Origin of the sequence: Pseudoramibacter porci, assembly GCF_009696145.1 — a bacterium.
GTDB lineage: Bacteria > Bacillota > Clostridia > Eubacteriales > Eubacteriaceae > Pseudoramibacter > Pseudoramibacter porci.
The window spans coordinates 1-57,671 of sequence record NZ_VUMO01000012.1; the positions used below are offsets into that span (position 1 = coordinate 1).

Consider the following 57,671-nt stretch of genomic DNA (forward strand, 5'->3'; position numbering starts at 1 on the left):
ACTGAATGCATGGCCTGTTTCTATTATTGCTATTTTACCACGGTTGTATGGCAACAGGTGAAAAATGATTGCGATAATAAACAAAGCCTAGAGCGTTTGCCCTAGACTTTGTCTACAGTCTGAAACCTCAAACGCAATGTTTGAGGCTTTTTTCACATTATTCTTTTTGCTTAGTGTAGAGACGCTCCACATTTAAAAAATCATGCGGGGTCATAATTCTCGGATCCTTAATGCCTGATTCCAAAAAATCTTTGTCGCCTATCAAAAATACGTCAGCGCCTGCCATAACGGCTGCTCTAAATATAGGTTTATCTTTCTCATCTCTAATTTTACTTTCATCATCAATTGGTGCTTCTGGAACCTTGACGATTGTAATGGACGTCATAATGGCAGAAAGAAACTGATCCAATATCAAGGTTTTTGTTGGAAATTTTCTATTGAAGACCTCTTTTAATTCATCGATATTCAAATCACAAATTATTGCACTATTGGGATAGCTCACTGCTCTGCAATACGCTTGAAATGGAATGCTATTAGGAAATAAAGCTGCAGAAATCAATATATTCGTATCAATAAAGACCTTCACCATTAGTCCTCATTTCGCACAGACTTCACCATTTCAACAACGTCTTGTTCGTTCTTAATGTCTGCTCTGCACGCTTCACCTCTAAGACTATCCTGCAGCATACGCATCGCGTAAACAGCGGCATTCACAACTTTGACCTCACCATTGTTAACGATAAAACTAATGCGGTCGCCACTATCGACACCAAGGACTTTTCTGACGTCTTTAGGAATTGTAATTTGTCCCTTTGATGTTACTTTTGCATTATCGACAAATACTTCTGTGCTCATAGATGTACCTTCTTCCTTTTTGCTTAAACTTTTTTCTATATATCTTTCGAATATATGTATTCCTTACTTTTCTTACTTCGATTATACGCCCATTTTTAATAAATAGCAAATGAAATGCGTATTTTTTGTCCCCGCAGCAGAAAAATGATACATCAGGCATCCAAGCTTCAAAGTGAAAATACCCATACAAAAAATCGCCTCAAACTTTAGAGTCTGAGGCTTTTTTGTATGATTCCACTACTGGTCAAACGTCTATCGCCGGCGTCTGCCCGACGTGCTGCCGCCGATCCTGCCAGGTGACGGCGGCCGCGGCCGCGCTGTCCGGCCAGGCAGCTTCGAAAGTCAGGGTTTTGTGCTGCCAGGCCCGCAGCGTCACGGGGGCGACGTCCTCGAGCACAGGCGTCTCGCTCAAAACCCGGTCCCCTTCGCCGTAAAGGACGAGGGTGAAATCTGAGAGGACCGCCGTGTCGTAGGACGGATTCTCGAGCCGCAGCCGAAAGCGGACTTCGTGCCCGTTTTCGGGCTTTTCAGCGGGATAAACATTCAGCCGACCTTCTGCCCGACCGAAGCGCATCCGTCCCGAAATCAGGGCTTTGAGCGCTTCAGATGGGCTGCCAATGACCGCGGAAGCCATCAGTCCTCCAGCGCAGCGGCGCAGTTTTGCAAGTCAGCGATAATCGGCAGGTGCTGAGGGCAGGCCCTTTCGCATTGGCCGCAGGCGATGCAGTCCGAGGCCTTCCCGACCCCGGCCGTCGCGTTGGCGTAGCGGCGCTTGGCGTCGTCAGTCTGGCTGTAGACCATTTCCCGGTTCATCGCCGAGAAAATATTCGGAATCGGGATCTGTTTCGGGCAGCCGGCAACGCAGTAGCGACACCCCGTGCACGGAATCGCATCGATGGCGGCAATCGCCGCCTGAGCTTTTCGAATCACGGCTTGTTCGCTTTCGGACAGCGGCTTAAAATCGCTCATGTAGGACAAATTGTCCGCCATCTGGGCTTCGTTCGACATGCCGGAGAGGACGGTGAGTACCCCGGGCAGCGACGCCGCGAAGCGGATTGCCCAGGATGCCGCGGACACGTCCGGATTGGCCTCGGTCAGAATTTTCTCAACCGACGCCGGCGGCTGGGCGAGAAAGCCGCCCTTGACCGGTTCCATGATCACGATCGGCTTGCCGAATCGGCGGGCGATGTCGTAACACTTTCTGGACGCCACTGCCGGGTTGTCCCAATCGGCGTAATTGATCTGCAGTTGGACAAATTCCGCTTCGGGGTGATCAGTCAAGAGTTTTTCCAAGAGATCCGGTGTGCCGTGAAAGGAAAAGCCGATATGGCGGATCTTCCCTGCCGCTTTCTGCGCCTTGACGAAATCCCAAAGGCCGTATTCGTCGTATTTTTTATAATTGGTGAGCATCAACGAATGCAGCAAGTAGCAATCGAAATACCCTGCGCTGGTGCGCTCAAGGCTGATCTCGAGCTCTCGTTTTGCTTCTGCCGCGCTGTTTACGCCGATGGTGGCGTGCAGCTTCGACGCCAGCATGAAGCTTTCTCTCGGGTAGCGGTCGACCAGCACCGTCTTCACGGTCTCTTCCGAACCGCCCTTGTCGTAGACGTAGGCGGTATCGAAATACCGCAGCCCCGCGGCCATGAACGCGTCGACCATTTGCGTGACCGCGTCCAGATCCACTTTCCCGCCGCCCTGGGTACCGGGCAGACGCATCAAGCCGAAGCCGAGCTTCGGAATGTCTTGGGCCCATTCTGTTTTCTGCATCGTGTTCTCCTTCTTTGTTTATCTTCTTTGTTTATTTTGTATTCTTGTCTTTTCTTATTATGCCACAGCATGAGCTATTTCGGGCACAAAAAAAGCGGCCAATGCCGCTTTTTTCCCGCACATTAATACTGATCCCGATGCACCTTTGAAAAGTCGTAATTCCGGCCGTCTTCGCGGTTCGGCTGTGCCGGATAGCCGATGGATGCGATGGCGAAAGGCACCACATTTTTCGGAATGTCCAGCGCTTTTTGAAGGTTTTGAATACGGTCTTCAAAGGGGGCGATGGCAAGCCACACCGCCCCAAGCTCCAAATGCACCGCTTCGATCAGGATGTTTTCCATGGCGGCGCTCATATCGGCGTCGAAGCAGTCTGGGAAGCGGCACGTCGTCGGATCCCCAACGGGCACGATCAGTACGCCGGCCTTCGCCGCGCATCCGGCGTAGGGTGAAGCGGCTGCGGCCTGTTTTTTCACTTCCGGGTCGGTGACGACGACGAATTCCCATTCCTGCTGGTTGCCCGCCGTCGGGGCGGCCATAGCGGCCTTGATCAGGGTTTCAATTTTTTCTTCTTCAACTGGCCGGTCGGTGTACTGCCGGACCGAGTGTCGGGTAAATAATGCGTTCATACATTCTCCTTCGTGGGTTTGATCTTAGTGCCGATATTTTATCCTGTCTGCCCCAAGAAAAACTTAAATACCCCATCAAAAATCACTGCGCTTTGCGATGTCAAATCCAGCCGAAATGGGAGAGGGCTGCAGCGACCCCGTCTTCCGAGCACGGCGTCGTCACGTAATCGGCGCAGGCCTTGACGTCATCGGTCGCGTTGCCCATAGCGATGCCGATGCCCGCGAAGGCGATCAGGCTTTTGTCGTTGCCGCCGTCGCCAAAAGCGGCGCAGGCTTCCCGGGGCAAGCCGTAAGCGGCCAGGACTTTTTCCGCCCCCACCGCCTTATCGCTGCCCTTCCCGACGATGTCGCAGGCCCAGTCCCACCAGCGCAGAGGCTGGACGCCTGCGGTGCCGGCCAGCAGGGCGGCGTCCTGGTCGGCCCACGTCCCGGCCATGACCTGGTAGATGTCATCGGCCATGAGGTGCTGAAAAGTCTCGCGGTCAACAACATGGTTCGGATGGCCTGCAAAGGACATGTAGGTTTCGAGGTTTTTCTGATAAAAATTGCTGCCCATGGTCTTTGCGCCTGCCAGCAGCACCGGCACACCCATGCGTTCGCTGTTTTCAGCCATTCGCCTGATGTCGGTTTTGGCGATGGGGGCAGAGCAAAGGGGTCCCTTTCGGTCGAAGCCGTAGGCCCCGTTGAAACACAGGGCGCCGTCGAAAGCCAGGCCTTTCACCTTCGGCAGGAGATAGGGCGGACGGCCGCTGGCGAGAAAGACCTTGGTCCCTCCCGCGCGCAGGCGGCGCAGCGCGTCAGCGACGGCCGGGCTCAGGCTCGGCGCGTCGAAATCGATCAGGGTGCCGTCAATATCAAAGAATGCAATTTTCGGGTTCATCGTATGTCCTTTCCGCTGTGTTTGCTTCTATTATAAGAGACTGTGTTCCGAAATTCAAAGGCTGCCCGTTATTTCGCCATGCGATTATTTCCCGGGCAATAAAATAAGGCTCCCGAAGGAGCCTTGAATCTTATGGCCGTATGAATCGTTATTCTGCGTCGCGCAGCCGTTTGACGGTGAGGACGGTGACCGCGCCCGCTGCGGCGATCAGCGCGATGAGTCCGCCGATCGTTGTCGGGTCACCGGTCTTCACGCCTTGTGCTATCGTCTGGGTCTTATTGTTGTTGGTAGTGGTCGTCGTAGTTGTCGTCTTCTTATCGGTCATGTTGATACCGTCTTGGACGTACTGATCGATCCCGACGATATCTTTTTCCTCCACCTTAAAGGTTTCGTCTGCTGCTTTTTCGTAGCCTTCCGGTGCTTTGAGTTCTTTCAGTGTGTAAGTTTCGCCGGCAACAAGCTTAGCCGTGATGCGGTGTTTTGTGCCGTCTGATGTCCAGCTTTCGATGAGCTTGCCGTCCTTGTCGTAAACAGCCAGGATCGCGCCCTTCACCGGTTTGCCGTTTTCGTCAACTTTGGCGATTTCAACATTGGTTGCGGTTTCGCGCCAGCGCAGGAACTGCACCGCACCTTCGGTTTCCAGTTCTGCCGCGCCGTTGGCGTTCGAGATCATTTTCTTGGTGCCGTCTTCCTTGAGGCGGATAATCGCCGGATTCGCCGTCCGCTGATAGCCTGCCGGCGGAACTTCTTCCATTACCGCGTAGACACCCGGTGTGATGTCATTATCGCTCTTTTCAATTTCGCCTTTGGAATCGGTATCGGATTTGCCGATCATCTTCCAATCCTTGGCTTTCATGATGTCTGCCCGGGTCAGGTCTCTGAACCGTGCGTACGGATCCTTCTGATCAGCTGCCGCTGTCGTTGCAACGTTTGATACTCTCAGTGACGCGCCGAGCAACGCATTATCTTGTGCGTCAGCTGCTGCGATCTGGCCTGTCCATCTGAACATGGCGTAGCGGCTGCCGCGGATGCGCTTGTTCGTGTCTTTTTTGTCGATGTTTTCGGTCTTTCTCACCTTGAGGGCGTATTTTTTAGTTGCCAGCTTCTTATCCTGTATAGTGAGCTTCCCGGTCTTAGCATCGTATTTGAAATCACCTTCTGTCCCGGTGACGGTCATCTTCCCGTCTTTGCCGACACTCAGTTTGATTGTATTGATGTAGTCGTAGCCTGCCGGTGCGCCGTCTTCTTTGATCGTGTACTTGCTGCCAGCTTTCAATGACGAGCCGAAATCGTGTTCCGTGCCATCTGAGGTCCAGCTATCTACTGCCTTGTTGTTTTCGTCGTAGACGGTGATCTTTGCACCCGACACTTCTTTGCCGGAGGTGAGGTCGGTCTTGCTGACTTTTAACGTGATCGGCGTTGTCGTTTTTTTCTGATCGGTCATCGAAACGCTCTGGATATTTTCAGTTTTGCCGACTGCGTCTTTCTTTTCAATCGTGATGGTCTGATCTACCGCTTTTTCATAGCCTTCCGGCACATCGATTTCTTTGAGTGTATAGGTTTTTCCAGCGGTCAGGCTCGTAGCAATTTGATGTGCTTCACCGTTTGTGGTCCATCTTTCGATTTCTTTATTCCCGTCGTAGAGTGCGAGTGTCGCGCCTTCAACAGGTTTGTTATTCTGATCTATCTTGGTCACTTTAAGCACGACAGATGTTTCGTGCCAAACCATGTTGCCGTCTTTGTCGATTTCAGCCGCACCATCAGCGTTGGCGTTTTGAATCAAGCTAACTTGGCCTTTCGTGTCAACCGTAAAGACTGCTGGGTTCGCCGTGCGCTGATAGCCATCCGTTGCTTCGGTTTCCATGACCGCATAAGTACTGCCTGCATCAAGCTCTTTTGAGGTGTACACACCATGAGCATCGGTTTTCTTACTTTCTTCTTCCTGTGTCCATTGATCTTTATTCGTCTTTTCGATCTGATCTCGAGTAACTGTGCCGATCTGGCTGGCGTCTGTGCCGTTCCATTTGTAGAGCGTGTAGGTTGTGCCTGCAATGGTTGCACCGTTCTTTGACTGCTTCCGCAATCTCAGTGCGCCCTTTACTGACTGTTCTTTGGTATACGTATTCGTCAGTGTGATATTCGCTTTTTGGCCTTTAAAAACTGTCGCTTGTTTGTCGCCCGTCACCGTGACTTGATAATTGTCTACTTTTTCACCTGTTTCTTCAACGGTATATTCACCAACTTCAAGGCCATTAATTGTGACACTGCCGTCTGACTTTTTCAGATCGCCATACGTTCCCTGATAAACGACACCGCTCGGCCCCTTGATGGTAAATTGTGTGGAATCCGGTGTTTGCGCATCGCCTGCTGTCTTCTTCGTAAAGGTTAGCGAGCCTGTGTCCTTGCTGTAAGTATTAGTCAGCGAAATTTCTGCTGTTTTACCCGTTTCAACGGTCGCTGTCGTTGTTCCATCCACCTTCAAAGTGTAGCCATCGACATCAGCGCCGCTTTCTTTTACATTGTATGTGCCAATCGGAAGATCTACTGTAAAGGAGCCCTTACCCTCCATCTGCCTATACGTCACCGTTGCGGTTGGTTTCGTTTCACCCTCTTTTGTGATGGTGAACGTCGCATTCTCTGGTGTTTCGTGCCCTTCTGAAATTTTTGTCAGTTTCAGCGAGCCTGTTTCTTCTACTTGATCGGCTAACGTCAGCTTGACTTTTGCCTTTGTCTTCGTTGAGAGGGTATCTCGGTGAATTTCTGGACCTTGCGGAAAGTCCACACTATCTGCGATTACTGCACCGCGCAGACCGCCACCGTGCTTATACTGCGCAGCAGGAGCCAGAACCTGTCCGGCTGCCACATTGTTAATTCTTATATTTCCCGTATAGGCTTCATATTTTCCGTTAGTGCCTTTTTGGACAAAGTTATAAATGATGTGCCGAGCTAATTCTTCCGTTTCCGAATCAGCACCTAAATTGTCGATCTGTATTTGTTCGAGTGTATAAGTATCTTGACCATTCGTGTCGATGTTAATCAGCAGATATCCATCTTCGTTCAAGATTCCTTGAATGGCCTTTCCATTTTGCGGTTCAAGGAAATTGGCGTTTTCCAAATCATCTTTCAAGTTGCCTGTCGTCGACTTCAGATTGATGACACTCAGTGAATTTTCTCCGCTGGACGCGCCATTTTTTGCGTTGGCCAATTCAGCTGAAACACCCTTCAAATAAGTTAAGTTATCGCTGACGTCCTTCGTAATGTTTTTCTTCTGCTGAATATACTGCGGCATATTATCGAAGCCTTGGTAGTCCTTGACTGTGATTTTATTGTCGCCAGATTCAAAGACATAATTAGCCCCGTCATAATGCCCATTTTGCATATTTTCAATATAAGTCGTATAGCCCTTTCGGCCTTGATCGAAGAAATTTTGATCCAACATCTGGACACCGCTGCCCATTTTAATGGTGCCTATGTAATTCGTGAAATCTGATTTCTTGATGGTACTCAGAGTCTGAAAAGCCTCGCCTTTTTGAGTGAGTTTACCTTTATCATCCAGCTGATAAACGCTGACATTATCTCCGGATTTAATCGCGTTTATTGTAACGTCATTAAACTTGAGAGTGCATGAACCTTCTTTTTCACCTTTTTTAACGGTAATGGAAAAAGTATCTAAGATATTTTTCTGGCTATCACAGATTGCCATTTTAAAGGCTGTATCCTTTTCCACCTTATTGCCAGTATCCAACTCCACTGTGACTTCTGTCGGACAATTACGTCTGATCACAGCGTCGTTTTGATTCAGCGGTCCACTCCCATTGTTTACTGTTATCATCCCAACTTTGACATTGCCTTCCAGATGCATACCGTCAGTGAATTGATTGGCATAAACGGCAACATCTGTCGTCATTTTATCCTGTTGGTTCAACATATCCAAAACCTGTTGATACGTATAGGTCGTGCCTTCATTGGTGTTCCAGGTTTTCGCCTGATTTTTTTGAACGCCATTTTCGGTTTTGAAGTTAAAAACCGTTTTGGCAGCCTCTTTCTGCGGTGTTCCTTGCTTGGTGCCCTCACTCGCTCGAACCGCTACGATTCCTGCCACACATAAAGCAGCCAGTACCGCGATGACAAGCATCACGACCCGCTTCGTGTCCTTTCCTGCTCTTTCCATCATGTCATCATTCTCCTTTCTCGGTCACCGATTTGTGATCCTGTTGGCTATTTCTCTTCTTATTGAAGTCATTTCATTTCTTGTCATTCTATTCTTCGTTTACATAAACATTTTATGCTACTTTCTTAAATTTGTAAATAAATTATTAAGCTTTTTTCATTATTTTAAATTTGTCAAATAAGTTCGTTTTATCTTAAGTGTTTCTAAAATATTATCTGCGCGTATTCGCCATATATAGAATAGTAAACCGTTTCAAATACTAAATAATGATGCTTTCGTGATTTAAGTTTTCATCATTTGATAAATTATTCAGTTAGATTATCACATTTTACGTTACCTTGTAATTATTCTAATCTTTTGGTCAGTCCCATTCAATAATTTATTAAGGTAATCTTTTGTTAAATTGATATCATTAACAAAATAGATAAATGCTCATCAAATTGAAGCTTTCCTTAATTGATCGATCAGCTTCTCACACAATGCGTTATCTTCCATATGAGGCGAAATGGAACAGCGTAACGCGCCAATGGCGTCAACCTTTGCGCACAAAAAAATCCCGCTGCCGTAAACAGCGGGATGATCGGATTTAATGATTTAGAAGTTCAACAGGTTGCCCGTAGGGCAATCAGTCCCATGTTTCGTCGAGGTTTTCTTTGTCGCCTTCTTCGAAAAAGGGTGTGGTTGTCACCGTGTAGACGCAGGGCGCGTCAAAATCGTTGCGGATCATGTGCGCTTCGCCCGGTGCCATGTGGATGAAATCCCCAGGGCCGGCGTCGTGGCGCACGCCGTCGATGTAAAAAGCAGCCCGGCCCTCGATCACGTAGAAATCTTCCTCCATTTTGTGGTGGACGTGGGGACCGAAGGTCTGTCCCGGCTTCACCCGGACGAGGCCGAAGTTGAGCCGCGGCCCGTGAATAAAGTATTTAGGACCGCTGTCCCCGTGGCGGTATTCGCAGTCCTTTTCGTGAATGAGCTTCATGATTAGAGCAGATAAATCGGAAGGTCAGCCTGTTCTTGAATGTGCTGTTTTTCTTCCGCTTCTTTTCGCGCTTTTTCTTCTGCTGCTGCCTTGGCCGCCGCTTCCGCCGCTTTGCGTTCAGCTTCGGCTTTTTCAGCTGCCGCTTTCGCTTCAGCTTCTGCTTTAGCTTTGGCTTCAGCCTCTGCCTTAGCCTTCGCTTCAGCTTCCGCCTTGGCTTTCGCTTCAGCTTCCGCCTTGGCTTTCGCTTCGGCTTCTGCCTTAGCTTTAGCTTCAGCCTCTGCCTTAGCCTTCGCTTCAGCTTCTGCTTTAGCTTTGGCTTCAGCTTCTGCCTTGGCTTTCGCTTCAGCTTCAGCTTCTGCTTTAGCTTTCGCCTTAGCTGCTGCTTCGGCTTTGGCCTTGGCTTCCACTTCAGCCTTTAATTTTGCTTCCGCCTCGGCGTTTTTTTCGCTCGCTTCGGCCATGGCTTCAGCCGCCTTCGGCTGTTCCTTCACTTCTTCTGTATGACTCTGTAACATTGATTTTAATTTGCTTGTCTTTCTGGCCATGATTTAAAATCCCCCTTTGGCTTTAATTTCATCGTACAGCGCCTGGTAATCCTGCGCGCCGTTCGCTTTGGGCTTGTACTCAAAGATCGACTGTTTAAACACCGGCGATTCCACCAGCGCCACATTCTTCCGAATGGTGTGCCGCATGAATTTATCGCCGAAGGCGTTTTCCAAATTTTCGTACTGAAGCTGGTTGATGTTGTTGCGATTGTCGTGCATCGTCGCGAAAATGATCGAGATGTCTTTTTCGACGCCCAATGAATCGTTAACGTACTGGAGCGTCTCCTGGAGCAGGTGGACGCCGTCCACTGCGTAATACTCGGTCTGCACCGGAATGAAGATCTTGTCTGTCATCACCAGGGCGTTGGTCGTCACTACCGAGAAAGACGGCGAACAGTCGATGATGCAGTAGGCGTAATCGTCCGCGATGGCCTTGAGCCGGCGCTTTAAAATAAATTCACGCCCGACCATCCCCGACAGCCGCGGGTCGATGGTCGCCATGAGCAGGCTCGACGGGATGATGTCCACATTGTCCTTCAAATGAAAGAGCGTGTCCGCCAGAGGCTTGTCCCCAGTCATCAAATGGTAGATACACGGCCGGTCGTAATCCGCCTCCATCATCGAGGTGGTCAAATTCGCCTGCATGTCGCAGTCGATCAGCAAGAGCTTCTGGTTTTTTTCGACCAAATCCTTCGCGAGAAGATAGCCCAGATTGATCGCGGACGTGGTCTTGCCGCATCCTCCTTTTAAATTAAAAAAACTGATTACCTTCAACCTTCAGGCTTCCTCCTCTCTACACTGTGCCATCTGTTAAACCTTTAGATGAAATGCTTAACACATGGCACAAATAAAAGCTCCGAAGGGCTTGCGCCCTCCAGAGTTTCCATCAATCCGATTGACTGAAATTAGAGAATCAGCTTGCGCACATCCTGATGCGGCGAGGCGATCACAGAAGTGCTCGTGATCACGCCGTATTCGCGCATGGCGTTTTCGGCGGCTTTCACGGCCTGTTTGACAGGAGAGACTTCGCCGGTCATGATGACGAAAGCTTTCCCGCCGAGCCCGCGGGCCATTCTCACTTCAACCAATGTAATATTTGCCGCTTTAACTGCGGTATCCGCCACAACAATCGATGAAATGGCGTTGATCGTTTCAATAATCCCAATCGACTGAACGTTATCGACATCGACGTTTGCCATCAATGCTGGGAAAACAGCTTGATGGATGTTTGGAATCACATGGGATTCGATGACGAACATTCCCCCGACAACTTCACCATTCTTGACAGAGGATCTAACTGCTCCAACATCGCCAGAAATGATGGTGACATATTTCCCAGGACAAATCGGTGTCGCTGTCACCAACTCAACATTTCCGGATTTGAGCATTTGGTCAGTGGATTCGATACCGATAGGGATACTTTTAAATTCGATAAATCCTATTGCGTTTTTCAAATTTCCACTCTTTCTTTATGCATCGTTCAACGCAAATCTCATGCCTTGACGGTGACCACACCGTTTTCGACCGATGTGACTTTGCCATCAATGCTTGAGAAAATACGTGCACTCAAAGCCCCTTCCGGAATTTCTCCGACCAGCTGACCCCGTTTGACTTCATCGCCGACGGCGACGACCGGTGTTGCCGGTGCTCCAATGTGTTGAGACATCTGGAGATGGACTTCTTTAAACTGCTTCTTGCACGGTTCCATCGGCGCGTCTTTGTCAAATTCGTCCAGGCCTAAACGCTTGGTCAGGCGGTGAACATTGAAACGACGGTCTTCGATGAACGGATTGGCCGATTTCGGCTGTTCGTGATGCGGGTTTTTGATCCCGTTTTTCTTCAATTCCCCTTTGAGGAATTCGTTGACCTTCCAAGGCTGGAGATCCATCACGCACGCATACTGGCAAAGCCCGCAGTCGCAGCACAGATAGGCGTTCGTCGGCAGGGCGACGTTGTCGCATGTCGACGCGTAAGCCGCAATGCGCATCATCTTGTGCGGTTCCAGATGGTGGCCGAGATTGTGTCTCGGGCAAACTTCCGTACACAGGCTGCACTGCATGCAGTAATTCGCAGCCAGCTTCAACGAGCGCTCTAAGCTTCTCGTTTTCGAGTGGATCAGATAGTGATCTTTCGGTAAAACGATGAGACCTTTCGTTCCCTTCGTGATGTAAGAATCTTCGGAAACGATTTTCCCCATCATCGGACCCCCATTGATGATGACATAATCACTGATGGTCGGGCCGCCGGCCAGGGCCAGCGCTTCTCTTACCGTGATTCCCAAAGGCACTTTTGTCGTGATCCGGCGTTTGACGTTCCCGGTAACCGTCAAGTATTTGTCGATAACCGGTTTGTCTTCGGTCACACAGTCGTGAAGGTTGAGTAAGGTTTCAACGTTCATGACCAATGCGCCGACCGCCAGCGGAATACCACTTTCAGGAACAACTTTGCCCGTGCATTCGTAGACGAGGGTTTGTTCGTCGCCGGCCGGGTAGAAGTTATTCATGATGTGCAGCTTCAGCTTTGGATATTTCGGCAAAAGCGAATTGAGTTTATTGATCGCCGGCACGTATTTTTTCTTCAGGCCGATAATGCCTTCTTTAGCTTTGGTGTGTTCGACGACCATGTTGAGAGCTTCCAGTAAATCGGAAGCTCTCAGGTCCATTAATTGTTGATCAACTCGAAGCAGAGGTTCGCATTCAGCACCGTTGACAATAACGACATCAGCCGTCGCATCGATTTTGACGTGGGTCGGGAAAGTGGCCCCGCCAGCACCGACAATGCCAGCGCTTTTTACTTTGTCAACCAAGCTCATATGCAACTCTCCTCTGATTATTTAATGTTGAAGGCGTCGCAGAGTACGCATCTTCTTCTTCTTGCGAATGTCTTCGCTGAGGTTAAGCCTTCACCGGTCGGGCCAGCGATGGTAAAGGTCGGATAGCCTTCGCCGCCAGCGCCCAGTCCTGCGTAGGAAGGACCGTTCTTGACAAAGATCGTGGAAGCGATCTTCTTAGACATCTTGGACAGCGCGTCGACGTTCTTGGAGTGCATCGTCGCGGTGTGGCGGTTGCCGTGTTCCAATTCGCAGGCCAGGTCGATCCCTTCGTCGACGTTGTCGACGCGGACGATCCCGAGGATTGGCATCATTAATTCGATCTGTACCAATGGATGGTCAGCTGGCAGTTCGCCGATTAAGACTCTGGTGTCTTCCGGCACGTCGATGCCTGCTGCTTTTGCGATGTATTTTGCGCTCTTGCCGACATAGTCACGGGAGACGCGGCCGTCCGGTGCGACCATTGCAGCCAAATCGTCGAGGACTTTGCGGTCTTTGATTTCGAAAGCGCCGTTCTTCTTCATGTTGAAGATCAGGTAATCTGCAACCTGGTCGACGACGACAACTTCTTTTTCAGCAATACACGGCAGGTTGTTGTCGAAGGTGCAGCCATCGATGATGTCTTTTGCTGCTTTTTCGATGTCGGCGGTTTCGTCGACCAGTGCCGGTGGGTTCCCAGGGCCAGCGCCGATGGCTTTCTTGCCGCTGGAGAGAACGGCGTGAACAACGCCAGGGCCGCCTGTTGCGCAGAGGAGTCTGACATCAGGATGGTGCATCATGACGTTTGCAGATTCCATGGTCGGGTGTTCGGTCGAAACGACCAGGTTTGCCGGGCCGCCTGCTGCTGCGATGGCCTGGTTGACCAGTCTGACGCAGTAGAGCGACGTCTGGAGTGCGCCTGGGTGCGGAGCGAAAACAATCGCGTTCCCAGCAGCGAGCATGCTGATGGAGTTGTTGACGATGGTTTCATTCGGGTTGGTCGACGGGCAAATTGCACCGATGACGCCGAATGGCGAGAGTTCAAGAAGGGTTAAGCCTTCATCACCTGTCCAGCAGTTGGCCTGGAGATCTTCCATCCCAGGAGTCTTTTCTGCACAGAGATAAGCTTTTGTAAGTTTGTCTTCTACATTGCCCATGCCCGTTTCTTCAACGGCCATATTGACGATGGTTTCGACGGTTTCCTTTTTCGTAAAGGTCTTGCGAATTTCGTCAATAATTTTGTAGCGCAGTGACAATGGGCGCATCTTGTAGTCGTTCCATGCTGCCTGAGCTGCGGCGATGGCATCTTCCATATCGTCGAAAATGCCGTCCTTGCCCTTGGCATCCTGGGTCGCTGGTGCAACACCGTTAGCTGCGTCGATAGATGTCATCACTCTTTTAACGATTGCTTCAATACCAGCTGTATCTATATTCATACTGCCTTCCTCCTAAAAATTAATCATTCTGTTGAATCACCGCAAGGCCTGCCTTGGCAATGGCCATGTCTTCGTCGGCAGTGCCGCCGCTGACGCCGATCGCGCCAATCTGCTTGCCGTCGACGATCAACGGATACCCTCCGCCAAAGGTCACAATGCGGTTATGATTTGTGAATTGAATTCCGAATAAGGGGCTGCCTTCCTTTGCCAGTTCCTGAACATCTTCCGTCGGGCATTTCAGCGCGTTAGCGGTGAACGCCTTGTTCTGAGAAATGTCGATGCTGGCAATCAGCGAATCCTTCATTCGTTCGTAATAAGCTAAATTTCCGCCCCGGTCAACCGCCGAGAAGACGATAGGCACGCCGAGTTCCCGAGCCTTGACCCGTGAGCCGGCGGCTGCGCGCTTCGCGAGCACGAGCAACAATTCGTTGTCGTCTTCAGACGTTTCAACTGGAACGTTTGCTTGATTCTGATCCTTCATACCTTTTTCCGCTGCATCTCGGATATCCTGTTCAAATTCTTCAACCCGTGCCAGCGTGAACAGCAAGTCTGACAGACGGTTGACGAATTTAGTAACTTCTGGTCTAAGGTCCGGGTCCTGCGCTTCGTAAGACACGATCCGTCTTTCTCCCCTTCGGACGACGGCGCGCGCGGTGTGCAGCGCTGCGGATGCGGGATTTCTGCCGGGAATGACAAATTTTGTCTGTTTGCCGACAATCTGCAGATAATGATCGATCTGCTGTTCCATCAGATCAATATCCCCTTGTTCGACTTTTTCCGTCAGCATCTTTCTCCCGCGGTCATCGCTGGCCAGCTCAGCTTCCAAGATGTAGATTTTTTCTTCAACGTGCAGAAGGATGTTCCGAATTTCTTCGTCTTTCGTTAGGGATGCTGCCAAGCCGATGAAGGCCTGCGCTTCGTCCATGGTCCCGTAGGCTTCGATCCGGATATTGTCTTTCGAGATCCGGCTGCCGCCAAACAGGCCCGTCGTCCCTTTGTCCCCTGTTCGGGTGTAGACATTAGGCATTCTGTTCTCCTCTGCTTATAGTGTTTTCTTAACCTCCGGATCCGATGTCTGAATTTCATCGACGATCCCGACGATAGTCATATCCACAGGTGTTGTCTTGTCGCCGTAAACGAAACGGGCGGTACTCCCGCTCGTGAGAATGACGGTTTCGCCGATGCCGGCGCCGACCGTGTCGACGGCGATGGATGTAGACGAACTCGAATATTTTTCGAAGTTGCCGTTTTCGTCGATTTTCTTGACGATCATCAGTTTACATCCCATCAGATGTGGATCCTTCTGGGTAGAGACGATGGTGCCAACTACTTTTGCAAGCCGCATACCACTCACCTACTCTCTAACTAATTTCATCCCAAATTCTTCAGCCGCTTCAGCTGCAAACGCGGTTATGATCGCGTCTTTTCTGACTTTGACGACTTTCTGTCCCTTGCGGGTCATTAAATCTTTTCGACTGATAATATGGGAAACAATGACGTCACCTTCCACTGGTGCCGAAACAGGTGCGGCAGGTGCCGGTTCTGCTGCTTTAGGGGCAGCCGCTTCCGGTGCGGCGCATTCGCTGACTTTCTTTTCCGCACAGACTTCGTACAGATCAGCCGCTGCGCACAGCGTCCAGCCGAAAGTCCCGAGGGTCGCCAGGTTGTCGCGAAGGACTTTGCGATAACCGGCTGGGACTTTCCCCATTCCGAGCTTCGCGCGGACTTCATCGTCCGGGTCTGCCCCGTCGATGGCACAGACAAACGATTTGCCCGACATAATGGCCTGGCTGATCGTCGTCAATACCGGTGTATCCGCGATGCCGTGAGCAATTTTCGCCGCTGTGTTGATGGTCAGCGTCGGCAGAATCACTTCATCGGCTGTCTTCACAAATTCCTTGAGTTCAAACACGTTTTCGTTCGTGTAAACCTGGTCGACATCTAAAGCCTTTTTTATTTTATCAAGATCAAGGACTTGTTTCGAACTGTCCGTCACTAAGACTTTAAGCTGCCATCCATCTTTGCGAAGCTTTTCCATTGCCTTCAGGCCGTTGGTGTAGCCAATCGCGGCACCTGTAAAGCAAACCAATGCGGTTTTCGGTCTATTGTTTAACCGTTTGATGACTTCATCGACGATCCGCTGAACCAGAAGATTAAACATGTCTTCATTGTTCACCAAATCTTTTAAGTCCAATTGATCACCACATTTCTAATTCATTAAACTTCTTTTTCCGCCTCAGGCCTTGCAGTTAAATGCAATGCCCAGCGGCGTTACCAATAAGGGTTCTACAGGTTTGACGGTCTTGATGCCAATTTCCCGTTCGAAGACGCTTTCGAATTTCTTGAATTCGCAAGCCCCGCCGACGACGTAAATGGTATCGACATTGTAGCCGTCGATGTAGCGCCGGACGATTTCAGCCATTTTTTCCACCGTGGGCTTAATCAGCGGGAAGATTTTACTCTCATCGTCATGGATTTTCATCTCTTCCGCTTCATCAAAACTGATGTGGTAGGCCCCGGCGATGACTAGACTCATGTGGGTCCCGCCTGTCGGCTCATCCGCGGTGAATACAACTTTTCCATGATCTAAAATAGAAATCCCTGTCGTTCCGCCGCCGACGTCTACAACCGCGCCGTTTTCGATGCCGAGCACCGTAGCGGCCGCTGTCGGTTCGTCGAGCACGTTGGTCACGTTGAAATCACAGGACTCCACAACATTGGCAATGATTTTGGTATTGCCTTCGATGATTCCCGGAGGAATGGCCGTTGCTGCCGGCGCATTGCTCAGATCCACACCAATCCGGTCTTCAAGCTGGCGCTTCAAGTCTTTGACAATGTCGACCGCGCCGATATAATCGACGACGATCCCGTCTCGGACGACGTGGGCGCCCTGGGTCGCTCCGGCGACCGGCTTGTTGTTTTCGTCCACTACAGCCACAACGATATTAGCCGTCCCGAGGTCAACGCCAACTTTAAGCCTGCCTTCATAGGGCGCGACTCTTTTTTGTTTGATCAATTCGTCAAATGCTAATATGGTATCGTTGCCGCTTTTCCAATCCATTAATACGCTACTCCCTGTTATTTTTTAATTACGATTTTGACACTGCTGCCTTTTTTGAGGCCTGCCGCTTTCGCTTCGTCGCCGGTCAGCATCAATTCGTGCCGGCCGTCTTCGGTGACGTGAACGAGGACATTTTCAAAAATCGTGCCGTCGACCCCTCTGGAATCGACCGATACAGTGTCTTTTTCTTTAAGCTGCAGCTGGTCTGCGATGTAAGTCGGTAGATTCACACTCCGTCTCGGAATGATGGCCCCCTTTTCGCAGGCGACTGCTCCGGCCGGGCCGACAATTCTGCACGCCGCCGATTGATAATCATCTTTTGATTCGCGCACCGGCGCGTCGACGCCGATGGCTTCACTTTCCGATCGAGATAACTCGATCACCGGGTCTTGATCATCGTCGAGCAGCGGTCCGAAAATGTAGCCATGGGTTGAACCCTTCGGCCCGCTGATGGCAACACCTTCTTCATAATAAAAAGAATTCAGATCTTTCGCCCGCGTTAATGTGGCGTGAGACCCGAAAAGCTGTTCCACCGTTTTCTGACTGCAGTAAATGTGTGCGCTGGGAATCCCCAGTGTGATGAGATCAGGTGATGCTTCACATTTTTGCGCCTTCTGGAAGGCTTCTAAAACGATCTGAACCATCTGGCTGATCTGTTTTTCATCGTACATAGTTCGGCTCTCCTTTCTTGTTAATGACAAGTCCAGATTGCTTAATTTTTCTTGTCTACCGGATCCGGCATTTCTGTCTTGGTTCCCCGTGAGGGTTCAAACTGACTGCCAAAGGTCGGAATGTTCCAGTAGTACTTCATCCAGTATTTGTCCCGAACATTTTCGGGATCAAAGCCTTTTGTCTGTGTATTGTAGACCATCGGCATGAGCCCATCTGAGGGTCTGGCGATGACGATGGCTGACTGACAGCCATTGCCCTTGTCGCAAGCTGCTTCCGCGGCAGCAACTGCCGCTTTGCACGCGCCGACATCTCCCAATACCTTGACAACATGCATGCCGCCGCCTCGGCTGGACTCAATGCCCAATAGACAGACATTTGCGGACTTGACCGCTGCATCAGCTGCTTCGATGGCTGTTGCAAGTCCCTTGGCTTCAATGAAACCAATAGATTGGCGCATTGACTTCTCCTTTCTTTGGCTTAAAGCATCACGCGTCTAATGACTTAAACGGCATCCGCTTAATCAAGCGCGCTGCGTTGGACCCGATGGCCCGCAGCTTTTCTTCTCCTGCGTTGGGCGAAATGGTGAACAGCGGTTGACCGTCCCTTAATTTAATAAAATGCAGGACGATGTTGTGGCTGTCAATCCCAATGCCCACACCCAGGTGAGAATCTTCTGCCGCTTTGTACGCTAAATCTTTTGCCGAAATTTTTTCTGTTTTGTCTTCGTATTTATAAGGTAAGCCTTCTTCTTCGATCCCGAGGATGACTTCGGTGACGACGTCCTTCGGCACCGAACCCTTAATACTGTAGACCATTATTTCAGGTTTTGGTGCTTCTAATCCGGGATTCATATTACTCTCCTTTGCAATATGAGAGAACAAGACCTGTTGCCACAGCGTTTCTCGGCCCTTCCGTCGCCCGGATATTGGCGCGTCCAGCTACAATAGAGTAGCGCGACAATGCGTCGGTGATGAGCTGCGGAATTTCAAAGTCGAGTGACGATCCGCCAACCATGGTGACGTATTCCATATCCCGTGCATTGCCTGTCGGGCTGACCCGTTCCAATGCGCGGATGGCGTTGACAACGAAAACCTTTTTCTTTGCTTCCTGACGAACCGTTTTGATCCGTTCAACGGTTAAGTTGCCCGGCAATGGCACCATGCCGTCCGGTGTCAGAATAACCACTCTCGCAAACACGGTCGGCGGGAGTTGATTTTCGAAGAATTCCACAGAACCGTCTTCGTGGCGAATGTGGAACAAACTTTCGACCTTCGCAACCGGATATTTCTTCAGATCTTCCGCCATGTGCATGTCTTCGATGCCCAGCTCTGAGCCGATCAGCATCGTGACCATGTTGCCGGCGCCTGCCAAATGAATGAAATGAATTTTGTCTTCGCGGTTGATAATGGCCGCGTCGGTCGAACCGGCACCCATATCGAGAATGGCCATCGGTTTGTCCGCACCTGGTGTCGTCAACGCACCGAGGATTGCCATCTGTGCTTCAACACCGCCGACTTCAACCTTGACGTTTAATTCTTTTTCAAGTTCATCCGCGATCATATTCATCTGCAGTTTATCTGCCTTGACCATTGCGGCCAATCCAACAGCATTTTCCATTGAAAATTCGTTGGCCATCCCGCCTTTAACGGCTTGTGGGACGAAGGTATCGACTGCCAGAATATCCTGGATCTGAATTTTATCCGGGGATTGGTTCGTTAAATTGGACATGACCTGACGGACGCGTTCGAGCATACCGCCGGCATTTGTTCCCGGTTCCCCTGTCACATCTTCCACGGGCTGGACGCTTCTCAGCGCTTCCATGATCTGTTCGGCCCCTGCGTCAACAGGCACTTCGGCCTTTTTGTTTTCGCCCTGAATGATGATTTTGCCGGCCGGGATCTTTCTTTCTTTGACATCCCCTGCCGGCGTTTTGATGATAACCGCTGAACGGTTCCCGATTAATGCTCTGGAAATCGGAACGACTTGTTTCGTTTCTTCGGAGCTTAAATCAAAAACGGTCGCAATCCCGTAAGGGTTCGACAGCTGTTCGATGACCTTACCGGGTTCGGCGACTTCTACAGCCGCCCGCATGCCAATCGGCACCTTGTCGATTAATGCGACTTCATCTACAATCGGTATTTTTTTGTTTAAGCGGTTGTTGATCAAAACACCGTCGTCGCGCTGGACGATCGCGCCGTTGACGTGGACCCCACGTTCATCGGCCGTGTTGATCATCTTGGACGAGGTTTCAAAATCAACTTCTCTTGGGATCACCACAATCACCGCTTCCCCAGGTTTCACCTGAGTCAAGTTGCGGATGTTAATGGTCTCGCCGACGCCGGTTCCCAATCCACCCGGTGTGGATGGATTGTGACCGATCATCGTGGATTCTGTGATAATCGTTTCTGTGATGGTTTCCATCGCCACATCGCCGATAACAGGAGCTGCTTCGTTTAAACGAATCAGCTCCACATCATCAAGCGTTAAATTGGCTTTGTCTAAGGCTTGCTTTAAGGAAGAGAAGACACCGTGGATATTCTGCCGCGTCCCCTTGATCCCGGTTGTCGCGACGATACCACTAGCTAAAAATTCGGGTTTGTTATGATCAACACGTGCCAATGCCGTTTCGGTACTGGCATTGCCGATATCAATCCCTGCAATAATCATGTTTCCCTCCAAACAATCCTAACGAAAACTTATTTAAATTCTTTGGTTCTCTTTCTCTTGTATCCGATGTAAGCAGCTTCTCTAACGAGCTGAGCGCTAACTTTAGCGTTGTATTTGGTTTCGAGTTCGTCAGCGATTGCTTCCAGTTCGTCTTTCGTTGAACGGTACGGACGCAGTGCGTTGTAGATTTCGAGAACGCGAGCATCTGGAACGGCGATGAGTTCAGCCGCACGACGCAGGTTGATGCCGAAAGCATCACGGCCGACAGAGTCAGCAACCTGAGCCTGGAGTTCCAGAGTCTTCGGATTGATTCTCAAGTCTTCAGCTTTGAGGGTGCCGTCCAGAACTTTTTCAAGAGTTAATTCTTTCAGCGGAATCCCTGTTGCTGATGTGATTAATTCTGGTCTTTTTTCACCCAGCGGATAATCAGCATCGGTTACTTTAGCGTCGCCTGCTGGTGCTGCAGCGGCAGTGCCGGAGGACATCGATGCCATTACCTGTTTGACAATTTGTTCTAACATTTGTTCTTGTGTCATCTGTGCACCTCCCGATTATTTGTAGGAAACTTTCATGTTGACCGGTTTTTTACCTAAGACAACAGACTGGACTTCTTTTAAGTAAAGGAGTGCAGCTCTTGCCTGGTATGCCGGGCGAGCCATCTGGTCGTTCTTGACTGGAACTGGTTCCGGGCTTTCGCCTTTTGCGTAGCGCGCTGCGTTTTTACCGATCTGACGATAGGTGTCAAGGTCGATCAACGGGCACTGCGGGAATAATTCCAAGTTCCCTAACTGCGGCAGGTCTGCCTGGTGGATCAGGCATGTCCCACGAGACTGGATGCCGATTGCAACGCCAGAGCCTGAAAGTTCTGCACAGTCATGTCCGATAACGGCAACGTCACCTGAACGATAGACTTTGACAACACGAGCTTTCATGCCTTCTTCTTCGATACCAGCGATCATTTCTTTCATGATCTGTGCGTGAGGAACACCGATGATATTGGTCTGCTGTTCTGCACCGAACTGTGCGGAAACACCGATGATCACTTCATCAGCTGCAGTGCCTTTCTGTGCTTCTCCGTCTGGTGTTAATACCAATGTTTCAGCTGGGCCTTCATCTACAGGAGCCGCTTTCGGCGCTTCTGCTGGTGCATCAGCTGACATTTCTTTTACAACATCTGCGATGATTGATTTTAACAATTCTTCGTTAACAGCCATTCTATACACCCCTCTCACTAAATTGTTTCTGGGTCATCTGCCCAAGGCAGATCAGCAATCTGATTCCAACGTTCTTCAGAAATCTGATACCCAGTTCCGACACCATGGTAGTCGTTCTTGTAGTTAACTGCAGAAATGACTTCCCAGTCAGAAGACAATTTAGAAGCTGTATGCAGGTAGTCACCAGCGCATTTGATGTACTGGATGTTAAAGATCGACTGTGCGACATCGTGGAAGCCTTCTTTATCGAGTGCTTTGATGAAATCAACAGCGGTGACGCCCTTGTTCATCATGTCTTCGATGGCTTTCAGGTCGGCGACAACGTCACGATCCGGCATATCTTTTGAACCGTCTGCGTAAGTTGCGGCTTCGACTTCTTCGTCAGTGATTTCCGGAAGTCCCATGCCTTTGAACAAGCCCTGGATGGCTCTTGCAGCTTTAGCACGTGCTTCAACCAATGCGTCTTCAGTGATCGGCTGTAAGCCAGCATCGATTCTCAAGTCACGCTGGATGACGTTCCAGTCATCGTAGTCATGAGCATCCCAGTTGGAGCCTGCGAACATGTTGTCGTAGTTTGGTGTGGATGAGTAACCGGAGCAGATGTAGTCTGTCCCTGGAACCATCTGCATCAGTGAACGAGCGACACGGCGTAAGTCTGAGTGTGTGAATGTCTGGTCGTTTGATGATGCACATTCGAGGTCGAGGCAGGCAGCCAGCAGGTTTTCTGCCAAGATTTCACGAATACCGCCTGGTACAGCAGCCGGAACACCAACGCAAGAAACGGAACCATTCTGAGTCCCCTGAACGCCGGCGCCTCTTGTGACGTACAAACAGCGAGCTTCGAGGTACAGCATGGAGTGACCTTCTGCATAACCCATCTGAACTTCTGAACCAGAACCAGAGGTGAAACGCATTTTCAGGCCGCGTGATGCGTAAGCGGATGCCAAGAATGCTTTTGAATACGGAGTATCGTCACCATCCATGAAAACTTGTTCAGTCCCGTAAACGGAAATGGTTTCTGCGTAAGCGGTGAAGCCTCTCATCCCCATATCCAGTTCGGTTGCTTCTTCAACAGAGCACTGAGTCAAGATACCCGGGCGGCCGCAGTTTGCACCGACCATGATCCCTAAGGCGTTGAATGGTGCATAACGTGCGATACCAACGGTTGTTTCCTGTTCGTCGAAACCACGGATAGCTGCTTCAGCAGCGTCAGCCGCGATCTGAACCATGTTATCTTTAACGTTTGTGACGTGGCACTGGTTTGATGGCATTAAACGTGCACGCATTTTGTTCTGAGCCATCATCATTTCGAGGACACTCATGTATCCTAAAACTTCTGTCATCTTAGCTGGTGTAACAGCTGTTGTGATTTTGATGATGTCTTTTCTCGGGACGTGGATGTCAACGAGTTTGTTTGCGATGTCGATTGATGGAATCGCCATTGCTTCTTCAGCATCTTCGATATGAATAGCGTGGTCAGCGATGAACTGATCGAGCATATCGAAATCTTCTCTTGTTTTGCCGTCCATTTCGACGATCTTGCCGTCGACAACTTTGATACTTGGCTTTGGATCCAAGTCAGAGTTCATGGCAATCAAGCCAACTTCAGGCCATTCTTTAACGAAACCGTCTTTTTTAATTGGACGAGCTTCCAGAGCTTCAAATCTTTTTGATCTCATTTAGTCATTCCTCCTTAAATCTCTTTGTGTATTAGTGTGGGTCTAATCACATTAAATGTAAGGAGTTGTTGCTGATGGGCAAGGTCCGCCTAATGCTGATAATGCCTGGATACCTGCATCACGGGCTGCACGGACTGCCTGACGAACTGCGCCAGCATCGCCGTAAACATTGATGAAGCCTTCGTTTGAAGCCTTTGTGCCGTGATCTGGTGAGCAGTAGCTGATGAGTTCAACGTTAGCTGCTTTCAGAGCGATATCGGAAATCAGGATACCAATACCAGCAGGAGCGCCTAAGATCAGAGCGTATGCGCGGCCGATCGGTGCGCCGAATGCTGCGTTGCAGGCGAAGGAAGCACGTGCAGTGTACTGGAATTCCAAGTGGCCAGCATCGTTGCCGTAAACATCGCCGAAGTGTCTTTCAGTTTCAACCAAAGCAACTTCAACAGCGCGTTTCGCATCGGAAACATCTTCAGCACCGAAGACAACCAGTGAACCGTGGCCTGCGCCGCCTTTGGTATCACGAGCCATTTCACAGATAACCATTTCAGTGTTGGTCGCTTTAACAGCTTCATCGGCTGCCATGATCTGCGGGCCAGCCCCTGTACGTGCAGAAATGATACCGATTGAACGATACTTCGGATCGATTTCCATTGCTTCGTGTAAGTTAGGATCTACGTTAGCGATGACGAGACCAATTGTATCCCCCATGGTCTGTCCTACGTATTCAGTCAGTCCACATGTACCTGTGGCTTCAGAGACGGTACCAGTTTCTTCAACTTCTTCCATCTTCTTCATGACTTCTTCCATCAATTTGTTCATAACATCGTCTTTCATTAATTCACACCTCCACTATTTTTATAAAGTTGGTAACATTTTTTCCACATCTTGATGTGGTCTCGGAATCACATGAACTGAAACAACCTGGCCAACTTTGTCAGCTGCCGCTGCACCTGCGTCAACAGCTGCCTTGACCGCACCGACATCGCCGCGAACCATGGTTGTGACAAGACCGGAACCGATCTTTTCATAGCCTGTGAACGTGACGTTGGCAGATTTGACCATGGCATCAGTTGCTTCAATGCATCCGACGAGGCCTTTGGTTTCAATCATACCCAAAGCTTCATTTGTCATAAGCTTTTCCTCCTTTTAGGTTATCTGACTAACAATATTGTAAACCATTCGCCCGGATAATTACTTGCGGTGTTCTTATAAAAAATACACTTTTATGCGTTTACACCCGCGTTTTCATGTGCTTTTGAAAATTCACACCACAACATATAGATCGGCCCTGATTTACGATTTTATTTTACCGAATAATTGTAAAAAAAACACAAAGAAAGCAGGCTTTCTTTGTGTAAATTTGTCACCTTGTATACACAAGTACGATTTATTTTTGCTTTTAAGCGGCTACTTTTTGACGGATTCGAAGGCGTCAATTTTTTCCCAAGGGCGATCCGGCTGTCCAAAATGCCCGTACGCTGCCGTCGCCTGGTAAATTGGCTGGGCCAGATTCAGACCCGTGATAATATCCGGCACCGCAAAGGAAACGTTGCGTTCGATCATCGTTTTTATTTGACTTTCCGGCGCTTTCGCTGTTCCGAAAGTATTAATTTCGAACATTTCCGGTTCTTCCCGGCCAATCGCAAAGGCCAGAGCGACCTCACATTTTTCGGCAAGGCCGCAGCCCACGATATTTTTTGCTAAGTAACGCGCCATATAGGCCCCGGAACGGTCGACTTTTGTCGGGTCCTTCCCCGAAAAGGCACCGCCGCCATGATGGCAGGCTCCGCCGTAGGTATCGACCATGAGTTTTCGGCCGGTCACCCCAGTGTCGCCCAGCGGGCCGCCGATGACAAAGCGCCCGGACGGATTGATGTGGATCTGGGTATCCGCCGTGATCCAGTCCAATCCCACCGTTTTTTCAAAAACCGGCACAATCACATGCTCGGCAATGGCCTGCTGAAGGTCGGCCAGGGCGATGCTCGGGTCGTGCTGGGCAGAGACCACGATGGAACTGACTTTGTGATCCCCGTCCAGGGTCACCTGGCTTTTGCCGTCGGGGCGCAGCCAGGGCAGGGTGCCATCTTTTCGAACCGCTGCCAAACGCTTCGACAACGCCGTCGCCATTACAAAGGGCAGCGGCATGAACGTCTCGGTTTCGTCCGTCGCGTAACCGTACATGATGCCCTGATCGCCGGCACCGACATGGCGAGCCTTGTCGTGCGCTCCGGGCATTTGATCTTCCGGCGGCAGCCACCTGCAGCGCACTTTCCCGGCGATCCACTTCGCCGTTTCTATTGTATCCGACTTCGAGACTGCCGCGTCGATATCCGCGGACTGCGCGTTGATATTGGTCAAAATCAGACAATGCGCCGCGTCGAGCCCAACCGCTTCGGAGGTGTAGCCGATATCTGCCGCTGTCTTTCTTGCGATCGCTTCGATTTGAATGGCACCGCTTTTTAATAATTCCGGCGACATTTCCCCCGCCAAGAATAACATATTTTTCGAGGCCATCACCTCGACCGCTGTATGACTTTTCGGATCGGCCGCGAGACAGGCATCGACAATGCCGTCTGCAATTTGATCGCAGAGCTTATCGGGATGGCCCTCTGTTACAGATTCTGCTGTTCTTTTCATTTTTTACCTATTGTATTTTGTGCTTTTGCCTTTTTCTTTTCTTCGCGGATCATTTTTTTGTACTGTGAAATGGTCATGTTTTCGTATTTTTTAAACAATTTGCTAAAATACGAGCTTTCATTGTAGCTCAGGCGGTAAGCCACGTCGGTGACGCTGTCTCCGGAGACGCAAAAATACCACTTCGCCTGCATCATCCGGCACAAGTGGATGTACGTCATTACCGAAATGCCCAATGTCTTCTTGAAGATACGGCTCAAATATCCCTGGGACAGGCCGCTGTTCTCGCGGACTTCCCGAAGGCCGATGTTCTCTTCGATATGATCGTCGATGTACTGAAAGGATTTCTTCATCACGGGATAAAGCATCACAGCATTGTGCCGGTAGATCAAATCCAGGGTTGCGTAGAGCCGAAAAGCCAGCCAGCGCTCGGCCGGCAGCATCTTCCCCGCCGGGCGGTTCACGTAATTGGTTTCGTTCAGGCAGCCGTAATGGGCAAACAATTTATCTTCTATTATGTAATAGTAATCGATGATTTCTTCCGGCGCGTACCAGCTCTCTTTCTTGATGTCCTCGATCAATTTCGGCAAATCGTGATACATTGCGCCGTAATCCCGGCTGTCCACTTCGTCGCAAAGATGATCAAAGGTGAGATTTCGCCGCTGCTTCAGCCCTCTAAAGCTTTCCAACAACCGTTTAACCCGCGAAAAGCTCAAAGGCTTGAGCAGGTATTCATCGACGCCAATGTGGATGGCTTCCTTTGCAAAATCAAAGGTGTTGTAAGCGGACACGAGGTAAATGGTCACATGAGGCAAAATTTCGCGGATCTTCTGCGCCGCCCGAATGCCATTCTCGTCCGGCATGACCACATCCATGAATACGATGTCGGGATGGTCTTGCTGAACTTTTGCAACTGCCTGGGTCCCCGTCTCCGCAACCCCACAGACTTCAAAGTCCTCGACCATGTTAATCATACGTGCAAGGGCTTCGCGCATAAGGGGTTCATCATCGACAATAAGCACTTCAAACATCAGCCAGGCCTCCCTTCGGAATGCTGATCATCAAATGGTTTTCGCCCTTTGCCGATGTGCGCGCGATGTGATACCCTGTGCCGTAAATCCGAGCCAGCTTGTCCCGGACCGCATCGATATTCCCCTCGATTGAGTAGTGATTTTTCGCCTCAGCTGGCACATCGGCAGACGGCAGATGGCTGGCGTTGTCGATAATTTCACAGATCAAATGCCCGGCATCTTCCAGCATACGGACGAGGATTTGTCCGCCTTCATTTTGATTGATCACTGCGATGGCGCTGTCTTCGACAAAGGGAATCAGCGTCATTTTCGGAATATGCAGCTTCATCATGCTGCGGGGAACGTCGATTTTATACTGAATGCGTTCCCCAAAACGCACGCCCTGAATCCGCAGATAACTTTCGACCGCTTCTGTCTCCTGCGCGATCGTCCAAAAGGTATCGTGTTCAAATAAAGTTGCCCGCAAAAAATCCGAGATCAGCGTGATCATCTCATTGGTGCGCATGGCGCCTTCGATAATGGCGAGGTTCGCCGCCGAGGTCAGCGAATTGAACCAAAAATGCATGTTCAGGCGATTCTCGAGATTTTCTTGGCGGGGCTGCTTTTCCCGCTTTTCGTAGGCTTCGATTTTCCGATATTGCTGTTCGATGATGGCCGTGCTCTGAGCACCGCGCGCCGTCTGTTCTTTCAGCTGCTGTTCCAATTCAACCCGTCGGCCGAGCCACATTTTTGCCACAGAGGCGATCGACTTGAACTTCTCAACACTTAAACAGGGCAAGTCGTCGATCAGAGGTTGATTGATTTTGCAGAAGGTTTCCTCTTTTTTCTTCGATTTTCCGGCATAATCCACGATTTCGAAAGGCGCATCCGCAATTCGGACCGGGCCGACCTGAAAAGCGCCCAGATAGGCGCCGCCAAAGGTCATCGGCACTACGAAAAATGTCAGCTGCTTCAAAGCGCGGTACATGCGGACGGCGCCGTCAGTCACCGCCTGAACGCTGGCTTCCCGTGCAGATTTTTCCAGCGTCTCTTCGATATCACGCCATTTTTCGCATTCTCGCATAATAGGCGACGTTTCCCCCTGACCGGCCAACGCTCGGCCTTTGTAATCAATTAAACGGCAGGACACGCCGATTGCGCCTTGAAACGCCTGCTGAATGTGCTTGAATTCTTCCGATTGGGCCCATTTTTCAAAATCCGACATGATCCGTCCTCTTTTCTCTCAATTTGTTTCTTACTTTTTATTTTAAGGAACAAACAAGAAAATTTCAATACTTAAATCTTCGAGCCGTTAAATAATTGTATTCTATTGTTCATATCATCGAATTTGAAAGGCCTCTGACAAGACGCAGCGTCTGCAATGTGTGAAATGTCTTGCCGAGATCGGCCCTTCGCCGGTTCGAGAGGCAATGGAAAACGCACAGGGCACATCCGCATCAAAGCCAATCGCTGAAATGAACGGGGCGTTTTTGACAAAAATGGCGGTGTCCATGGCCCGCGCAGCTTCGTCTAGACGCGCGATGCTGCGGCTGTGGATGCCTGCTGTGTGGCGGTTGTGCTGTTCAATTTGCAGGGCCGCCTGAAGCGCCGATTTAAAATCCGGCATCCGCACCAACGGCACGATCGGCACCTTGACTTCTTTGATGACGATCAAATCGCTGAGACGCGCTTCGCCCACGGCGAGCTTTGCCGGATAACGGTACGTCACCCCTGCCCGATTCAGAATGTCCTTTAAGGACCTGCCTTCAAACTGGCGGGCGATATCGCCCTCCCCATTGATCAAAATTTTTTCGACCTTTTCCATTTCCTGCGTGTTCAAAACCTGAACACCCTTTCGGGCAAACGCCGTCAAAAGCGCTTCGGCTACACCGTCCAGCGTAACAATGGCTTTTTCCGAAACACACAGCAAATTGTAATCAAAGGCAGCCGACTGGGCGATCGCCGCTGCAGCGCGGTCCAGATCTGCCGTTTCATCCACGATGACCGGCGGGTTAGCCGGTCCTGCGCCGATCACTTTTTTATCGGCTCGAAAGGCTGCGCTGACAGCGGTGTCGGAGCCGGTCACGATGATCATGTCCACATCCGGATGATGCATCAGCTCCTCGCTGACCCGATGTCCTGTCGACGGCAGAATGGCGACCAGGTGATCGATGCCAACTGCCTCCCTGACGCTTGCGTTCATCAATTCAACGGCCCTTTGGCTGCATTGAAAAGCCCTCGGATGCGCGCAGTGAATCACAGCATTGCCCGCCGCCAGGGCGGAAATCGTCGTGTTAATGAGAACCGCGATGGGGTTGGTGCACGGGTGAACGGCGGCGACGACGCCGCACGAAGCGCGTTCAGTCAGGACGATGCCGTCGTCATTGGTGAGCACTTCCGTTTTTAAATCCTCAACCCCGGGTGTTTTGTCGATGGCCAATGCGATTTTTCTCGCTTTATCTACCGAATGGCCCATGCCGGTTTCCCGGCAGGCCATTTCTGCCAGCGTCATCACGGCGCCTCTCAGTTCTGTTCGAATGGCGCTGATTGCTTTTTTTCTTTCTTTGAGTGTACATTGCCTATACGCTGTGTAAGCCTTTCCTGAGGCAGCGACCATTTCTCCTATCGCGTCCATTGGTTTTCCTTTCCGAATTTGTTTTATAAAAATAGGGCCCGAAAGTCGGACCCTGAAATCAAAACAGATCAAGACATCCTGAGATCAAAAAGAATTAGCTCTGAAAGCTCGTATTTTTCAGCTTTTGTCACGCCCACATCGCGACGCCGTCTGACATATGCATTCGTCTTGTCGTTTGTTTTGATTATTGAACGGCTGTCACACGTTGACCGCCGAATCAACCTGAGTATTTCACTATTTAACCTTATTATCAATCCACCATCTTTTTCCATCAACCGCCGATTTTACATTTCAGTCCTGCTGCTTCGACCATATCTTTAAAATGATTCATGGTTTCCCGAGAAGGGGTCTGAGTCTCCGGCATCCGGTATGGAATGCCGAGCAATTCGTATTTGTTCTGGCCTAAGGTATGGTACGGCAGCAAATGGATTTCGCAGACGCTTTGCAGCGATTTCGCGTACTCGATAATTTCTGCTATCGTGCGGTCGTCCGCATTGACGCCCGGAATGGTCGGCACGCGGACAATGGTTTCGCCCGCCTCCTGCGCGATGCGCACCGCATTTTTTCGAATGACTTGATTGCTGACATTGGTGAATTTTTTGTGAATCGCGTCATTGGGTGCTTTCGCGTCGAGCAGTGCCAAATCCACATGCGGCAGCACTTTGTCCAAGGCTTCTTCATTGGTGGTATAGCCCGTTGTTTCGATGGCCGTGTGCCACCCCTGGGACTTGGCCGCTTTAAGCAGCTCTGCCGCAAATTCGTACTGCAGCAGCGGTTCGCCGCCTGACAGCGTCATGCCGCCGTTGGTCCGCCTGTAATAACTGGCGTCTTTTTTAACTTCCCGAATCACCTGCTGCACTGTCATCGGCTTGCCTTTCTGCGTCAGGGCATCCGCCGGGCAGACAGCGGCGCATTCCCCGCAGCCGTTGCATTTATCGTAATCGATAAAATGGGGGTTGTCCGGCGACAGGGCCCCCGGCACCGGACAAACCTGCAGACATGAGCCGCAGTGAATACAATTATCAACCTGATACAGCACAACGGGCTGAAGTTTCTGAGATTCTGGATTGCAGCACCACAAACATCTCAGCGGGCACCCTTTCAAAAATACGATGGTGCGGATGCCCGGGCCGTCGTTGAGAGAAAAACGCTGAATGTTAAATACATTGCCCTCCAGCCCGTACTGGATATTATCATCTGCAAGCAACGCGGCTTCTCCTTCCGTTTAGATGAAAATTATTCGAATGTCTGTTCCGTTCTGGCGATGATATCGTCCTGAACGTCTTTGGCCAGAACAACGAATTGTGCCGAGTACCCGGCAACACGAACGATCAAATCCTTGTGCTGTTCCGGATGCTTCTGCGCTTCGATCAAGGTTGCGCGGTCAACGATGTTAAACTGAATGTGATACCCCTTATGATCGAAATAGGCTCTGACCAATGCCGCGAAGCGTTTCAGGCCTTCATCCCCTGCGACCGCTGACGGTAACAACTTCTGGTTCAATAAGGTCCCGTTGCCGAAGTCAAGGGCGTCAATCGTCGCAGACGAGGCATTGGCTGCCGTCGGCCCGCTGACATCACAGCCGTGGCGCGGTGAAATGTTGTCGGACAATGCAGTCTGAGCCAAACGGCCGTCTGGCAGTGCATCGACGGCGCGGCCCATCCCGACGTTAGCCGAAACGGTGTAGCAGCCAGCGTGGTAGATCCCGCCGCGCGGATTTTTTCTGCCGTGGACGTTGCTGGAATAAATCTTCGTGATCCGGCGCCCGAGCAAGTCGACTTCTGGAATGTCGTTCCCGAAGTGCGGCGAGTTCAGCAGCTGCTGATGAATCTTTTCCCATTTCGCCAAATCAGCTGCGCTCGCATCTGTCTTGCATCCGCCGCCGCACGGCGTCTTGGCCGCTTCTGTGATCGAAGCCATATCGACATTGTTGCTGTTCTTGAGGACTGACTGCACGACATCCCAGATCTTTTGTTCCATCGCCGACCGGCCGGACGCTGCAGCGGCTTGGCCTGTGCTGCCGCTCGGGGAAATCTGGCTGCGGTCTGAGCCGCTCGGCGCACCGGTCGGATCGACGGCGTAACCGAAGTTGTTGTCGACCGCTTCCATCAAATCAGCCATGGTCATGGTCTTGTCGTCGAAGACTTGCTTCTTAATGGCGACAAAGGAGTCAATGACATCAGCCGTGCCGAAAGCCTGCGGGCCGGTGAAATTGTAAATGGCGGCGCCTTCCTGAACCGTTGCGCCTTTTTCCATACAGCCGTCAACCAAAGCGGATTCGAAAGGCAGGGTCATGTTCATCATGTGCGCGTAGTCGACACAGTTGTCGGCTTCGACCAAGTAATCGATGAAGAATTTCATCTGTTCTTCGTAGGCTGCGACAAATTCTTCAAAGGTCTTGAAGTCGGTCATTTCGCCGGTCTTCGGCCCGAGCTGTTCGCCGCGGCAGCGGCCGTTGTGCATCGTGATGTCCAAAACTTTGCAGCAATTGAAGAATGCGGCGTCGTGCCAGCCGTCTGTCTTGTGCTGAGGCTGCGGTTCGACACAGCCGATGGGCAGCCAATCGCGGGCATCTTCAAGGGACACACCGTCGTTTTCGAGCATTGGAATGGCGACTTCGTCGTTGTACATCGCCGGCAGGCCGTGGCCTAGGCGGACCACTTCGCAGGCGCGGTGCAGGAATTCGTCAGGGGTGCCGTCCCAATAGCGGATGGACATGGACGGCTGCGGCAGCCCCGTGTGCGCGATCGCGTCCAGCTGCATGTACGAGATGTCGTTGGTCGCGTCGAGCCCTTCAGGGGTTTGGCCGCCGGCGCACATGTTTTGGAAAATCGCGTAGCCGGCGAACAACTCGTCGGAAACCGCATCGCGGGTTTTGTTGAGGTCGTTGAGTTTAATAAAGATACAATCCACCAATTCCTGAGCAAAATCGTGGGTGATGTTCGGATCATTCTTGTAATAGGGATACATGTACTGGTCAAAGCGCCCCGGCGAAATGGAGTGGCCGGAGGATTCGATCTGCATAATGAGTTGGACGAACCAGAAAGATTGGCAGGCTTCCCAGAAATTGGACGCGGGTTTTTCCGGAACGTTCTGGCAGTTCTGCGCGATGACTAAAAGTTCCTTCTGGCGCTGAGGATTGATTTCCGTCTTCGCCATATCAAGGGCCATTTCAGCATAGCGGTGCGCGTAGTTGATACAGGCGTTGTAGGTGATGATCACGGCGTCGTAGAACTGGCGTTTTTTGATGGTCGCCGGATCGTTCGGATCGAGGGCGGCTTTTCTTTCGGCCGCTTCTTTAATAATACCGCTGAAACCCACTTTCAGCACTTTGCCGTAATCGACGCAGACGTGGCCGATCCCGTTGTAATAATAGTTGCCGACGGTGAAAACACCGAGATCCTGGCATTTTTGACAGGTATCCGACATGAGGGAGCTGGCCAGTTCCGAGTTCGTTCTGCCCGGCCAGTATTCAAACACTTTTTCCAGACGGTGTTTTGTATCTTCCGGAATTTCGAACGGGTCGCATTTACGTGTGGCCATGGTATCAAACTCAGCCGCTACCCAATCGTACGAGTATTCCGGGAAGAGCTGACATCCGCGGTCGGTCAATGTCGCCGACCCGACAATCAATTCGTCCGGACGGATCGTAATTGGAATATGATTTAAAATGTGTTCATTTGCGTGCGCAATCCGCATCACCGGCGCTTCTTTTTCGTGTGCGCGGTACGCTTCTGTAATGAGTTCCGCGCGATCAGCTTCGACGGTTGGCGTCGCGTCGATAATTCTCTGTTTTAAGCGTTTAACCCGATCAGTCGGTTCGGTGAATCCTTTTGCAATGCCCATAATAGCCTCCTCTATAAGCTTTCTTATCATTTTATTGCTTCGCACTGTTTCACACACACCAGCAGTGCTTACGATTTCATTATAAGGCAAGTTCAGCGGCACCTAATAATACAGAACAAACCAAAAAAATGTAATTTTAAATTCACATCCCCTTCGTCATTGCCGCGCAGCGGGCACAAAAAAACGCCCAAATCCGAAGATTTGAGCGTTAATGATCTGATATTTTTTTATTCGACGGTTACTGATTTGGCTAAGTTGCGCGGCTGGTCCGGGTCGAGGCCCTTGCCGACCGAAGTGTAATAGCCGATCAGCTGGCAGATCACCGCGGTTTCAAACACCGTTAAATCGTCCGGCACGTCGGGAATTGACAGATGGACGTTGCAGATTGTCGGGTCGTCGATGGCCTTGTCCTTTGAAATTAAAATGACAAAGGCGTTTCGCGCCTTCACTTCCCGAATATTGGAGATCATCTTTTCGTAGACTTTCTGCTGATTGGCGATAGCGATTACCGGCACGCCTTCTTCTATCAACGAAATGGTACCGTGTTTGAGTTCGCCGGCCGCGTAGGCTTCCGCGTGAATGTAGGAGATTTCTTTAAGCTTCAAAGCCCCTTCCATCGCGACCCGGTAATCCAAGCCCCGGCCGATATAGAACGCGTCCTGGGCATTGACCATCCGGCTGGTCAATTCTTTGACCCGCTTTTCATATTGAAGCACTTCTTCCATGTGCGCCGGCACCGTCTTGAGAGCCTGCACCTTTTCTTTCGCTTCCGCTTCAGACAAACGGCCGTTCATGAGGCCGAGCTTAAAGCCGAGCAGGTACATCATCGCGACCTGAACCGTGTAGGCTTTTGTCGAAGCGACTGCAATTTCCGGACCGGCGTGGGTGTAGACGACGTAATGGCTTTCTCTGGCAATAGACGATTCTTTGACGTTGACGATCGACAGCGTCCGGTCAGTGTATTGTTTTGCCAGCTTCAGCGCTTCAAAGGTGTCAATGGTTTCGCCGGACTGGGAGACGACGATGACGAGCGACTTTTCGTCGATCACTGGCTGAGAATAGCGGAATTCCGACGCAATCGAAACCGTCACCGGCATTTTTAGACGATTCTGGATGAATTCCGCGCCGACCATACCGGCGTACATCGCCGTGCCGCAGGCGATGATCGTAACATTTTCTGCCCCGTCAAAAAGGGTATCGGGGATCTGGTCGCCTGAAAAATCAGGCAGATCGTCCTGAATTCTCGGCGTAATGGTCCGGGTAATCGCAGCCGGCTGTTCGTGGATTTCTTTGATCATAAAGTGCGGATAGCCATCCTTTTCCGCCGCAGTCAAATCCCAGTCGACGGTCATCATCTTCGGCGCGATTTCCTTGCCGTCTTTCAGATCTTCAAGGGCAATGCCTTCCGGCGACAGCGACACGATGGTGTATTCCGGCACGACAAAATAACGATTGGTGTGTTCAATGAACGCCGTAACATCAGATGCAATAAACGCACCGATTTCCGGATCGTAAGCCGCGACCATCGGGCTGACGTTGCGCACCGCGTAAATTTCGCCCGGATGATCTTCGAATAAAATGCCAAAGGCGAAAGAGCCTTTAATTTCAGCGACGGCCTTGCGGATGGCTGTCTTTGGATCGTGCGTTTCGCTGTAGAAATGATTTAACAGAGCAGCGCCGACTTCCGTATCCGTTTCGGACTGGAGTTCGTCACCCAAATCAAATTTACGGGTGATTTCGGCGTAATTTTCAATGATGCCGTTGTGGATCAGCGCGACCTGGCCGACCCGATGCGGATGAGCGTTGGCCGTCGAGACGCCGCCGTGGGTGGCCCAGCGTGTATGGCCGATGCCGCAGGTCGACGGGTTCACTTTATCGCAGACCGCACGCAGATCTTTAACCTTGCCTGCCGTCTTTCGAAGTGAAATATGCGGTTGATTTTCTCTGAAATAGGCGATACCCGCGCTGTCATACCCGCGGTATTCCAGGCGTGAAAGACCGTTGATCAAGACGTCCTGAACCTCTAATTTTCCAGTATAACCAATAATGCCACACATGATAGTTTCCTTTCCTGTCGCAATGCGCGAAATCTAAAAATGATATTTGTATCTGATTCGTTGATTATTGCTGTAATTTATTCGGATAGTTTATCACAAAAGAAGAAAAAGAAAAAGAACTATCTAGGTCATTTGCTGGTCATTTCTGCTCGGCCGTTTTGAAGGGTCACCGTCCCGCTTTGCGTGGCTTGCGCTTTGCCGGAGCGCGCTTTGCAGGTGAAAAACCAGCTGGTAGCGTTGAGGCGGCTGACGGCGATCGTCACCCTGCCCCGCTTCTGCGACAGGGTTTCGCCCGTATACTCACCGTCTAGCTCAATCTGGCTCCTGCACCGCGCAGCGCCGGAGTCCAGCAGGACGAGACACGCCTCGTGATCCCGGTAACGCGCCGCCGTCTGAACCTCCTGTCCGTGAAAGGTGTAAAGCGATAAGACCGGCACAACCGCGAGCATCATCACGACAAGAACCAGCGGCAGGACACTCCCCCGCTGGTTGTTCAGATGCCGGTTGAATCTACGGCGTTCTAAGCGTAATGCTCTGTGCGTGCTTGGGCGCGTAAATTTCTGTTTCATAGATTTCCGGATCTCCCGTATATTGCATTTTGAGCCGGAAGCGGCCGTTCGGCGCATCGTCCTGCCATTCCGGTGCCAATTCAAAAGCAGCGACTTCCGCGTCGAGCTGACTGCGGAAGCCATTGCTGAGGGGGACAAAGGTGTCATAATATTTGTCTCGGTACAACATGTGCGTGCTCGGCGACAGCGTGTACAAATCGTAATACTTCGGCGTCTCCATATCCTGCACGTAGACGTTTTCGCCGTCAATGACGATGGTATCCGCTGTGCGGATGGTCTTCTCGATGAACAAATGCACATGTCGGAATTCCTGAACGTGGGTGCGCGCTGAACTGGCCTTGGGTATTTTTGTAAAGACGGCGATAAAGTTTGGCAAGATGCTCAGCATCAAACCCATTACAGCCAGGGTGATCAAGAGCTCAATCAGGGTCATGCCCCGCTGGCTCTGTCGTTTCGTCTGTTTCGGTTGACGTCGGTGCTGCATAAATCACTTCCTGATACGTTTCTGCGCGCAACCCCCTTGGCGCAATCGTGATGTCCAGATTGTACCCATTGCCCGATATGCCGGTGACTTTGAACCGATAGGCGGTCTGGTCGTCTGACATATCCTCGCCAAGGGTCTGCAGCCGAGCATTGGCCGCTTGACGGTCCGGGTGATCCATCGCCGCGATGGCCGATGCCGCCCGGTGGTACGCTTTGGGCAGCCCCCGCCCTTGAAGATTGAGGCCCGCCGACGCGTTTTTTAAAATGGCCAGGTTGCTGAGCAGCGAGACCATCAAAACCGATAACAGCGCCACAATCACCAGCGCGACCAAGGTGTCGGCCAGCGTGACCCCCCGCTGATCTGTCGTCTTTCTCATCATCCGCCCTCTCCTCAATTAGACAGCCGAATGCGGCCCGTGACCGGCTGAAGGATCAGACTGCGCTTCAGCTGTCCCGGCCCATTCAGGCGAATCGTCTGCCCCTTGTTGATAGTTCCCGATGGTAAAAAGCGAACACGATAATGATATTTTGGATCGACAGGTCCCTTTGCGGAAGAGGCCTGAATGTGCTCAAAGGCCACACTGTCAGTGCAAAACTTTCCCGCCTGATCGTCCCAGGTATTAATACTATAACCATCATTACGAATGTCCACATCAACTTCCCGATTAGCATCCTGCATCATCGCCCGGTCTCTGGCGTCGTTGAGGGCATCCTTCAGCGCCTCGCACTCTGCGTCGAAGGAAGCCCGGCTGGCCATGCGCGCGCCCGATGCGCCTAGCATCACCGTGCCGCTGCTCAACAAGCCGACCAAAAGCAGCGTGACGAGCATCTCCGCCAAGGTCATGCCGCGATTATTTGTCAGCGATCGAAACCAGCCCTTCTGCCGAATCGTAGACGAAAACTTTCCCTTTCGATTTGGCTGTGTAATCATCGTCTGCTTCTTTCTTGAGGTACTTGTTGTTCACCAACGTCTGAACCACTTCGTTGTAAGCCGCATTGCTGCCCGACTGCGCCGCGACCGTCGGCAGCGCGCCCTGGTCCGCTTCGTAAAGGGTGACAGCCGAGGTGACTTGTTTGGCGTTGGCCTTGTCAACCTGCAGGCGGGAGCGTTCCATAATCTGCGGCACCGCCACGATCATGATGCCCGCCAGAATCCCGATGATCACCAGTACCACGAGCATTTCCGCGAGGGTAAATCCCTTTTGATTCCGATGCGTTCTTTTCATTTTTTTAGGCCTAAGCATGTTTTCGCCTCCTTTATGCGCCTTTATATAAGTTTTGCTACATCATCGCTGCGTAACCACCGTAAATGGTGTAGAGCAGACTGATAAACGAAACGACCACGCATCCCACCAGCACGCCGACGATGACAATCAGCGCGGGCTCCATCACGGACGACATCCGCGCGAACCGCCTGTCGTACTGTTTGCGGTAACGCGTGCCTGCTTTCTTCAGCATGGGCAGCAGCGCCCCTGATTTTTCTCCAACCTTAATCAGCCGCTCACCTCCTTCATCGAGCAAACCGGTTTGTGCAAATCCTTCCGCAAGTCCGACACCTCGGCCTGCCATCTCCGACAGGCGGCTGAGCTGTACCTTGAAATAGGCGTTGGCCACGGGTCTGGCCGACACGGTCAGGGCTGTGATCAAATCGACGCCGCTGTTCAAAGCCAGCACCAGCATATCCAAATATGCCGCCCAATTTTCCAGACGGCGCATTTGGCCGAAAACAGGGGTTTCCAAAAGTAGATGATCCAGACGCACCCGAAGGCCCCATCCTTCGGGCAGCACTTTGTGCAAAATGCCGATGACCGCAAACACCACGGCCGCCGCCAGCAAAACGTTGGCCATCGCGCCGTTTAAGCTGATTAACATCCGCGTGCCGGCGGTCATCGACAGATTAAGCTCGGAAAGGGTGTTGATCAAGCTGGGCAGCACGCGATTCACCAGGTAGCGCGTCACCGCCAGGGTCATCACCAGTACAATGGCGGGATATATCATGATCTGAATCAATTTATTTTTCTGACAGCTCCGCCTGTCGTAATGCGCTTCCAGCTGTTCCAAAATCGGGACGAGCTGGCCGGAGGTTTCGCCGACACGCAGGGTTTCAATGACGAGCTCCGGCAGCCCGATGGCGGAATCACCCATCGCCGCACTCAAAGGCGCGCCCCGTTCGACCGCATAAATGATCGCTGACACCCCGGTTTGAAAAACGCGGCGGGTTTTCCCGCCGGTAAAAGTCTTTAACGATTCGATCAGATCGAGGCCGGAGCTCATAAGCACAGCCAGCTCACCGCAAAACGCCGCCAGTTCTTCGTCGTTCAGCGTGCGGTGCCGCCCCTTGCTGCTGCGTCGCTCAGAGGTAAAGACTGACGTCTTCATAAGCCACACTCCCGTCCTTTAAATGCGCCACTGCACTGCTGCGAAAAGGCCGCCCGTCGGATAGATCGCTATCCGTGCGCGGATCGACCAGGTCAAACAAACCGATGCGCCCGAACTTGCCCGTCTGCCGGCAGGCCGGGCAGCCTCTGCCGACACGCAGCTTCCCTGGCTGCTTGAGATTCAAGCGTTTGGCCTGCACCGCGCTCATCGCGACGGTTGCGCCGCATTTCGGGCAAATCCTCGGGACGAGCCGCTGCGCCATCATGCCAATCAGCTGATCGTCCGCCATATAAGCGGGAACGCCGAAATCTAAAAGCCGTTCTCTGCAGCCCCAGGCGCTTCTTGCGTGGATCGTCGCAAAGCACAAATGGCCCGTTGCCGCAGCGCGGATGGCCGCGTGCGCCGAACGGATGTCCCGAATCTCGCCAAGGATGATGACGTCCGGATCCTGCCTGAGTACGGCGCGGACGCCCTTTTCAAAATCCATATCCCGAACGCTGGACAACGATACCTGGGTCACCCCGGGAATCAAAATTTCCGCCGGCTCCTCTAAACTCACGAGATGCACCCCTTCCCGGTTCAGACGGTTCGCAATCGAAAACAGCGTCGTCGTTTTGCCTGAGCCCGTCGGCCCGCTGATCAATATCAGCCCTTCCCGCCGGTTGACCATCACCGTCAGTTTCCTGATGTCCGCCGCTGTCAGTCCCAGCCGGGATAAATCCTGAATGTAATACCGGCTGTCGAGAATGCGGATCACCATGTGCTCCCCGTGCACCGTCGGCAGCACCGAGACCCGCATCGGAATCTCGTGAAACACAAAGGCGCCGTCCTGCACCGAGCGTTTGTCGCTGATATCCATCTGTGCCAGAATTTTAATTCGCGAAATCATGCTAGTGTAGTCTTCTGACGACAAAGAAGTGTAGAAAAAGAGCGCACCATCAATCCGAAAACGTACGCGAAAAGTGTCTGACCCGAACGGTTCGATGTGGATATCCGAAGCCCTTTTATCCACCGCCGCGGTCAATAATTCCTCTGTTAATAAGACAATCCGATCGCCGTGTTTTTGATTTGTGGTGCGCGCTTTGGTCGCACGATTTGTATCAGAAGAGCGCTTACTTTTTAAGAAACTCATTTTAAGCTGCTCTCTTTGATTTAAAATTTTTCAGAGTATATCACGTTATATTCATTTTTGCAATCGTTTTTAATAAGTTCTTTAAATGACTATGAAATTGTATGTATTTATGAATGAAATGCAAAAATAATAATGAGAATTGTTTGAAATTAAGCACCTGGCTTTCTAAATTTTAGATATCGTATTTCTGAAATCAAATGACGATTTGCAGTCCTATTTTAATAAAAGAAAATCGCGCATTTGATTGCAAAATAAATTTTTCCTTCGGTCTCCTGAGCCGCAAGCTTTCCCGTGCGTCTATCCCCCCGCACGCTTGAAATGAACCGCATCCCGTGATAAAATGAAACCGTTATATATCGTTTATACCTCATTTTATTGTGGAGATTATTCAGCATGTTTGATTTTTTTCAAAACCCTGCCTGCTTGTTAGCAGCCAAAACCGATCGCAAAGACCGTCAGAAATGGCTGCCCCTCTGGATGCATTTGCTGGATACAGCCGACGTCATGGATGTGCTCGTTTCCGACTGGCTGCCCGATCATATCAAAGATATTCTATGTGCGGACGAAGATACCTTATCTCAAACTGCGCGATGTCTCGGTGCCATGCACGACATCGGTAAGGCCACCCCTTTATTTCAAAGCAGAATTTTGCAAAGCATCGACAACATCGACGATCTTCTTGAAGGACGCGGCCTGCCCATTTCTTCGTTAAATTGTTTCGACCGTTACACCCGTTCTCCTCACGCTTTGGCTGGAGAGGCGATTTTACTCAACCGCGCCGTGTCAGAAGATTTTGCTGCCATCGTCGGCGCCCATCACGGCATACCCCATCCTTTAGATCAGCCAAATTGGGGGCAGCTCCAAATCGACCCTTACGGTGCTACGTATTCCAATTATTACGACGATATTCATCTGCACCTTAAAGATACATGGGAAAATACGCGGAGTGTCCTAATTCACGCAGTGCTCAATATGTGCGATTGTGCCTTTCCCGATGACCTGGTCTCATATACGCTGCCGCAGCAAGTCATTTGGACGGGCTTACTCATCATGGCGGATTGGATTGCCAGCAATGAAAATTACTTTCCGCTGCTGTCCGTTGAGGAAGAAGGTCATCCATCCCTTTATCCGGATCGCGTTGAGGATGCCTTGGATAGACTCAACCTGCCGCCGATTTGGTCGCCTTGTTGTTATGCACTTCCGCCCGAACAATTCAAAACACGTTTTGGGTTTTCCCCAAACTGTGTTCAAGAAAGCATTATTCAAATTGCCGCTTCTGTTAATAAACCCGGTCTTCTTATTTTAGAAGCGCCCATGGGTGTCGGCAAGACCGAAGCGGCTCTGGCCGCCGCGGAATTGCTTGCGAGTCGAACGGGATGTGGCGGTCTGTTCTTTGGCCTGCCCACCCAAGCGACCTCTAACGGTATTTTTCCTCGAATTGAGCATTGGGCCGCCTCCCAAGCCAAAAGTGATCAAGTGATCTACAGTATCAAGCTTGCCCACGGCGCCGCTGAACTCAATGAAGATTATCAATCTATATTTCACGGCACGGCAATCACCAACGAAGATAATGAAGATAACGGAACCAATCGAGATTTGCTCGTTCATCCGTGGTTTGAAGGGCGTAAACAAGCGCTGCTCTCTGACTTTGTTATCGGCACTGTCGATCAGATCTTAATGATGGCGCTAAAACAGCGCCACTTGATGCTCCGCCATTTAGGTTTAGCCGGCAAAGTCGTCATTATCGACGAGTGCCACGCGTACGATGCTTATATGGATCAGTATCTGGAACAGGCGCTTGCCTGGCTTGGGGCTTACGATGTTCCTGTGATCCTGCTATCCGCCACTTTACCTTATGAGACACGGACTCAGCTCATTCGTGCCTATCAAAACATGCGTTATAAAGAATTTACACGAATCGAAAAAGAACCTTGGATGACCTGCCGCGCCTATCCACTACTCACTTATACAGATGGTAAGGCGGTGATTTCCAAGGCGATCCCAGACGAAAGCTCTGAACGTACTGTCCGTATTGAGCAGATCGATGATGAGACCCTGTGTGACAGCTTATCCACTGCCTTATCTGAAGGTGGCTGTGCCGGTATTATTCTCAACACGGTTAAACGGGCGCAAGCTGTTGCAAAAAAACTGCAAGTTGCTTTCCCTAACGATGAAATTCTCATCTTCCATGGTGCTTTTACAATGGAACAACGTGCGGCGATTGAACAAATTTTACTTGCGCGTCTGGGTAAAAATTCAAAACCGGAAGATCGAAAAAATCTTATCGTCGTGGGCACTCAGGTGATGGAACAATCCCTCGATGTCGATTTTGACGTGATGGTCACCGATCTCTGCCCGGTCGATTTGCTGTTTCAGCGCATTGGCCGACTGCACCGACATCAAAGAAAAAGACCCAATCCCGTTCAAAATGCCGTCTGTTATGTCCTGGGGGCGGATGAAAATCAGGAACTTGAGAAGGGTTCTGTCGCCGTCTACGGCGAATATCTCCTCTTACGAACAAAAGAAATTTTGCCTGATCAATTATCAATTCCTAAAGATATCTCTGAAACCGTTCAGAATGTGTACGACCCAACCTATTTGATCAATCCCCAAAAAGAAGCGGACGCTTTGCAAGATTATCAAAACCATCTGAACACGCTCAGGCAATCCGCTCATGCGTACCGCCTTGGCGCGCCATCAAAATCCAAGCGTCGCCGTACTCCCCTTTCGGGGTTATTGGACACTGCTGTCCCGAATGACGTCAAAGCAGATGCCGCGGTACGATACGGGACAGACAGCATCGAAATCATTCTGCTTAAATATGATGCTAAAGCAACCCTGCTTTCTACTCTCTCCGCTTCTCCAGAATATTTTGCACCCGATGAAGCCCTCTCTGACGACGAAGCGCTGACCGTTGCCCGGCAAAAACTGAGGCTACCTTTAGCCTTCAGCGCCAGTTGGTCCATCGATGAGATCATTGCTTTTCTAGAAAAGCACTCGCAGCAATGGGTGCCGCTTTGGCTCATCCACCCCATTCTGAAAGGCGAATTGTTCTTGATTTTAGATGAAAATAATCAGGCACAGCTCAATGCCTATACTGTCGGTTACGATCTGCGCCTCGGATTCTATTTTGAAAGGAAACACGATGAAAGACATTGAATTCAACTTAATCGATGAACCCTGGCTCAAGGTGATCCGAGAGGATCTGACCGTTGAGACCTTATCGTTAAAAAACCTTTTGCTTCACGCTCAAGATTACAAGGATCTAGCCGGCGAAACGCCAGCCCAGAATTTTGCTGTTCTGCGCATGCTGCTCGCCTTACTCTATACGATCTTTGAACGGGTCGATGTTGACGGCACACCCGATGCGCTTATCGAGATCGATGATATCGATGCGGCTTATGACGCCGTCTTCAACCGCTGGCAGACACTCTGGGAACTCAAACATTTTCCAGAAAAACCGATTTTAGATTACTTCAACCAGCACCACGATGCGTTCTGGCTGTTTCATCCGGCAAGGCCATTTTATCAAGTACCCGAGGCCACTCTGGGCAGCCCCTACAACGCGCCAAAATTAATCGGTGACTTATCAGAAAGCGGTAATAAAAAGAGACTTTTTTCTAGCCGAAGTGGGATTGGAAAAGAACAAATCCCGTTTGCTGAAGCCGCGCGCTGGCTTCTCTACATTAATGCCTTTGACGACACATCTGCCAAACCCAAAAAGAAGGGTCTTCCTTCTCCTGGTGCAGGATGGGTTGGCAAATTGGGTATGGTCGAAAATGTCGGTAACAATTTGTTCGAAACACTTCTGCTGAATCTTACCTTTTTGAAAGATGGCACCGAACTTTGGTCGGCCCCCCCTTTACCAGCTTGGGAACACCCGCCAAAACCAGACGAGCGAACCGAAATTTCGATTCCTGATGAGCCTGCTGCGCTTTTATCTTTGCAATCCCGCCGTATTCTTTTAAAACGTAAGGATGACGCTGTTGTCGGGTACACTTTGCTCGGTGGCGATTTCTTCTCTAATGACGATGCCTTTAACGAACAGATGACCTCATGGCGAAAAATAAACAAAACGAAAAAACAATTTGTCTGGCATCCGAAACGCATGGATCCCAATCGTCAAATGTGGCGAGACTTTGGCCAATATTTTCTGGTCCACAGTAGGAGTAGTGCGGAAAGCAACCATCTTCCTGGAATAATTCAATGGTTATACGCATTGAAGAAGGAAAATATCATAACTCCTCATAAAAAAATTCAACTTCGCGGCATCGCCTTGCAATATGGCGATAAAGATTTTTTTATCAATGATTTTTCCAGCGATACGTTAACTTATTTTACTGACTTGCTCAATACAGAAAGTGACGGTCTTCGGAATCAAATTGAAACTGAAATTCAAAAATGTGATGATACTGCTAACGCGATTCATTTACTTTGCCGAAATATTGCCATCGCTAGCGGTTCTGATTCTGAAAATGAAAAAAATCAGCAAAAAGGACGCCGTCTGTTTTATCAAACGATTGATCAACCCATGCGCGCCTGGCTGCTTCAATTTAATCACGAGGTTTCTCCTGAAAACAACCAAGCGCTTTTCGATCAATGGGAAAACGAATCGCGAAGGATTGCTGCAGCTATTGCTGAACAATTAGAAGCTAACGCTGGACCTGCAGCTTTCCGCGGGCACACCATTCACGACCAAAAAACAGAAAAGGATTATCATTACACCGTCTCAAAAGCTGATTTACAATTCCGAAAATCGCTCAACAAAATTTATCCCAGAAAGGACGTGAATCATGAACAAACGACAACAAGTTAAAACTTTTGTGGGTCGAAAACTCACACGATTTGAAAGAAATAAGGAAAACGGATCCGGTAAAGCCGAACTTGCCGCACTCCGCCGCGGCGTCGGAAGACGCCCGGGTGAGCTGCCGGAATTGACCGGTACTTTTCTAAACGAAATGCCAGAAGAACTGATGGGCCACACTGATGCGCCCAGTTCCGCAGAATGGGCTGTTTACACCGCACTCACCCTCTACGCGCTGCACCAGCAGGGCCAAAACCAGCCGATGCACCTCGAAGGGCAAAAGCTTGGCACGGCAATCCGGTATTTAATGCCTTCGGGCATGCCTGAGGACAATCCACCCATTCTCGCGCGCTTCAACCAAATGGCCGCTTCAGCTGACATCGCTGAGCTGGCTCAGCACTTGCGCGGCATCGTCACACTATTGCGTGCCAATAGCATTCCCTTGGATTATATCGATCTGGCTGACGATCTTTACCGCTACCAATTTGAAGACAATCGAAACAGCCTGCGCTTAAAATGGGGCCGAGATTTCTACCGAACGCCTCTCAACGAAACAGATTCGAAAAACAATACCGAACACTAAAACACAATCAACAGAAAGGTTAATATTATGAACAACAGATTATTTGTCGATTTTCACGTTTTACAAACCGTTCCGCCGTCCTGCGTTAACCGCGACGACACCGGGCGTCCTAAAACCGCCGTTTACGGCGGCACCACTCGCGCCAGAGTTTCTTCCCAATCCTGGAAACACGCGATTCGCGAATATTTCACCACACACATCCCAGAATTCGATTTAGGCAAGCGCACAAAACGCATTGTAGGGCTCGTCGCCGACGCGATTCACGAACTTCGCGCTGATCTCGACGAAGAAAAAACACTCAAAATGGCTGAAAACGCATTGAAAAATGCGGGGCTTAAAATAAAATCGGCCGACAAAGGGACTGACGCCTTGTTTTTTATCAGCAACGAACAAGTCAAAGCTCTTGCAGAATTAGCCGTTTCAGGTGAAACTGGCAAAAAGAAATACGCTGAAGCTTTGAAAATTCATCCTTCTATCGATATGGTGATGTTTGGCCGAATGGTCGCCAGCGATCCTTCTTTGAATTACGACGCAACGGTGCAGGTTGCTCACAGTATCTCGACACATACCGTGCACACCGAATACGATTATTTTACCGCTGTCGACGACTGTTCTTCAGAAGATAATGCTGGAGCAGGGCATCTCGGAACAACTGAATTCAATTCCGCCACACTGTATCGTTACGCCACCATCAACGTCAGTGAGCTAAAAAAATTTGCAGGGGAGCGCACCGCAGAAGCAGTCAGCGATTTTGCACGGGCTTTTGTTCAGTCCATGCCAACTGGAAAAATCAACGCCTACGCCAATTTCACGGTGCCAGACGACGTCTACATCACCGTACGGCGTGATCAACCCATCAATCTCTGCGGGGCTTTTGAACGGCCTGTCCGAAGCAAAGCGGAGGGTTACGTCAAAGGATCGGAAAGCGCTTTTAATGACTACACCCAAAAAGTATATACAAACTTTGCAGAAGCGCCCGCAGCCGCCTTTGGAACCGGTGACGGAACCGCAACGCTCATCGATACGGAACCGCTGTCTCAGGTGTTTGACGATCTCCAGACCTATCTCGAAAAAGTTCTCAGGAGCGTACAATGAGCACGCTCCTGCTGCGTCTCGCTGCCCCACTGCAATCCTGGGGCGACGATTCGAAATTTAACGTACGGCGAACATACACGGTGCCAACAAAAAGCGGCGTGATCGGACTGCTGGCGTCAGCTCTAGGGCTGCCACGCACCGCAGATCACGATATCCAGCATTTAAACGAAAGCTTAACTATGGGCGTTCGCGTCGATCAGCCCGGAGAAATGATTGAAGACTTTCATACAGCCCACGGCGATAAACAAAGCGATATTACACGGCGGCAATATTTATGCGATGCGGTGTTCACCGTTGGCCTTGAATCGAAAGATGCCAATCTCATCAAACAGTTGGAAGAGGCTTTGCATCATCCGGTTTATCCGTTGTTTCTAGGCCGGCGCGCGTGTCCGCCAACACTGCCGCTTTCTCTCGGCATCCGAGACACTGCACTGATCCCTGCGCTTCAAAACGAGCCCTGGCAGGCTGCAGACTGGCACCAGAAACAGCTCGATCCCAATCTTCGTCTCGTCATCGAAACAACCACTCCGGGCAGACGCCCTTTTCACCGGCTTAAAGACGTCCCGATTTCTTATAGCCCAATTCGTAGGCAATACACTTACCGCTACGCGGCCGAATGGGATTTGACTCAGATGAAGGGAGAACCGATTGAAACGGAACACGATCCCTTCAGCGAATTGAGGTGATGATCCATGTACATGTCAAGAATAGCGCTCAATCCATCCAAGCGCAAAACCATGATGGCTTTAGCCAATCCCAATTTATTTCACGGTACGGTTGAACATGCGTTTTCCGGTCCGCGGACGCGCAAACTTTGGCGTATCGACACACTGCACGGGCAGCGTTATCTCCTGTTGGTCAGTGAAACGCCGCCGGATTTAACCGCCGCCGTCGCTCAATTTGGTTACGACGACCACCCAAATGCTGCCCTCACCAAAGATTACACCCCGCTGCTGAACCGCATTGAGTCTGGCAGCCAATGGCATTTCCGCCTGGTGGCTAATCCGACCCACGCCGTGCCACAACGAAAAAATGGGAAAGGTGTTCGCGGCAAGGTTTTCCCGCACGTCTCGCCCGAAAACCAAAAACGCTGGCTGATCGAGCAGGGCACCAAACACGGTTTTGCGTTAACAGACAATGATTTTCAAATTGTCGAAGACCGGACCTTCTCGTTCAGAAAGGGTAAAAATCACAGATATCGCATCTCGATTGTCGCGGTCACCTACGAAGGGGGGCTTCGGATCACAAATGCCGAAGCCTTTCGCCAAACGTTAATCGAAGGCCTCGGCCGCGAAAAGGCCTTCGGCCTCGGGCTATTAACCGTCGCCGGACAACGCCCATGAGCGGCCAGATCCCGGGGATGAAACAGCCTGACCTTTCATCCCTTCCACAAATTCGAGATCGCATGACCTTTATCTATCTAGAGCATTGCGATATCAACCGTCGAGACAGCGCAATCACCGTCACAGACAAAAAGGGCGTCGTCTATATTCCGGCTGCGTCCATTTCAGTTCTGCTCTTTGGCCCCGGAACCAACGTCACACACCGTGCCATGGAATTAATCGGCGACAGCGGCGTCACCATCGTCTGGTGCGGTGAGCACGGCGTACGTTATTACGCCAGCGGACAGCCGCTGACACACCGATCCGCGCTTCTCGTACAGCAAGCTAAAATGGTCAGTCACCAGCGCATGCACCTGGATGTCGCGCGTAAAATGTATCAACTCCGCTTTCCCGACGAAGATGTTTCAAAACTGACCATGCAGCAGCTTCGCGGACGGGAAGGCAGCCGTATCCGACGCGTTTATCAAAAATCATCAAAGCAATGGCACGTGCCGTGGTCCGGCCGCACTTACGATCCAGAAAATTTTGAAGCTGGCGACGCCGTCAATAAAGCCTTATCCATGGGCAATGCCTGCCTCTACGGTCTGGCCCACGCCGTAATCGCCGCCCTCGGCTGCTCGCCCGGTCTCGGTTTTGTCCATGTCGGTCACGACGCCTCCTTTGTTTACGATATTGCGGATTTATATAAGGCCGAAATCACTATTCCTGTCGCCTTCGAAGCCGCTGGCACCAATCCAATCGATTTGGAACGAACCGTTCGCCATCGCGTCCGGGATGAAATGGTCAAAGCGCATATTCTCGAACGTATGGTTCACGATATTCAATGGCTGCTTCAAGACCCTGATCATCCAGTCCCCTTGAAAAAAGCAGTCTATCTCTGGGATAATAAAGCAGGGCTAGTTGACAACGGCAAGCAGTACCGAGATGATGAAGAGGCGTCCTCCCCATGATTGTCATCACATTAACCGATTGCCCGCCCAAACTCAGGGGCGACTTAACCAAATGGCTGTGCGAAATCAATACCGGCGTGTATGTCGGGCAGGTCTCGGCCCGTGTTCGCGAAGCGCTTTGGACGCGTATCTGCGAGCACTTAAAAACTGGACGCGCAACCATGGTTTATCCTGCCGCCAACGAACAGGGCATGGCCTTTCACGTCTGGCACTCCACTTGGGAGCCTGTGGATTTTGACGGGATCACACTCATGCGCCATCCCTTAGCTGGAGCTACTGCTGTTCCGTACGATGATAAAAATAATCTCAAAAGTAAAGCGAGTATCCGAAGAATGGTCAAACGAAAAAATGCAGCTCGGCGTCAATTAAGGACATTCAGTGATTACACCGTGATCGATCTGGAGACAACCGGGCTCGACATTGAGCAAGATGCTATTATTGAGTTTGGTGCGCTGCGCGTCCGGCATAATGTCCCAGAAAAAGGCTTCAGCCAGCTGGTGCGAACCGACCGGCCGCTATCGCCTGATATCATCGAACTGACAGGCATCACCCCAGAAACAATGTTGAAAGAAGGGACTGAACTTAAATCAGCCTTAACTGCATTTCTCAAATTTATCGGAAAGGATCGGCTTCTGATTTACAATGCTCATTTTGATATGGGATTTCTGATGCATGCCTGCCAAACCTGCGGCATCGAAGCACCCACCAACACTTGCGTCGACGTCATGAAAACAGCCAAACAGCAGTGGCGGTTCAGTCCAAATTATAAACTCGAAACCCTTGCCACGTTTTTTGACTTGCCGCAGCAGGCGCATCGTGCACTCGACGACTGCGAATTAACCCATCAGGTTTATCAGAAGTTAAATGAAAATGGGATCCAACAAAATCAGGAACACTGAAAAATCAAGTGTTTCGTTAGTGTGTTCCCCGCATACGCGGGGATGATCCTATCACCGGCATCAATCAGAAGCTGTCGACGGAGTGTTCCCCGCATACGCGGGGATGATCCTTTTCGCGAAGTCGATACCGACCACGCACGTCCGTGTTCCCCGCATACGCGGGGATGATCCTCAGTGCGCCCGACGCGAAATTGGCTTTGCTGTGTGTTCCCCGCATACGCGGGGATGATCCTCACACGGCCGCCCAAAAATGGGCGGTCATTTCGTGTTCCCCGCATACGCGGGGATGATCCTAAAAAATCGCAACAGTGAGCCGGGGGCGTCTGGTGTTCCCCGCATACGCGGGGATGATCCTTCCAGCGACGTGGTGTTGACCGCAATTTCGATGTGTTCCCCGCATACGCGGGGATGATCCCGCGCCTGCGATGGAGTCAGCATATAAAGTAGAGTGTTCCCCGCATACGCGGGGATGATCCCCTGATCGGTATACCATTTCTGATCTTTTTGCAGTGTTCCCCGCATACGCGGGGATGATCCTTTCGCAGGTCACCGGCACCACAAACCGACTAGGTGTTCCCCGCATACGCGGGGATGATCCCAGGGACCGCGTCGTCCGGTACGAACGACGTCAGTGTTCCCCGCATACGCGGGGATGATCCTGGACCCCAGCGACGCGCCGAGTACCGCCGTCGGTGTTCCCCGCATACGCGGGGATGATCCTTTTTCCGATTTCAGAAATCGCGGATCCGTTAAGTGTTCCCCGCATACGCGGGGATGATCCATTATAATCGCCCTCAATATAGAGGACCCAGAAAGTGTTCCCCGCATACGCGGGGATGATCCTGTGACCGCCCGGCGCACGCTGACCGTTTTGTTGTGTTCCCCGCATACGCGGGGATGATCCTTTGCCAATGTACCCCAGAGGGGTATATGAATAGTGTTCCCCGCATACGCGGGGATGATCCTCTACAAGCTGCCGCCTTCGGTACGCGGTGAGCGTGTTCCCCGCATACGCGGGGATGATCCTGATTCTGCCTTTTCCGCTTTTAGCTGATAGCTGTGTTCCCCGCATACGCGGGGATGATCCTAAGGCCGCGGCAGCAAGGCGCCCCGCGGCCGTGTGTTCCCCGCATACGCGGGGATGATCCTATCTGCCTGCCTGACGTCGCGTATCGGCGCGCGTGTTCCCCGCATACGCGGGGATGATCCTTATAGCCTCGACATCGGGGGCGCGTCAAGTCAGTGTTCCCCGCATACGCGGGGATGATCCTAAATCGATTACGGCACTAGTACGACACTTAGTGTTCCCCGCGCACGCGGGGATGATCCCTTAATGTCAATCCGTACTTTCTAAAAATCGAAGTGTTCTCTGCACACGCAGGAGTGAATTCTATTGTAAATCTTCGCCCTACTAGATCGCAGTTAAATTTTTATATATTCCCCGCTATTTTATCTTTCACCACGCCCAACACTTCCCTCAGCATATTATTCGGCAGGTACAGCGGGGTTGAGGGTGCGGCGATGCCGTACACATGGCGGTAGCCGGCCTTTTTCGCAAGGCGCAGTCCGCGATAGACGTGGAAATTATTTGTCACAATGCCGATGTGGTCCGTCTTGATCTGCATCAGCCTGGCCGAATACCGGATGTTCTCAACCGTGTTCTGCGACCGGTCTTCCATTTGGATGCGTTTCGGCGCAATGCCTTTCCGGATCAAATACCGGCGCATGGCCGACGCTTCGGTTTCCGGCTCGTTGGCGCCGCGCCCGCCGGAGACGATGCACTGCGTTTCCGGATGCGCCTTGAGATAATCGGCCGCTGTATCCAACCGGTAGGCCAGGACCCGGCTCGGCCCCGCCGCTCTCACCTGGGCACCGAGCACGACGATCGCGTCGAGATGTTTCGGCGCTTTAGCGTGGAACTGCGTGCTGATCAGCGCGCACATCGCCGCAATGCCCACAACAACCGCCGCCAGCACCACGCCAACCGCAATCCGCACACCCGCTGGCAGCCGGCCCCACGCACCGCTGTGTATCCCTGCCGCTGCCAATGCGCAAAGGGCGCCGACCGCGAACCAAATGAGATAAAACTTCGTTCCCGACGCGAGACTGAGGATCAGCACGCCGTAAAGGCACGATAATGCCGCCAGCCCTATCAGTATTTTCATTTTCACGCCTCCCCCCCGTTTTCATACTCAATCTCCTCTTTTTCATGATGCTTTTATTGTATCATGATCCTTTAAATCCGTGTCAATCCTCAACGGCTGACAGCTGTGCTGTTTTTTTCAATATAAATATTTTTAGCGGTTTTAATTTTTGACAAAGTTTCTTAATTAAATTAAGGTCTCCTTAATTTGAATTTGCAAGAATGAACTATAAATAAGATACAGAATGAAGAAAATAGAGAGCTATTATGACCATTGATTTCAACACCGTAACCGTCCAGTTATTCAAACAATTTACCATGCGCTACAAGGGCAAGACCTTGTTTTCCAAAGAAGCAATGCCCTTGCGCCGATCGGTGCTATTGGCTTATCTCATCATTCATCGCGATCAGGTCAGCTCTGTGAGCGCCTTGTCTGAACTTTTCTGTTCCCATTCAAAAAAACCAGAGGGGGCTCTGCGCAACCTCATTTACCGGATCCGCCAGGCCCTGTCCGACATCTGGCCCGAGGACACCTTCATCCTCTCCCGCCCCGGCGGCTATCAATGGAATCCCGCAATTCCCTTACAAGTCGATACCCAAACCTTCGATGCCCTCTACAGGCGATTTAAACTTTCCGAAGACATCGACGGCCGAATCGATCTGGGCCTTAAACTCATGGAATTATACGCCGGTGATTTCAACAAATTGGCTCAATCCCGCTACGAATGGGTTCGGCAACGGTCGGTCTATTTCCGTCTCGCCATGACAGAAATGCTGAAAGTCCTCGCCAATGATCTCGCCGCCCGCCAGCACCGTGCCGATCTCGAATCCATTGCCCTCTCAGCCATCTCTAATGCCTACATCGACGAAAGTCTGCACCAAGCCATCATCCGTGCGCTATTATCCTGCAGGCTTTTCCCTCAGGCGGTGTCCTACTGCCAGTGGCTGATTGATTTTTTCCGCCACACCCTGGAAATCGAACCCTCACCGGATACCTTTAAGCTTCAGGCTGAAGTCATCGCAGCCGCCTCGCCTTCTACGGCACCCGTCCATCACCATTCTCTGGAAACGATCATGGCGAAGCTTGATGCCGCATCGGAAAACGGTGCTTTATACTGTGAGTACCCTGTTTTCAGAAAAATATATACTATCGTTTCTAACGCTGATCAAGTTCCCACATCCTTTTTCTATCTGATCTTAATCACGTTGAAGGACGCGTCCTGCTTTAATAACGGTCAAAACCGTCATGCCGCGATGATGGTGGTCAAGGCCAGGCTCTCCCACATCCTCTGCGAAGACACAGTCTACACCCAATGCGCGGACAATCAATTCCTCATCCTTTTGCCGGTCCAGCGTCCGGAGAAAGCTGAACAGCTTGCCCGCAGACTGTGCAGCCATCTCGATCTGGATTTGGGCCAAACGGCTTATACCCTCGAATCACAGCCGCTTTCCCGTTGTAATCCATTACCCCCCCCCCACACACATATTAATTCGTGATTCGCTCCTTTCTGCTAAGTATTATTTAAGGTTTTTTAATTTTTTTTGCTTTTTAAAATTTTTCTCTGTTTTCTTAATAAATGTGATATTTTTGTGATCTGTAAATTGTATCCTTTCTAAAAAACACTAAAGAAAGGATACAGCAATGAAAAAAAGCAGGTCTCAACTCGCATACACGCCGTTTATCGTCGGGGCCGGCGCTGTTTTTTTGCTCGTTTTGACCATTCTGCTCGGTTTCATCACGCCCCGCGTCCAGGCTGCCGACAAGCAGCCTGACACCATCGCCACCGCCGACAACCGCCAGGACGGCATCACCTTAAATCTGTTCGACTATTCCGGATACGATGGCCAGAACGACGCCAGCAAATATTATCTGGATGAATATCCCAACGAAGTTGCCCCTGGAGATCTTGGCTGCCAGCTTAAAAAAGGCGACACCTCATCCATCAATTGGCAGACCAGAGGGGCCCACAGTAAGTCCGGTATCAACTGCAACTACAATACCGGCGAATTTCGCCGTCTCTTGTTTTCTTCCAGCGGCAAAGGGGGCGACACCCTCAACAATTCTTCCGGCAATGCGCCTCGGACCGGCATTGTTCAGAGCAGCTTGGGCAGCGACGGCTACCCGGTGCTCACCAACGACGCCACGACGCTGCGCACCAATGGCGAAAGCCTCAGCTACCTTTTCAACAACGACACCACCAATGCCAAAATCTACGGCAAAACCGTTTATCAAAACGTCACCGGTCTGATGACCAAAGATCAAAACGGCACCTATAGCTACAACAGCAATAATAACTACGCCTACTACGACCCCTCCCAGGGAAACGGCGGCAGCTTCAAGGTATACAATAGCACCTTTAAAAACGATGATGGTGCAATAGTCGGCTTCTTCCCTTTTGACGATTACGACGCTACCAAAACCGATACTCACAACTACGCGGCAGTCGCCAATCGCTACGACCACCATTTTGGGATGACCATGAGCGCCCAATTCTCTCTGCCCAAAGACGGAAAGCTGGACGACGGCCAGGACGCCACCTTCGACTACAGCGGCGACGACGACATGTGGCTCTTCATCGACGACGTCCTCGTCCTCGATTTAGGCGGCATTCACAATGCGCAACACGGTCAGATTAATTTTGCTACCGGACAGGTGCAGACTAACCCGGTGAACAAGGCTTCTACCACAACCACCACGACCCTCAGCCAAATCTTCAGCGACCATTGGGAAAACAACAAACCCCACACGATTAAAATGTTTTATCTGGAACGGGGCGGCTATTTGTCCAACCTCTCCATGACGATGAACATCATCACTCGAACCGTGAGCGTCACGAAAAGGGTGGACGGCACCACTGCCGACGCTTATTCAAAACAGGACTTCCACTACAAAGCCGAAATCCAGCGGCCAAACAGCTCGACGTGGGAACCCTACACCGGGCAGAAAGTGATCGACGGGGACACCTCTGACGTCAGCGACGGCACCTTCACCTTGAAACCGAATCAGACAGCTCAGCTCATCGACGTCCAGTCCACCTGGAAATACCGCATCATCGAAACCGGCGTCAGTGGCAGCGACTTTGACAAGGTCGCGATCAGCGGCAGCGATTCAAAGACCCAAACCCTCACCGACGGCCAAACAGCCGACGCCGCGAGCAGCGACCTCTCCGCGAGCAGCTCGACCAACGCGCTGACCTTCACCAACCACATCCGCGAGGCCACCAAACCCCTCACCGTGACAAAAGTCTGGGCGGACAACAGCAACGCCGATGGCGCCATTTCGAGCGTCAAGTTCCAGATCATCCAAACTGCGCACCACGCCGACGGCACCACCTCGGACACCGTCTGGCAAGACGCCGACGGCAAGGCAGTTTTCACCGCTGAGGCTTCTAATAACTGGCAGCACACCTTCTCCAATATGCTGGTGCGCAGCGGCAGCACGACGTACACTTATCAAGTAAAGGAAGTGGATGCGCCAGCCGGCTATATCGCCAGCTACACCAATAACAACAGCGGCAGCAGCCTGGCCGTGACCATTACCAACAAAAAAACTCACGCGCTGCCAAAAACCGGCGGCTCCGGCATTGACAAATGGCTCCTCGCCGGCGGTCTTCTGATGCTCATCGCCTTCGGATGGGCCGCAGCGCGAAAACAACTGTATCAAAATCATTCTTGATCCTGACCATTTAGATCGTGCAACACGAAATGAATCCCCTCTAAATCCATAAACACAAAGGAGAAAAACCATGCAAAAAACCATTCGCAAATCAAGTATCGTCCTGTTCGCGATTTTATTCGCAGCACTGATGGCCTTTGCGGCCCTTCCTGTTCATGCGCTCAGTTTCGACCAGACGCTGACCATTCAAGGTGTAGAATCTGGCAATACCGTCACCGGTTATCAAATCGTTAAAGACGACGGCTCCGGCAACTGGGTCGTCGCCAACAGCAACATCAGCATTAAAAACCCGGAACAACCAACGGCGGCAGAAATCAACAAAATCGCTGGTCAGGTCAAAGGTCTGAACTTACAAACTGTCGACTTTAAGGAATCTAATGGCGACTACACCGCCACCGCGCCGGCCGCCGGTTCTTACCTCGTGCTGGTCACCAACGGCGCCAACGCCACCTACGTCTACAGCCCGATGCTCGTCAGCGCGGACTACGACGGCGCCAACGGCACCAAAACTTTGGACAAAACCACGGCTGACGCCAAAAAGACCCAGCCCGGCGTCGAAAAATTCATTACCAAAAAAAATGGCGCCGCACCATCTAACGCTAAAGGGGTTACCCTGGCGCCTGGAGATAAAGTGAGTTTTGAAATCACCCCGACCATTCCAAACTACGGCGCCGAATACACCAACGCGACCTACACCGTCGCCGATACGCTGACGAACATGACCCTCTCCGGTGACATTACCGTCACCGGCGCAACCGATAAAGATTACACCGTTACACAGACGGACAAATCTTTCACCATCGAATTCAAACAGGATTTCCTGACCAGCGGCAGCGCAAAAAACGTGAGCATCACTTACGACGCAATTCTGGATACCGCCGCACAAAGCGGTTTTGCCGACAACCCCAATAAAGTCAAAGTCACCTATTCCAACAACCCGAACACCTCGGACAACACCAAGACCGTTGAAAAACAAACCCATCAATACACCTTTGACATCGACGGCGACATCAACGGCGAAAACTCCGAACAGACCAAGGATATCGTCAAAGTCGGCGTCGATCAGAAGGGTGATCTCATCACGACTACCACATACGGCGACATGACCACAGACAAGAATCCGCTCCAGGGCGCAGAATTCACCCTGACCAGCCAAGATGGCAAGGTCACTAAAACCGTCACCACGGACGACAATGGCCTGATGAAAATTTCCGGTCTGGACGCCGGCAGCTACATTTTAAAAGAAACAAAGGCGCCGGCCGGCTACAAGCTCGACACCACGGAAATCCCTGTCACAATCAGCGCGACTTTAAATGATGACGGCACTCTGAAAGAATACGAGATCAACATCAACGGGACAAACACCAATACCTACACCGCGACTTACACCAATGGTACAAAAACCGTCGCAGCGGCTAACGCCAACAAAACGTCTCTGTTCAACGATGCGAAATCCAACGGACTGCCCGCAACCGGCGGCGCCGGGATCTTCTTCTACCTCATCGTCGGCGGCGCACTCGTAGCCCTCGCTGTGGTGCTCTACACCAAAAACCGTAAAAACCAGGCATAAGCTGACGTGAAATTATCCTGCAGAGCGGGTTTACACCCGCTCTTTTGTCATCACATGTTCTTAAGGAAATGCTTATGAAATTCAGAAGTCATTTAAATAAAAGGCGCTTCCTGACCGCGCTGCTGGCCGCTGTGGCTGCCCTATGCCTGGCCGCCTTTCCGGTTCACGCCGCTGTCAACAACGTGCCGCCTTTGAGCGGCCAGAAGGCCAGCCTTGAACTGCGCTTCATTTTCAACGATAATAAGACTCAAAAGGCGATCTCTGGCGCCGAATTCACCCTTTACCGCGTAGCGGATCTCAGCGTTTCGGGTAACACGGCGGTTTTCACACCGCTGACACCCTTTCAGGCACACCCAGTCGATTACGACCACCTGTCCGCCTCAGCATCAGAAAAGACCGCAGCCGCTTTTGCAAAACTCACCGCGAAAGCCCATCCAGCAGCCAACGCCACGACGGATTCGAACGGCACGGCCCGTTTTTCATCCCTGCCCTACGGGATGTA

The 57,671-nt window shown here is 51.1% G+C and carries 53 protein-coding genes and 1 CRISPR repeat array (1 of these 54 running past the window's edge); of the genes, 12 read left to right on the forward strand and 41 right to left on the reverse strand.

What is annotated here, in order from left to right; translation table 11 throughout:
• Window positions 1-157: 157 nt before the first annotated feature.
• The 40 genes from FYJ52_RS08300 to FYJ52_RS08495 form a co-directional block, all read right to left on the reverse strand.
• Window positions 158-589: a putative toxin-antitoxin system toxin component, PIN family gene (locus FYJ52_RS08300; protein WP_154576763.1), complete on the reverse strand. Its 432-nt coding sequence runs from the start codon at window positions 587-589 to the stop codon at window positions 158-160.
• Window positions 589-855 (reverse strand): AbrB/MazE/SpoVT family DNA-binding domain-containing protein, encoded by a 267-nt coding sequence (locus FYJ52_RS08305; protein ID WP_154576764.1) that lies wholly within the window; start codon window positions 853-855, stop codon window positions 589-591. Before FYJ52_RS08305 ends, FYJ52_RS08300 begins: the two co-directional genes overlap by 1 nt.
• Window positions 856-1,099: 244 nt before the next feature.
• Window positions 1,100-1,489 (reverse strand): hypothetical protein, encoded by a 390-nt coding sequence (locus tag FYJ52_RS08310; RefSeq protein WP_154576765.1) that lies wholly within the window; start codon window positions 1,487-1,489, stop codon window positions 1,100-1,102.
• Window positions 1,489-2,622, reverse strand: a complete 1,134-nt coding sequence (locus FYJ52_RS08315) for an aldo/keto reductase (RefSeq protein WP_154576766.1) — start codon at window positions 2,620-2,622, stop codon at window positions 1,489-1,491. The genes FYJ52_RS08310 and FYJ52_RS08315 overlap by 1 nt, the downstream gene beginning before the upstream one ends.
• A 122-nt stretch (window positions 2,623-2,744) precedes the next feature.
• Complete coding sequence (locus FYJ52_RS08320; protein WP_154576767.1) at window positions 2,745-3,248, reverse strand: nitroreductase family protein; 504 nt, start codon at window positions 3,246-3,248, stop codon at window positions 2,745-2,747.
• A 100-nt stretch (window positions 3,249-3,348) separates the two neighbouring features.
• Window positions 3,349-4,128: a Cof-type HAD-IIB family hydrolase gene (locus FYJ52_RS08325; protein ID WP_154576768.1), complete on the reverse strand. Its 780-nt coding sequence runs from the start codon at window positions 4,126-4,128 to the stop codon at window positions 3,349-3,351.
• Window positions 4,129-4,276: 148 nt separating this feature from the next.
• Window positions 4,277-8,302, reverse strand: a complete 4,026-nt coding sequence (locus tag FYJ52_RS08330; RefSeq protein WP_154576769.1) for a SpaA isopeptide-forming pilin-related protein — start codon at window positions 8,300-8,302, stop codon at window positions 4,277-4,279.
• 622 nt (window positions 8,303-8,924) lie between these two features.
• Window positions 8,925-9,278, reverse strand: a complete 354-nt coding sequence (locus FYJ52_RS08335) for a cupin domain-containing protein (RefSeq protein ID WP_154576770.1) — start codon at window positions 9,276-9,278, stop codon at window positions 8,925-8,927.
• Between the two features lie 2 nt (window positions 9,279-9,280).
• Window positions 9,281-9,823 (reverse strand): hypothetical protein, encoded by a 543-nt coding sequence (locus FYJ52_RS10050; protein WP_205960814.1) that lies wholly within the window; start codon window positions 9,821-9,823, stop codon window positions 9,281-9,283.
• Between the two features lie 3 nt (window positions 9,824-9,826).
• Entirely contained in the window at window positions 9,827-10,597 is a 771-nt protein-coding gene (locus FYJ52_RS08345) for a ParA family protein (protein WP_154576771.1), read from the reverse strand.
• Between the two features lie 131 nt (window positions 10,598-10,728).
• Window positions 10,729-11,277, reverse strand: a complete 549-nt coding sequence (locus tag FYJ52_RS08350) for a BMC domain-containing protein (RefSeq protein ID WP_154576772.1) — start codon at window positions 11,275-11,277, stop codon at window positions 10,729-10,731.
• 38 nt (window positions 11,278-11,315) lie between these two features.
• The gene (locus FYJ52_RS08355; protein ID WP_205960815.1) at window positions 11,316-12,641 is read right to left on the reverse strand and encodes a 4Fe-4S dicluster domain-containing protein; all 1,326 of its coding nucleotides are present in this window, start codon (window positions 12,639-12,641) and stop codon (window positions 11,316-11,318) included.
• Between the two features lie 11 nt (window positions 12,642-12,652).
• On the reverse strand, window positions 12,653-14,068 hold the full coding sequence (locus tag FYJ52_RS08360) for an aldehyde dehydrogenase family protein (RefSeq protein ID WP_154576774.1): 1,416 nt from the start codon (window positions 14,066-14,068) through the stop codon (window positions 12,653-12,655).
• 19 nt (window positions 14,069-14,087) lie between these two features.
• A complete protein-coding gene (locus tag FYJ52_RS08365; protein WP_154576775.1) occupies window positions 14,088-15,095 on the reverse strand; it encodes a cob(I)yrinic acid a,c-diamide adenosyltransferase in 1,008 nt (335 codons plus the stop codon).
• Window positions 15,096-15,110: 15 nt separating this feature from the next.
• Window positions 15,111-15,413, reverse strand: coding sequence for a EutN/CcmL family microcompartment protein (locus FYJ52_RS08370; protein ID WP_154576776.1), 303 nt, complete (start codon window positions 15,411-15,413; stop codon window positions 15,111-15,113).
• Window positions 15,414-15,422: 9 nt separating this feature from the next.
• Window positions 15,423-16,244 (reverse strand): flavoprotein, encoded by an 822-nt coding sequence (locus FYJ52_RS08375; protein WP_328598793.1) that lies wholly within the window; start codon window positions 16,242-16,244, stop codon window positions 15,423-15,425.
• A 60-nt stretch (window positions 16,245-16,304) separates the two neighbouring features.
• The gene (eutJ, locus tag FYJ52_RS08380; RefSeq protein WP_154576777.1) at window positions 16,305-17,129 is read right to left on the reverse strand and encodes an ethanolamine utilization protein EutJ; all 825 of its coding nucleotides are present in this window, start codon (window positions 17,127-17,129) and stop codon (window positions 16,305-16,307) included.
• A gap of 17 nt (window positions 17,130-17,146) precedes the next feature.
• Window positions 17,147-17,800 (reverse strand): PduL/EutD family phosphate acyltransferase, encoded by a 654-nt coding sequence (locus FYJ52_RS08385; protein ID WP_154576778.1) that lies wholly within the window; start codon window positions 17,798-17,800, stop codon window positions 17,147-17,149.
• A 41-nt stretch (window positions 17,801-17,841) separates the two neighbouring features.
• Entirely contained in the window at window positions 17,842-18,258 is a 417-nt protein-coding gene (locus FYJ52_RS10255; protein WP_154576779.1) for a BMC domain-containing protein, read from the reverse strand.
• A gap of 28 nt (window positions 18,259-18,286) precedes the next feature.
• Window positions 18,287-18,652 carry a glycerol dehydratase reactivase beta/small subunit family protein gene (locus tag FYJ52_RS08395; RefSeq protein WP_154576780.1) on the reverse strand — a complete coding sequence of 122 codons (366 nt, stop codon included), beginning with the start codon at window positions 18,650-18,652 and terminating at the stop codon, window positions 18,287-18,289.
• A gap of 1 nt (window position 18,653) precedes the next feature.
• Window positions 18,654-20,468 (reverse strand): diol dehydratase reactivase subunit alpha, encoded by a 1,815-nt coding sequence (locus FYJ52_RS08400; RefSeq protein WP_154576781.1) that lies wholly within the window; start codon window positions 20,466-20,468, stop codon window positions 18,654-18,656.
• A 29-nt stretch (window positions 20,469-20,497) separates the two neighbouring features.
• The gene (locus FYJ52_RS08405) at window positions 20,498-21,004 is read right to left on the reverse strand and encodes a diol dehydratase small subunit (protein WP_154576782.1); all 507 of its coding nucleotides are present in this window, start codon (window positions 21,002-21,004) and stop codon (window positions 20,498-20,500) included.
• Window positions 21,005-21,019: 15 nt separating this feature from the next.
• Window positions 21,020-21,682 (reverse strand): propanediol/glycerol family dehydratase medium subunit, encoded by a 663-nt coding sequence (locus FYJ52_RS08410; RefSeq protein WP_154576783.1) that lies wholly within the window; start codon window positions 21,680-21,682, stop codon window positions 21,020-21,022.
• A gap of 17 nt (window positions 21,683-21,699) precedes the next feature.
• Window positions 21,700-23,361, reverse strand: coding sequence for a propanediol/glycerol family dehydratase large subunit (locus FYJ52_RS08415; RefSeq protein WP_154576784.1), 1,662 nt, complete (start codon window positions 23,359-23,361; stop codon window positions 21,700-21,702).
• Window positions 23,362-23,412: 51 nt separating this feature from the next.
• Entirely contained in the window at window positions 23,413-24,195 is a 783-nt protein-coding gene (gene pduB, locus FYJ52_RS08420; protein WP_154576785.1) for a propanediol utilization microcompartment protein PduB, read from the reverse strand.
• A 21-nt stretch (window positions 24,196-24,216) separates the two neighbouring features.
• Complete coding sequence (locus FYJ52_RS08425; protein ID WP_154576786.1) at window positions 24,217-24,492, reverse strand: BMC domain-containing protein; 276 nt, start codon at window positions 24,490-24,492, stop codon at window positions 24,217-24,219.
• A gap of 276 nt (window positions 24,493-24,768) precedes the next feature.
• Complete coding sequence (gene metK, locus FYJ52_RS08430) at window positions 24,769-25,998, reverse strand: methionine adenosyltransferase (protein ID WP_154576787.1); 1,230 nt, start codon at window positions 25,996-25,998, stop codon at window positions 24,769-24,771.
• Complete coding sequence (locus FYJ52_RS08435) at window positions 25,995-27,026, reverse strand: response regulator (RefSeq protein ID WP_154576788.1); 1,032 nt, start codon at window positions 27,024-27,026, stop codon at window positions 25,995-25,997. Before FYJ52_RS08435 ends, metK begins: the two co-directional genes overlap by 4 nt.
• Window positions 27,019-28,230 (reverse strand): histidine kinase, encoded by a 1,212-nt coding sequence (locus FYJ52_RS08440; protein ID WP_154576789.1) that lies wholly within the window; start codon window positions 28,228-28,230, stop codon window positions 27,019-27,021. Before FYJ52_RS08440 ends, FYJ52_RS08435 begins: the two co-directional genes overlap by 8 nt.
• A 114-nt stretch (window positions 28,231-28,344) precedes the next feature.
• Window positions 28,345-29,640, reverse strand: coding sequence for an aldehyde dehydrogenase (locus FYJ52_RS08445; RefSeq protein ID WP_154576790.1), 1,296 nt, complete (start codon window positions 29,638-29,640; stop codon window positions 28,345-28,347).
• Between the two features lie 271 nt (window positions 29,641-29,911).
• The gene (locus FYJ52_RS08450) at window positions 29,912-30,847 is read right to left on the reverse strand and encodes a glycyl-radical enzyme activating protein (RefSeq protein WP_154576791.1); all 936 of its coding nucleotides are present in this window, start codon (window positions 30,845-30,847) and stop codon (window positions 29,912-29,914) included.
• 29 nt (window positions 30,848-30,876) lie between these two features.
• The gene (locus FYJ52_RS08455; protein WP_154576792.1) at window positions 30,877-33,486 is read right to left on the reverse strand and encodes a glycyl radical protein; all 2,610 of its coding nucleotides are present in this window, start codon (window positions 33,484-33,486) and stop codon (window positions 30,877-30,879) included.
• 227 nt (window positions 33,487-33,713) lie between these two features.
• Entirely contained in the window at window positions 33,714-35,543 is a 1,830-nt protein-coding gene (glmS, locus tag FYJ52_RS08460) for a glutamine--fructose-6-phosphate transaminase (isomerizing) (RefSeq protein WP_154576793.1), read from the reverse strand.
• A gap of 128 nt (window positions 35,544-35,671) precedes the next feature.
• A complete protein-coding gene (locus FYJ52_RS08465) occupies window positions 35,672-36,112 on the reverse strand; it encodes a hypothetical protein (protein ID WP_154576794.1) in 441 nt (146 codons plus the stop codon).
• Window positions 36,054-36,596, reverse strand: coding sequence for a type II secretion system protein (locus FYJ52_RS08470; protein WP_154576795.1), 543 nt, complete (start codon window positions 36,594-36,596; stop codon window positions 36,054-36,056). The genes FYJ52_RS08465 and FYJ52_RS08470 overlap by 59 nt, the downstream gene beginning before the upstream one ends.
• On the reverse strand, window positions 36,532-36,975 hold the full coding sequence (locus tag FYJ52_RS08475; protein WP_154576796.1) for a hypothetical protein: 444 nt from the start codon (window positions 36,973-36,975) through the stop codon (window positions 36,532-36,534). The genes FYJ52_RS08470 and FYJ52_RS08475 overlap by 65 nt, the downstream gene beginning before the upstream one ends.
• Window positions 36,976-36,986: 11 nt before the next feature.
• Window positions 36,987-37,526, reverse strand: a complete 540-nt coding sequence (locus FYJ52_RS08480) for a prepilin-type N-terminal cleavage/methylation domain-containing protein (RefSeq protein ID WP_154576797.1) — start codon at window positions 37,524-37,526, stop codon at window positions 36,987-36,989.
• Window positions 37,447-37,839 (reverse strand): type II secretion system protein, encoded by a 393-nt coding sequence (locus tag FYJ52_RS08485; RefSeq protein ID WP_154576798.1) that lies wholly within the window; start codon window positions 37,837-37,839, stop codon window positions 37,447-37,449. Before FYJ52_RS08485 ends, FYJ52_RS08480 begins: the two co-directional genes overlap by 80 nt.
• A 37-nt stretch (window positions 37,840-37,876) precedes the next feature.
• On the reverse strand, window positions 37,877-38,974 hold the full coding sequence (locus FYJ52_RS08490) for a type II secretion system F family protein (protein ID WP_154576799.1): 1,098 nt from the start codon (window positions 38,972-38,974) through the stop codon (window positions 37,877-37,879).
• Window positions 38,949-40,106 (reverse strand): GspE/PulE family protein, encoded by a 1,158-nt coding sequence (locus FYJ52_RS08495; RefSeq protein WP_154576800.1) that lies wholly within the window; start codon window positions 40,104-40,106, stop codon window positions 38,949-38,951. Before FYJ52_RS08495 ends, FYJ52_RS08490 begins: the two co-directional genes overlap by 26 nt.
• Before the next feature lie 393 nt (window positions 40,107-40,499).
• Between FYJ52_RS08495 and cas3 the strand changes: the two genes are divergently transcribed.
• From cas3 to cas2e, 8 genes are read left to right on the forward strand one after another with little or no spacing between them, the layout of a single operon-like run.
• Entirely contained in the window at window positions 40,500-43,265 is a 2,766-nt protein-coding gene (gene cas3, locus FYJ52_RS08500; protein ID WP_154576801.1) for a CRISPR-associated helicase Cas3', read from the forward strand.
• A complete protein-coding gene (gene casA / locus FYJ52_RS08505) occupies window positions 43,252-44,922 on the forward strand; it encodes a type I-E CRISPR-associated protein Cse1/CasA (RefSeq protein WP_205960816.1) in 1,671 nt (556 codons plus the stop codon). The genes cas3 and casA overlap by 14 nt, the downstream gene beginning before the upstream one ends.
• Window positions 44,900-45,493 carry a type I-E CRISPR-associated protein Cse2/CasB gene (gene casB, locus FYJ52_RS08510; RefSeq protein ID WP_154576803.1) on the forward strand — a complete coding sequence of 198 codons (594 nt, stop codon included), beginning with the start codon at window positions 44,900-44,902 and terminating at the stop codon, window positions 45,491-45,493. The genes casA and casB overlap by 23 nt, the downstream gene beginning before the upstream one ends.
• A gap of 27 nt (window positions 45,494-45,520) precedes the next feature.
• Window positions 45,521-46,588 (forward strand): type I-E CRISPR-associated protein Cas7/Cse4/CasC, encoded by a 1,068-nt coding sequence (gene cas7e, locus FYJ52_RS08515; RefSeq protein ID WP_154576804.1) that lies wholly within the window; start codon window positions 45,521-45,523, stop codon window positions 46,586-46,588.
• Window positions 46,585-47,274: a type I-E CRISPR-associated protein Cas5/CasD gene (gene cas5e, locus FYJ52_RS08520; RefSeq protein WP_154576805.1), complete on the forward strand. Its 690-nt coding sequence runs from the start codon at window positions 46,585-46,587 to the stop codon at window positions 47,272-47,274. The genes cas7e and cas5e overlap by 4 nt, the downstream gene beginning before the upstream one ends.
• Before the next feature lie 12 nt (window positions 47,275-47,286).
• Window positions 47,287-47,931: a type I-E CRISPR-associated protein Cas6/Cse3/CasE gene (gene cas6e / locus FYJ52_RS08525; protein ID WP_205960817.1), complete on the forward strand. Its 645-nt coding sequence runs from the start codon at window positions 47,287-47,289 to the stop codon at window positions 47,929-47,931.
• Complete coding sequence (gene cas1e / locus FYJ52_RS08530) at window positions 47,928-48,881, forward strand: type I-E CRISPR-associated endonuclease Cas1e (RefSeq protein ID WP_154576807.1); 954 nt, start codon at window positions 47,928-47,930, stop codon at window positions 48,879-48,881. Before cas6e ends, cas1e begins: the two co-directional genes overlap by 4 nt.
• On the forward strand, window positions 48,878-49,780 hold the full coding sequence (cas2e, locus tag FYJ52_RS08535; RefSeq protein WP_154576808.1) for a type I-E CRISPR-associated endoribonuclease Cas2e: 903 nt from the start codon (window positions 48,878-48,880) through the stop codon (window positions 49,778-49,780). Before cas1e ends, cas2e begins: the two co-directional genes overlap by 4 nt.
• Before the next feature lie 21 nt (window positions 49,781-49,801).
• Window positions 49,802-51,110: direct repeats of the CRISPR family, unit length 29 nt; unit sequence GTGTTCCCCGCATACGCGGGGATGATCCT.
• Between the two features lie 100 nt (window positions 51,111-51,210).
• Here the strand turns inward: cas2e and FYJ52_RS08540 are convergent.
• Window positions 51,211-51,945, reverse strand: a complete 735-nt coding sequence (locus tag FYJ52_RS08540; RefSeq protein WP_154576809.1) for a YdcF family protein — start codon at window positions 51,943-51,945, stop codon at window positions 51,211-51,213.
• A gap of 245 nt (window positions 51,946-52,190) precedes the next feature.
• Here FYJ52_RS08540 and FYJ52_RS08545 point away from each other — a divergent pair, with 245 nt between their 5' ends.
• The 4 genes from FYJ52_RS08545 to FYJ52_RS08560 form a co-directional block, all read left to right on the forward strand.
• Complete coding sequence (locus FYJ52_RS08545; protein ID WP_154576810.1) at window positions 52,191-53,420, forward strand: AfsR/SARP family transcriptional regulator; 1,230 nt, start codon at window positions 52,191-52,193, stop codon at window positions 53,418-53,420.
• A gap of 145 nt (window positions 53,421-53,565) precedes the next feature.
• Complete coding sequence (locus FYJ52_RS08550) at window positions 53,566-55,599, forward strand: fibro-slime domain-containing protein (RefSeq protein WP_154576811.1); 2,034 nt, start codon at window positions 53,566-53,568, stop codon at window positions 55,597-55,599.
• Between the two features lie 70 nt (window positions 55,600-55,669).
• A complete protein-coding gene (locus tag FYJ52_RS08555; RefSeq protein ID WP_154576812.1) occupies window positions 55,670-57,169 on the forward strand; it encodes a SpaA isopeptide-forming pilin-related protein in 1,500 nt (499 codons plus the stop codon).
• Between the two features lie 74 nt (window positions 57,170-57,243).
• Window positions 57,244-57,671: the 5' portion of a pilin N-terminal domain-containing protein gene (locus tag FYJ52_RS08560; protein WP_154576813.1), read on the forward strand. Its footprint extends 298 nt past the window's final position; the window shows 428 of its 726 coding nt (coding positions 1-428); it begins with the start codon at window positions 57,244-57,246; its stop codon lies beyond the right edge, outside the window.

Coding starts and splice junctions, on each gene's coding strand:
- FYJ52_RS08300 (WP_154576763.1), bottom strand. CDS start 589: ATGGTGAAGGTCTTTATTGATACGAATATATTGATTTCTGCAGCTTTA.
- FYJ52_RS08305 (WP_154576764.1), bottom strand. CDS start 855: ATGAGCACAGAAGTATTTGTCGATAATGCAAAAGTAACATCAAAGGGA.
- FYJ52_RS08310 (WP_154576765.1), bottom strand. CDS start 1,489: ATGGCTTCCGCGGTCATTGGCAGCCCATCTGAAGCGCTCAAAGCCCTG.
- FYJ52_RS08315 (WP_154576766.1), bottom strand. CDS start 2,622: ATGCAGAAAACAGAATGGGCCCAAGACATTCCGAAGCTCGGCTTCGGC.
- FYJ52_RS08320 (WP_154576767.1), bottom strand. CDS start 3,248: ATGAACGCATTATTTACCCGACACTCGGTCCGGCAGTACACCGACCGG.
- FYJ52_RS08325 (WP_154576768.1), bottom strand. CDS start 4,128: ATGAACCCGAAAATTGCATTCTTTGATATTGACGGCACCCTGATCGAT.
- FYJ52_RS08330 (WP_154576769.1), bottom strand. CDS start 8,302: ATGATGGAAAGAGCAGGAAAGGACACGAAGCGGGTCGTGATGCTTGTC.
- FYJ52_RS08335 (WP_154576770.1), bottom strand. CDS start 9,278: ATGAAGCTCATTCACGAAAAGGACTGCGAATACCGCCACGGGGACAGC.
- FYJ52_RS10050 (WP_205960814.1), bottom strand. CDS start 9,823: ATGGCCAGAAAGACAAGCAAATTAAAATCAATGTTACAGAGTCATACA.
- FYJ52_RS08360 (WP_154576774.1), bottom strand. CDS start 14,068: ATGAATATAGATACAGCTGGTATTGAAGCAATCGTTAAAAGAGTGATG.
- FYJ52_RS08365 (WP_154576775.1), bottom strand. CDS start 15,095: ATGCCTAATGTCTACACCCGAACAGGGGACAAAGGGACGACGGGCCTG.
- FYJ52_RS08370 (WP_154576776.1), bottom strand. CDS start 15,413: ATGCGGCTTGCAAAAGTAGTTGGCACCATCGTCTCTACCCAGAAGGAT.
- eutJ (WP_154576777.1), bottom strand. CDS start 17,129: ATGGATTGGAAAAGCGGCAACGATACCATATTAGCATTTGACGAATTG.
- FYJ52_RS08385 (WP_154576778.1), bottom strand. CDS start 17,800: ATGTACGATGAAAAACAGATCAGCCAGATGGTTCAGATCGTTTTAGAA.
- FYJ52_RS10255 (WP_154576779.1), bottom strand. CDS start 18,258: ATGCGCCAATCTATTGGTTTCATTGAAGCCAAGGGACTTGCAACAGCC.
- FYJ52_RS08395 (WP_154576780.1), bottom strand. CDS start 18,652: ATGAATCCCGGATTAGAAGCACCAAAACCTGAAATAATGGTCTACAGT.
- FYJ52_RS08400 (WP_154576781.1), bottom strand. CDS start 20,468: ATGATTATTGCAGGGATTGATATCGGCAATGCCAGTACCGAAACGGCA.
- FYJ52_RS08405 (WP_154576782.1), bottom strand. CDS start 21,004: ATGACACAAGAACAAATGTTAGAACAAATTGTCAAACAGGTAATGGCA.
- FYJ52_RS08410 (WP_154576783.1), bottom strand. CDS start 21,682: ATGGCTGTTAACGAAGAATTGTTAAAATCAATCATCGCAGATGTTGTA.
- FYJ52_RS08415 (WP_154576784.1), bottom strand. CDS start 23,361: ATGAGATCAAAAAGATTTGAAGCTCTGGAAGCTCGTCCAATTAAAAAA.
- pduB (WP_154576785.1), bottom strand. CDS start 24,195: ATGAAAGACGATGTTATGAACAAATTGATGGAAGAAGTCATGAAGAAG.
- FYJ52_RS08425 (WP_154576786.1), bottom strand. CDS start 24,492: ATGACAAATGAAGCTTTGGGTATGATTGAAACCAAAGGCCTCGTCGGA.
- metK (WP_154576787.1), bottom strand. CDS start 25,998: ATGAAAAGAACAGCAGAATCTGTAACAGAGGGCCATCCCGATAAGCTC.
- FYJ52_RS08435 (WP_154576788.1), bottom strand. CDS start 27,026: ATGTTTGAAGTGCTTATTGTCGATGATGAACCCCTTATGCGCGAAGCC.
- FYJ52_RS08440 (WP_154576789.1), bottom strand. CDS start 28,230: ATGTCGGATTTTGAAAAATGGGCCCAATCGGAAGAATTCAAGCACATT.
- FYJ52_RS08445 (WP_154576790.1), bottom strand. CDS start 29,640: ATGGACGCGATAGGAGAAATGGTCGCTGCCTCAGGAAAGGCTTACACA.
- FYJ52_RS08455 (WP_154576792.1), bottom strand. CDS start 33,486: ATGGGCATTGCAAAAGGATTCACCGAACCGACTGATCGGGTTAAACGC.
- glmS (WP_154576793.1), bottom strand. CDS start 35,543: ATGTGTGGCATTATTGGTTATACTGGAAAATTAGAGGTTCAGGACGTC.
- FYJ52_RS08465 (WP_154576794.1), bottom strand. CDS start 36,112: ATGAAACAGAAATTTACGCGCCCAAGCACGCACAGAGCATTACGCTTA.
- FYJ52_RS08470 (WP_154576795.1), bottom strand. CDS start 36,596: ATGCAGCACCGACGTCAACCGAAACAGACGAAACGACAGAGCCAGCGG.
- FYJ52_RS08475 (WP_154576796.1), bottom strand. CDS start 36,975: ATGATGAGAAAGACGACAGATCAGCGGGGGGTCACGCTGGCCGACACC.
- FYJ52_RS08480 (WP_154576797.1), bottom strand. CDS start 37,526: ATGATTACACAGCCAAATCGAAAGGGAAAGTTTTCGTCTACGATTCGG.
- FYJ52_RS08485 (WP_154576798.1), bottom strand. CDS start 37,839: ATGCTTAGGCCTAAAAAAATGAAAAGAACGCATCGGAATCAAAAGGGA.
- FYJ52_RS08490 (WP_154576799.1), bottom strand. CDS start 38,974: ATGAAGACGTCAGTCTTTACCTCTGAGCGACGCAGCAGCAAGGGGCGG.
- FYJ52_RS08495 (WP_154576800.1), bottom strand. CDS start 40,106: ATGAGTTTCTTAAAAAGTAAGCGCTCTTCTGATACAAATCGTGCGACC.
- cas3 (WP_154576801.1), top strand. CDS start 40,500: ATGTTTGATTTTTTTCAAAACCCTGCCTGCTTGTTAGCAGCCAAAACC.
- casA (WP_205960816.1), top strand. CDS start 43,252: ATGAAAGACATTGAATTCAACTTAATCGATGAACCCTGGCTCAAGGTG.
- casB (WP_154576803.1), top strand. CDS start 44,900: ATGAACAAACGACAACAAGTTAAAACTTTTGTGGGTCGAAAACTCACA.
- cas7e (WP_154576804.1), top strand. CDS start 45,521: ATGAACAACAGATTATTTGTCGATTTTCACGTTTTACAAACCGTTCCG.
- cas5e (WP_154576805.1), top strand. CDS start 46,585: ATGAGCACGCTCCTGCTGCGTCTCGCTGCCCCACTGCAATCCTGGGGC.
- cas6e (WP_205960817.1), top strand. CDS start 47,287: ATGTCAAGAATAGCGCTCAATCCATCCAAGCGCAAAACCATGATGGCT.
- cas1e (WP_154576807.1), top strand. CDS start 47,928: ATGAGCGGCCAGATCCCGGGGATGAAACAGCCTGACCTTTCATCCCTT.
- cas2e (WP_154576808.1), top strand. CDS start 48,878: ATGATTGTCATCACATTAACCGATTGCCCGCCCAAACTCAGGGGCGAC.
- FYJ52_RS08540 (WP_154576809.1), bottom strand. CDS start 51,945: ATGAAAATACTGATAGGGCTGGCGGCATTATCGTGCCTTTACGGCGTG.
- FYJ52_RS08545 (WP_154576810.1), top strand. CDS start 52,191: ATGACCATTGATTTCAACACCGTAACCGTCCAGTTATTCAAACAATTT.
- FYJ52_RS08550 (WP_154576811.1), top strand. CDS start 53,566: ATGAAAAAAAGCAGGTCTCAACTCGCATACACGCCGTTTATCGTCGGG.
- FYJ52_RS08555 (WP_154576812.1), top strand. CDS start 55,670: ATGCAAAAAACCATTCGCAAATCAAGTATCGTCCTGTTCGCGATTTTA.